Origin of the sequence: Pseudomonas putida (assembly GCF_002025705.1) — a bacterium.
GTDB lineage: Bacteria > Pseudomonadota > Gammaproteobacteria > Pseudomonadales > Pseudomonadaceae > Aquipseudomonas > Aquipseudomonas putida_J.
In genome coordinates, this window is the sequence record NZ_CP018846.1 from 3,437,993 (window position 1) to 3,495,663 (window position 57,671).

Sequence of the window (57,671 nt, forward strand, 5' to 3'; positions counted from 1 at the left end):
CCCGGCCACCGCCCAGGCCTGGGCGCAACTGCCCGACGCCGACGAAGCCGATGTCGAGCTGGCCGTACAGGCCGCCCAGCGTGCCTTCGACAGCAAGGCCTGGCGCAGCATCACCGCCACCGCGCGTGGCAAGCTGCTGCGTCGCCTGGGTGACCTGATCGCCGAGAACAAGGAACACCTGGCCCAGCTGGAAAGCCGTGACAACGGCAAGCTGATCCGCGAAACCCGCGGCCAGGTCGGTTACCTGCCGGAGTTCTTCCACTACACCGCAGGCCTGGCCGACAAGCTCGAAGGCGGCACCCTGCCGCTGGACAAGCCGGACCTGTTCGCCTACACCGTGCACGAACCCATCGGCGTGGTGGCCGGGATCATCCCGTGGAACAGCCCGCTGTACCTGACCGCGATCAAGCTGGCCCCGGCGCTGGCCGCCGGCAACACCATCGTGCTCAAACCGTCCGAGCACGCTTCGGCGACCATCCTGGAGCTGGCCCGCCTGGCCCTGGAAGCCGGCTTCCCGGCCGGTGTGGTCAACGTGGTCACCGGCTACGGCCCAAGCACCGGTGCGGCGCTGACCCGCCACCCGCTGGTGCGCAAGATCGCCTTCACCGGCGGTGCCGCCACTGCCCGCCACGTGGTGCGCAGCAGCGCCGAGAACTTCGCCAAGCTGTCGCTGGAGCTGGGCGGCAAGTCGCCGAACATCATCTTCGCCGACGCCGACCTGGACAGCGCCATCAACGGCGCCGTGGCCGGCATCTATGCCGCCTCCGGCCAGAGCTGCGTGGCCGGTTCGCGCCTGCTGGTACAGGACGAGATCTTCGACGAGTTCGTCGAGCGCCTGATCGCCCGCGCCAAGCGCATCCGCATCGGCAACCCGCAGGACGATGCCAGCGAAATGGGCCCGATGGCCACCGCCCAGCAACTGGCCGTGGTCGAAGGCCTGGTCGCTGCGGCCAAGGCCGAAGGCGCCAAGCTGCACATGGGCGGCAAGCGAGCCGAAGTCGAAGGTGAAGGCTGGTTCTACGAGCCGACCCTGTTCGAGTGCGACAGCAACTCGATGACCATCATGCAGGAAGAGGTGTTCGGCCCGGTCGCCGCCGTGATCCGCTTCAAGACCGAGGAAGAGGCCCTGGCCATCGCCAACGACTCGCAGTTCGGCCTCGCCGCCGGTATCTGGACCCGCGACCTGGGCCGTGCCCACCGCCTGGCCCGCGACGTGCGTTCGGGGATCATCTGGGTCAACACCTACCGCGCCGTGTCGGCCATGGCGCCGATCGGCGGCTTCAAGAACAGCGGCTACGGCCGCGAGAGCGGCATCGATTCGGTGCTGGCCTATACCGAGCTGAAGACCGTGTGGATCAACCTGTCCACCGCGCCGATGCCCGACCCGTTTGTGATGCGCTAAGAGGTAGCACGAGATGATCGAACCAGGCATCTACAAAGACGTGATGGGCTCGTTCCCGTCCGGCGTCACCGTGGTCACCACCCTGGACGCCGACGGTGGCATCGTCGGCATCACCGCCAGCGCGTTCAGCGCGCTGTCGATCGACCCGGCGCTGGTGCTGTTCTGCCCCAACTACGCTTCGGACACCTACCCGATCCTGCGGGACAGCAAGCAGTTCGCCATTCACCTGCTGTCTGCCGACCAGACCGCCGAGGCCTATGCCTTTGCCGGCAAGGGCAAGGACAAGGCCAAAGGTGTCGAGTGGCAGCTGAGCGCGCTGGGCAACCCGCTGCTGACCAAGGCCACGGCGATCATCGAGTGCGAACTGTGGCGCGAATACGACGGCGGTGACCACGCGATCATCGTCGGCGCGGTGAAGAACCTGGTGCTGCCGGCCGAGCCGGTGACACCGATGGTCTACCACAAAGGCAAGCTGGGCGCCCTGCCGCCCCTGGGCTGACCTTTAAGGTTTTGGGCCTTTCGCGACACAAGGCCGCTCCTACAGGAGATTGCGGTCCTTTGTAGGAGCGGCCTTGTGTCGCGAAAGGGCTGCAAAGCAGCCCCAAGATATCAGCCCCTCTTTTCAGGGGCCGCGCCCACCCTCTCACCCTCGGTTGCGGCCCCTTTTTTCATTCGGAGTACTGCGCATGAGCAACGAAAAGTACGACAAAGGCCTGCAGATCCGCACCCAGGTGCTGGGCGAGGAATACGTCAACCGCTCGATCCAGAATGCCGACGAGTTCACCAAGCCGCTGCAGGAGCTGGTCACCGAGTATTGCTGGGGGCACGTCTGGGGCCGCGAAGGCCTCTCGCTGAAAGAGCGCAGCATGATAAACTTGGCCATGATTTCCGCGCTCAACCGGCCCCACGAGCTCAAGCTGCATATTCGCGGCGCATTGCGTAATGGCCTGAGCCGTGAACAGATTCGCGAGATCCTGCTCCAGGTCGGCATTTATTGCGGCGTGCCCGCGGCGGTGGACAGTTTCCGCCTGGCCCGTGAAGCGTTCGCTGAAGCCGATGCGGAGTCAACCCGTTAACAGCGGGCTGTTCGAACCCACGCAAGGAGCACCGATGGTTCGTGGTGCTACTGCGGTTGCGGCCGGGCAGCCTCATTCAGAGCGCACTTGATGAAACGCCAGCCCCTCGACGACAGCTTCAAGGTCAACCGCAACCCCGTTACCCTGCGCGAAATCGTGCTCGACAAGCTGCGCGGTGCGATCATGAACTTCCACCTGCTGCCGGGTGACCGCCTGGTCGAGCGCGACCTCTGCGACCGCCTCGGCGTCAGCCGCACCTCGGTGCGTGAAGCCCTGCGCCACCTGGAATCCGAAGGCCTGGTGGAATTCGCCGACGCCAAGGGCCCGCGCGTGGCCATCATCACCCTGGAAGACGCCCGCGATATCTACGAGCTGCGTTGCGTGCTCGAAGGCCTGATCGTGCAGCTGTTCACCCTCAACGCCAAGGCCAAGGACATCCGTGCCCTGGAGCGCGCCCTCGAGGTCAACCGCGAAGCCCTGGAAGAAGGCGAGCTGCAGCAGGTGCTGGACTCGGTGCAAGGCTTCTACGACGTGCTCCTGGAAGGCTCCGGCAACCAGGTCGCAGCGCAGCAGCTGCGCCAGTTGCAGGCACGCATCAGCTACTTGCGCGCCACCTCGGTATCGCAAGAAAACCGCCGCGGTGCCAGCAACCGCGAGATGGAAAAGATCGTCGAGGCGATCAAGGGCGGCGACCCGCTGGTGGCTCACCAGGCCTCGGTCGACCATGTACGCGCCGCCGCCAAGGTAGCCCTGGACTACCTGCGCCAGAAACAGGACGACAACACCAAGGTGCGCGACATGGTCGAACCCTTGGCCCTGAAGGACCCACGTATATAAGACCCTTATAGGCCGCTGACATGCCCAACGCCCCGCGCTACTGCCCGCATTGCACCACGGAACTGGCCCGGGGCATTCCCACAGGCGACACCCACGAGCGCCTGCACTGCACCGGCTGCGGTTACATTCACTACATCAACCCGAAGATCATCGCCGGCTGCATCATCGAGCGCGATGGCAAGTACCTGTTGTGCCAGCGCGCCATCCCGCCGCGCCCCGGCACCTGGACCTTGCCGGCAGGCTTCATGGAAGCCGGCGAGACCACCGAGCAGGCGGCGCTGCGCGAAGTGTGGGAAGAAAGCGGCGTGCGCGCCGACATCGTCTCGCCCTACTCGATCTTCAGCGTGCCGAAAATCAGCGAGGTGTACATCATCTTCCGCGCCATCGCCACCGAAGAGACCGGGCAGTACGGGCCGGAAACGCTGGCGTACAAATTCTTCGCGCCGCACGAGATACCCTGGGATGAAATCTACTACCCGGCGATCCGGCAGATTCTCGAGCGCTACATCCTCGAGCGCCAGGCCGGGGTGTATGGCATTTATATGGGTAACGACGACACAGGCAAGGTGCACTTCATGCGCTGACCTGCACTGGCCCCGACGTGCCCGCGAAGAGGCCAGTGCAAGCGAGCACAAAACCCTCGCCAACCGTCTATTCTCGGTGCACCCTAAAGGCCTTATGCAAGAGGACCGGCAGCGTACATGGCAAAATGGCTAGACGGCGGCGGGCAGATGGCCGAGCGCATCCGCAACCATGACTGGGCAGCTACCCCCCTGGGCCCGCTTGATCAATGGCCCGACGCCCTGAAAACCACGGTGGCCCTGTGCCTGGCCTCGCGCTTCCCGCAGGCCATACTCTGGGGCCCGGCCCTGCTCACCCTGCACAACGACGCGTTCATCCCGATCCTTGGGCAAAAGCCCTTGGCCCTGGGCAAACCCTTTAGCGAAGTGTGGCAGGAAGCCTGGGCCGACATCGGCATGATGGCCGACCGCGCCATGGCCGGCGAGGCCGTGTACATCGAAGACTTCCCGCTGACAATCAACCGCAACGGTGGCCCCGAGCGTGCCTACTTCACCTTCTGCTACAGCCCCATTCGCGGCCATGATGGCGAGGTATTGGGCATGCTCGACACGGTCACCGAAACCACCTCAAGCGTGGTCACCAACCAGCGCCTGAACTTTCTCGACAACCTCGGCCGCGCCGTGACCGAAGCCACCGATCCGGACCAGATCTTGGCCATCACCACGGGCATGCTGGTCGAGCATCTTAAGCTGTCGAGCTGCGCCTATGCGGTAATGGAGCCAGACCAGGACGGCTTCACCATCTGCGGCGATGCGGTGGCGCCCGGCTCCCCCCGCCTGGTCGGCCACTATCACCTGCATGACTTTGGCCAGTTGGCAGTAAGCCGGCTACGCAGCGGCCTGCCCCTGGTAATCAATGACAATCTGCGCGAACTGGCCGCTGACGAGGCGGCGACATTTCAGGCCATAGGCATCACTGCCACCATCTGCATGCCGCTGATCAAAGGCGGCAGGCTGACCGCGCTGATGGCCATCCACGATCGTGTGCCACGGGTGTGGACTGACTATGAACAAGCGCTGATCAGCGAAGTGACCGAACGGTGCTGGGCGCATATCCAGCGGGTTCAGGCCAATGCCGAAGTGCGCGAGGCGATGGCGGCGCTGGAGGCACTCAACGCCACCCTGGAACACCGGGTCGAAGAGCGCACCACCCAGCTGCTGCATACCGAAGCTGTGCTGCGCCAGACCCAGAAGCTCGAAGCCATCGGCCAGTTGACCGGCGGTGTGGCCCACGACTTCAACAACCTGCTGACCATCATCCGCTCGTCGCTGCACTTCCTGCAGCGCCCCAACCTCGATGGCGAGCGGCGCGAGCGCTACCTCAAGACCATGGCCGACTCGGTCGACCGCGGCGCCAAGCTCACCGGCCAACTGCTCGCCTTCGCCCGGCGCCAGGCGCTCAGCCCGCAGGTGTTCGAAGCCGGACCACGGCTGGAGGCCATGGCCGACATGCTCGATACCGCCACCGGGGCGCGGGTTCAGGTGGAGCTGCAACTGCCCCAGGCGCCTTGCCATATCCGCGCCGACCTCAGCCAGCTGGAAACGGCGGTGATCAACCTGATGCTCAACGGCCGCGATGCCATGGCCGGGGAAGGTACGCTGCGCCTGCGCCTGCTGGCCGACCAGCACATGCCCGGGCAACCCGGTGTGTTTGCCGCAATCTCGGTAACCGACAGCGGCGTCGGCATCGCCCCCGAGCTGCTGGAGCGCATCTTCGACCCGTTCTTCACCACCAAGGCGCCTGGCGAGGGTACCGGCCTGGGCCTGTCCCAGGTGTTCGGTTTCGCCAAGCAGTCGGGGGGCGACGTCAAGGTCAGCAGCATACAGGGCCAGGGCACCAGCTTTACCCTGTACCTGCCGCAAGAGCCCGCGCCGGCCGCGCAGCTGCCGGGCGATGCAGATAGCGGCACACAGGCCCAACCGGTGGGCGAGCGGCGGCGCATCCTGGTGGTCGAAGACAACCCCGATGTCGGCAGCTTTACCGCGCAGATTCTCCATGACCATGGCTACCACATCAGCTGGGCCTGCTCGGCCGAAGAGGCACTGGCCCAGCTGAACGGGCCGAATGGCAATTTCGACGCGGTGTTTTCCGACGTGGTCATGCCAGGGATAGGTGGGCTGGCCTTGGCCAGGGAATTGCGCAAGCAGCGCCCGCAGCTGCCGGTGATATTGACCTCGGGCTACAGCGAGGCGATTGCCGAGGGCGGGCACCAGGGTTTCGCCTTCCTGGCCAAGCCCTATTCTGCGGAGCAGGTGTGCCAGATGCTTGGCAAAGTACTCGGCGCTTGATTGCCAAAGGCGCAAAGCGCCCCGGCGATCAGCGCGAGCTGGCTAACAGCCTGGCCACACTTTGCGCCAGCTCCGCCTGCCGGTAAGGCTTGCGCAGCACTTCGAAGCCCTTGAGCTCCCGCGGCGTGAGGTTGGCATAGCCGGTGATGATCAGCACCGGCAGATCCGCCTGCCGCTCGCGCAATTGCTGGGCAAGACGCACACCGGTCATCTCGGCCATGACATGGTCGGTGACCAGCACATCCGGCAGCCACCCCTTGTCCAGCAGATGCAGGGCTGCCGCCGCATTGCCGGCCTCTGTCACGTCATAACCCAGGTCGCGCAACTGCGCGGCGGTGGCATGGCGCACAATCTCTTCATCATCCACCAGCAGTACCCGGCACGGCCGATCGGCCTGCGGCGCCTCGGGCAACTCATTGTCCCGGCAGGGTGCCGCCACATCGCTTACCGGCAACCAAAGGGTTGCCGTGGTGCCCTGCCCTGGCTGCGACTCGATGGCAAAGCTGCCGCCCGACTGCAACGCCAGGCCCTGGACCATCGACAGGCCCAGGCCGGTGCCCTTGCCCACGCCCTTGGTCGAATAGAACGGTTCGATGCAGCGGCGCAGTTGCTCTTCAGTCATGCCGCAGCCATTGTCACGGACCTGCAGCCAGAGCAGGCGCGCCGCGCTCTCACTGTCCGCCTTGGGCGGGCCGGCGCTGTCGAGCCCGGCAGTGATGTTCAGCATGCCGCCGTCGGGCATGGCATCACGGGCATTGACCACCAGGTTGAGCACGGCCAGCTCCAGTTGGTGAGGGTCGGCCACCACTGCGGGCAGTGCCGGGTCTATCTGCACCTGCACGGCGATGGTCGGCCCCAGCGAGCGGGCCATCAGTTCGCGCATGTCGGCCACCAAGGCCGCCAGCGACAAGGGCTGCGGCTTGAGGGTCTGGCGCCGGGCGAAACTGAGCAGGCGCGCCACCAGGTTGCGCGCCCGTTCGGCCGCCTGCAGGCCGCCCTCGATCAGGCGCGGGGCGCGCTCCGATTGCGGGTTACGGCGCAACAGCTCGAACGAGGCGATGATGGGCGTCAGCATGTTGTTGAGGTCGTGGGCGATGCCGCCGGTCAGTTGCCCGATCATCTCCAGCTTGTGCGCCTCGTGCAGCTGCAGCATGGCGGCCTCGCGCTCGGCAAGCGCGGCCGCGACGCGGTCCTCGAGGCTTTCGTTGAGCAGGTGCAAGGCCCGTTCGGCGCGGGCGTGGGTGATGGCGGCCCAGGTTTGCTTGGCGGTTTCCTCGATCAACTGGCATTCGCCCTCGAAACACTGACGAGGGGTATGGAAATGCACGCCCAGCATCGCCTCGAGGCGCCCGGCACGCAGCACGGGAACATGCAGCGTGGCACACAAGCCATCGAGTTGGGCCTCATAAGCCTGCTGCACCACCTTGCCCGCAGCCAGCTGTTCACGCAGCGACGCTCCGAAGCTGGCGTAGTCATGCTGACCGACCATCGAAGGCAGGCCATCGACCCAGTCATGGGCCACTCGGAAGCCGTTGCCATCGCCCTGATCTTCGCCGAAACAGACCCGAGAAGCGCCCAGTTCCTGCGCCAGGCGCTGCACTGCGTAGGCCTCGATGCGCTCCGCATCGCCCAACCCCGGCAAGGTTCGGCCCAGTTCAAGCAAGAACGCCTGGCGCTGCTGAAAGCGCACCCGTTCGGTGGTATCGGCCACCAGGCACAACACGCCGCCGACGCTGCCGTCGGCTTCGTGCACGGCGGAATAAGACACATCGAAATAGACGGTTTCGCCCAGGCCTCGACGCTCTATATAGAACGGGCGGTCCTTGGCCCAGAAGGTCTGGCCAGTCTCGCGCACGCCGCGCAGCAGCGGCTCGAGGTCGTCCCACAACTCGCTCCAGTGCTCCTGCGCTGGCCGCCCGAGGGCCTGCGGGTGCTTGGTGCCGATTGTCGGGGCGTAGGCATCGTTATACAGGGCCACATAGGCATCGCCCCAGAACAGCACGAACTGCGCCTGGGCCGGCAGCAGCGTGGCCATCACCGCCTGCAGGTGCGGCGACCAGGTGTGTGGCGCGCCCAACGGCGAGCCGCTCCAGTCCATCGACTGCAGCAGGCTGCCAATACTGCCGCCGTTTAGCAGGAAGCTCGGCGGCGCGCTCACGGTATCCTTGTGGTGTTGCTGAAGCGATCTCATGTCTGGGAAGTCCCGGGCACATTGCCATCCATCTCTGGATAGGAGATCGGCGATCAGCAGTTCGTTCCCCAGAATTTCACCGAACGATCAGTGCCGCTGCGTTCAGTGCAGCTGGCCGACAATCAACCCCAGCGCCACCGCAACCATCGCCGTCCCCGATACCCGCCCTACCCATCGAGCTGCACCGGGCCGGCTGCTCAGCACGGCCTTGGCGCCGTAGCCGACCAGCGAGTAGATCACCAGCGAACTGCACAGGTGCACCAGCCCCAGCAGCAGGATCTGCAGAGGCACCGGCCAGCTCGACTGCGGGTCGGTGAACTGCGGCAGCAAGGCCAGGAACAACAGGAACACTTTTGGGTTCAGCCCGCTTACGCAAAAGCCCTTGAGCGCCCAACGCGGCCCCGAATCGCCCACGGTGGCCTGCCCCGCCTCCGGCGCTGCCGGGCTCAGCAACAGGTTGCCGCCCAGCCACAGCAGGTAGGCGCAACCAGCCAGGGTCAGCAGGGTCATCGCCAGCGGGTGGCCGGCCAGCAGGCTGCCCACCCCTGCCGCCACCACCAGGGTGGCAAGAAAATGCCCCGACAACATGCCTGCCACGGCAGGCATCACCCAACGCCCGCGCATGCCCGCAGAAATGGCATAGGCCCAATCGGCACCAGGGGTAATCACGAACAGCAACGACACGGCCCAGAACGCCGTCAGCACACTGATTGCCACTTGAGTCTTCCTTTCACACAGTTTGGGTGGTGAAGAAAGCCTACGGATTCCGCCGGGGGATTTTCTTTCGTATATTTCCCCTATTGCCATTCATATTGGAAGATTCTTCTCGATGGACAGAACAGACCGAAAAATCCTTGCCGAGCTGCAAAAGGATGGTCGCCTCTCGGTGACTGAGCTGGCCGACCGTGTGGGGCTGAGCCTGTCGCCCTGCCATCGGCGCCTGAAGGCGCTGGAGGAGTCTGGCGCCATCCTTGGCTACCACGCGCGCCTGGCGCCCAGCGCGCTGGGGCTGAACTTCGCCGCGCTGGTGTTCGTGACCCTGCGCGAGGTCACCCGCCAACCCGTGGCGGATTTCGAGGCGGCGCTGGCGGCGATACCGCAGATCGTCGAGGCGCAGCGCTTGTTCGGCGACCCGGACTATTTGCTGCATGTGGTGGCCAAGGACTTGCCGGCATTTCAGAAGCTTTATGACGAGCAACTGACCAGCATTCCCAATGTAAAGCGCCTGAGCTCGACCCTGGTGATGAAAGAAGTGATTCAAGACCGGTTGTTGCCGATGTAGCTGTATTGCCTGTATTGGCCCTTTCGCGGGCAAGCCCGCTCCCACAGGTACAGCACAATTTTCAATATCTGCGGTGAACCTGTGGGAGCGGGTTTACCCGCGAAAGGGCCAGCACAGGCAACAAATCTGCCTTGCCCTGTTAATGCACACTGTGCACCACCAACGCTCACCCTCCGCCGTTCACACAACGCCTACCCCCTCTACCTCAAGCCCTCCAGCCAGCTGGCACCCTCCTTGCTACCGTCCACCGCTTAACCTTTTGTCAGCCTTAGGTTTTTTAAGGTTTATGGGCACATATTTACTAATTTCTCGTTATCCCCGCGCCCCGCATCATCGCTCCAACAAGAACGCGTCGCCCTTCGCCGGCACGCATCCGGGCAGCACCCGATGCCCCACCTTGCCTTGGAGTCAGTCATGACCAGTGCAGCCAATTCGGCACCCCTCATAGAAAAACACACGATCGGCTATGTGCCGCCGGAAGACCGCCATGGAAAGGTAAGGGATCTGTTCACACTGTGGTTCGGCGGCAACATCGCGCCGCTGCCGATCGTTACCGGCGCGCTAGGCGTGCAACTGTTTCACCTGAACCTGGTGTGGGGCATCGTCGCCATCCTGGTCGGCCACCTGGTCGGTGGCGTGCTGATGGCGCTGCACTCGGCCCAGGGCCCGCAGATGGGCATCCCGCAGATGATCCAGAGCCGCGCCCAGTTCGGCACCCTCGGCGCGTTGCTGGTGGTGGTGATCGCCGGGGTGATGTACATCGGCTTCTTCGCCTCCAACATCGTGCTGGCCGGCAAGTCGCTGCATGGCGTAGTCGAGGCCGTACCGGTATCGGTGGGCATCGTCATCGGTGCGCTGGGTTCGGGCATCATCGGCATCATCGGTTACCGTTTCATCCATGTGCTCAACCGCATCGGCACCTGGGTGCTGGGCATTGGTATCGTGGTCGGCTTCGGCTACATCTTCAGCCATGTGCAAAGTGACGACTTCCTCACCCGCGGCGGCTTCAACCTGGCCGGCTGGCTGGCCACCGTATCGCTGGCGGCGCTGTGGCAGATCGCTTTCGCCCCATACGTGTCGGACTACTCGCGCTACCTGCCGGCTGACGTGAAAGTCAGCTCGACCTTCTGGACCACCTACCTGGGCGCGGCCCTGGGTTCAAGCCTGTCGTTCATCTTCGGCGCCGTGGCAGTGCTGGCGATCCCGGCTGGCGTAGACACCATGGACGCGGTCAAGCTCGCTACCGGCAGCCTGGGCCCGGTAATGCTGGTGCTGTTCCTGCTCAGCGTGATCAGCCACAACGCCCTCAACCTGTACGGTGCGGTGCTGTCGATCATCACCCTGGTGCAGACCTTCGCCTATCGCTGGATCCCCACCGCCAAGAGCCGTGCGGTGCTGTCGCTGATCGTGCTGGCAGCCTGCTGCGTGGTCGCGGTGTTCGCCTCGGCCGACTTCATCGGCCACTTCGTCGACATGGTGCTGGTGCTGCTGGTGGTGCTGGTTCCGTGGACGGCGATCAACCTGATCGACTTCTATGTGATTCACAAGGGCGACTACGACATCCAGTCGATCTTCAAGGTCGATGGCGGTATCTACGGCCGTTACAACCCGCAGGCACTGATTGCCTATGCGGTGGGTATCGTGGTGCAGATCCCGTTCATGAACACACCGCTGTATGTCGGGCCGATTTCCGAGCACATCAACGGGGCCGATCTGTCGTGGCTGGTGGGCCTGGCAATCACTTCGCCGCTGTACTGGTGGCTGGCCTCGCGTGACAGCGCCTACCGCCGCCGGCAGGTGAGTGCCAAGTTGGCCATGGGGCACTGACTCAACCTGTACTGGCCTCTCGCGGATAAATCCGCTCCTACAGGGATGGGCGATCCCTTGTAGGAGCGGATTTATCCGCGAAAGGCCAGCACCGGCGAAACACTCTGTCAGAGGTTGTAAGCCCGCTCATTGTGCTCGGCCAGGTCCAGCCCCTGCTCTTCCTCTTCCCGGCTGGCCCGCAGCCCCACGGTCAGCTTGATTGCCCCGAGAATCGCCCAGCTCACCACAAAGCAGTAAACAAAGGTGAACGCCACGCCCTCGAGCTGCACCAACGCCTGCCCGATCGGCGAGGCCCCTTCCACATAGCCGCCCAGCGACGGCGCAGCAAATACCCCAGTCAGCACCGCCCCGACCATCCCGCCAACCCCATGCAGCCCGAACACATCGAGGCTGTCGTCATACCCCAGTGCCTGCTTGAGCCGGGTCACGGCAAAGAAGCAGATCGCGCCGGTCAGCAAACCGATCACCACCGCACCCAATGGCCCGACAAAAGCGCAGGCCGGCGTGATGCCGACCAGCCCGGCCAATGCACCCGATGCCGCCCCCAGGGCCGTCGGCCGACCATGCATGACTTTCTCGGTCAGCAACCAGCCGACAATCCCGGCACAGGCCGCCACCATGGTCGCCAGCATCACCACCCCTGCCCCTTCGTTGGCCGCAAGCCCGGAGCCGACGTTGAAGCCGAACCAGCCAACCCACAGCAGCCCGGCGCCCACCAGGGTGAAACCGAGGTTGTGCGGTGGCATGGCCGTCTGTGGGTAGCCTTTGCGCTTGCCCAGCATCAACGCCGCCGCCAGCGCTGCCACACCGGAGTTGATATGCACTGCCGTGCCGCCGGCAAAGTCCAGCACACCCCAGTTGACCATCAGCGCCCCCGGCCCACCCCACACCATGTGGGCGATGGGCGCGTATACCAGGACGAACCAGGCCGCCATGAACAGCAGCGAGGCGCTGAATTTCATGCGCTCGGCAAACCCACCAGCAATCAGGGCTGGCGTGATGATCGCGAAGGTCAGCTGGAACACCGCGAACACCCCTTCCGGGATGCTGCCCACCAGGCTGTCGTGGCCGATGTTCAGCATCAGCGCCTTGTCCAGGCCGCCGATGAAGCTGTTGAAGGTCAACTGCCCTTCGGCCATGCCGCTGGTGTCGACCACCAGGCTGTAGCCGAACAGCACCCAGAGGATGCCGATCACCCCGGCCACGGCGAACAGCTGGGTGAACACCGAGAGGAAGTTCTTTGCCCGCACCATGCCGCCATAGAACAGCGCCAGGCCCGGGATGCACATCATCAGCACGAACATCGCCGCGCAGATCATCCAGGCGGTGTTGCCGGTGTCCAGGGTGGGTTCGGCGGCGTGGGCCAACGGCGTCAACGCGAACAGCACAACAGCAAGGGCAAGCTTCATGGGGTCACTCCTTTGCGAATGGGGGCATCTGGGGCTGCTTCGCAGCCCTTTCGCGACGCAAGGCCGCTCCTACAAGAGATTGCGGTCCCTTGTAGGAGCGGCCTTGCGTCGCGAAAGGGCCGTAAAGCGGCCCCGAAATATCGGATCAGTACTGGGCCTGGCCCGGCACCCAGGCAGTGCCAGCCAGTGGCACCCGGGCCATGGCGGCCGCCTCGACGGTCAGTGCCACCAGGTCCTCGGGGTCGAGGTTGTGCAGGTGCGACTTGCCGCAGGCGCGGGCCATGGTCTGCGCCTCCAGCACCAGCACCCGCAGGTAGTTGGCCAGGCGGCGGCCGGCTTCTTCCGGGTTCAGGCGCTTGGCCAGCTCCGGGTCCTGGGTGGTGATACCGGCCGGGTCGCGGCCGTTCTGCCAGTCGTCGTAGAAGCCTGCGGCAGAGCCTATCTTCTTCAGCTCGCTGTCCAGCCGCGGGTGGTTGTCGCCCAGGGCGATCAGCGCCGCCGTGCCGATGGCCACGGCATCGGCCCCCAGGGCCATGGCCTTGGCCACGTCGGCACCATTGCGGATGCCGCCGGAGACGATCAGCTGCACCTTGCGGTGCATGCCCATCTCCTGCAGCGCCTGCACCGCCTGGGGAATGGCTGGCAGGATCGGAATGCCGACGTGCTCGATGAACACTTCCTGGGTGGCCGCAGTGCCGCCCTGCATGCCGTCGAGCACGATGACATCAGCGCCGGCCTTCACCGCCAGCTTGACGTCGTAGTACGGGCGGCTGGCACCGATCTTCACGTAGATCGGCTTCTCCCAGTCGGTGATCTCGCGGATCTCGGCAATCTTGATCGCCAGGTCGTCCGGGCCGGTCCAGTCCGGGTGGCGGCAGGCGCTGCGCTGGTCGACGCCGATCGGCAAGGTGCGCATGCCAGCCACCCGTTCGGTGACCTTCATGCCCAGCAGCATGCCGCCACCGCCCGGCTTCGCGCCCTGGCCGAGGACGATCTCGATGGCGTCGGCCTTGCGCAGGTCGTCGGGGTTCATGCCGTAGCGCGACGGCAGGTACTGGTACACCAGGTGCTGCGACTGGCCGCGCTCTTCCGGGGTCATGCCACCGTCGCCGGTGGTGGTGCTGGTGCCGGCGATGGTCGCGCCACGGCCCAGGGCTTCCTTGGCGTTGGCCGACAGCGCGCCAAAGCTCATGCCTGCGATGGTCACCGGGATCTTCAGGTGGATAGGCTTTTTGGCAAAGCGGTTGCCCAGCACCACGTCGGTGCCGCATTTCTCGCGGTAACCTTCCAGTGGGTAGCGCGACACGCTGGCGCCCAGCAGCAGCAGGTCATCAAAGTGCGGCACGCGGCGCTTGGTGCCGCCACCGCGAATGTCGTAGATGCCGGTTTCGGCGGCACGCTGGATTTCCTGGATGGTCAGGCGATCGAAGGTGGCCGACTCACGCAGTACCGGGGGGAATTGCTCGCTCATGGGAATGCTCCTGGATCAGTACGCGCTGGCGTTGTCGACTTTGAAGTTGTACAGCTGGCGGGCCGAGCCGTAGCGTTTGAAATCGGCCGCCTTGTGTTCCAGGCCGGCCTTGTTCAGCAGCTCCTGCAGCTCTTGCAGGTGCTCGGCGCGCATCTCTTTCTCGATGCAGTCCGAGCCCAGCGACTGCACCGAGCCCTTGACGTAGATGTGCACCTCGTACAGCGAATCGCCCAGCGCATCGCCGGCATCGCCACACACCACCAGGCGCCCGGCCTGGCCCATGAAGCAGCTCATGTGGCCGATGCTGCCGCCGACCACGATGTCCACACCCTTCATCGAAATGCCGCAACGCGCGCCAGCATCGCCCTCGATCACCAGCAACCCGCCATGGGCGGTGGCACCGGCGGCCTGGGAGGCGCTGCCCTTGACCCGTACCGAGCCAGACATCATGTTCTCGGCCACGCCTACGCCGACGTTGCCGTGCACGGTGACGCTGGCCTGCTGGTTCATGCCGGCGCAGTAGTAGCCGGCGTGGCCTTCGATATCCACCGACACGGCGGCGTTGATGCCCACGGCCAGGTTGTGCTTGCCGTCGGGGTGGGTCACCCGCCATTCGCGGTCCTGCACATCGCCGTGCAGGGACTGGTTGAGTACGCGCACCGAGGCGCTGGAAAGGTCGATCGTCTTCATGAATGTCTCCAGTGATTCGGTGAGAGGTCAGGCGCTTTCGCGCTCCCAGACGTACAGGGTGGCCGGCGCCGGTTCCCAGACCTTGGCCTTGTCGATACCCGGCAGGCTGGCCAGGGCCTGGTACTCGGAGGCCATGGCCACGTAGTCGTCGGTCTCGGCCAGTACCGCCGGCTTGCAGGCGATCGGGTCGCGGATCACGGCAAAGCCGTTGCGGGTGCCGATGGCGAAGGTGAAGAAGCCGTCCAGGTCTTGCAGCGCGCCATCCAGGGCCTGAGCCAGGCTGTCGCCCTGCTGCAGGCGCCAGGCCAGGTAGCCGGCAGCGACTTCGGTGTCGTTGTCGGTCTCGAAGCTGATGCCTTCGCGCTTGAGTTCCTGGCGCAGGCGGAAGTGGTTGGACAGCGAGCCGTTGTGCACCAGGCACAGGTCGGCACCGGTAGAGAACGGGTGGCTGCCTTCCATGGTCACGGCACTTTCGGTGGCCATGCGGGTATGGCCGATGATGTGGCTGCCCTTCATGCCAGCCAGGCCGAAGCGGCTGGAGATTTCCGCCGGCAGGCCCATGCCCTTGAGGATCTCGATGCTCTGCCCGGCACTCATGATGCGCACATCAGCGGCCAGTTCGCTCAGCGCCTGGCGGGCAGCCGCTTCGCTGGTGTGCACCTTGAGCACGGCGGCGCTGGCGTTCTGGAACCAGTCCAGCGAGCAACCCAGGCGCCCTTCCAGCAGGCCCATCAAGGCCGCCCAGGGGTAATTGATGTCCGTCGCCTGCAAGGTCAGCTTGACCCAGCCATCGGCCACTTCGTCGCCGTAGATGGCAAAGCCTGCGCTGTCCGGGCCACGGTCGGTCATGGCTTCGAGCATGGGTTCGAAGAGCTTGCCGAGCTGGGCTTCCAGCGCTGGCTTTTTCAGGTACAGACCTACGATTCCACACATGGTGATACTCCTTCTAGGCAGTGGGTAGCCGCTGCATTTACCGCTACCCAGGGATAGGGTTGGCGGTCAGAAGAATTCGGTGTAGCGCTGGATTTCCCAGTCGGAGACGTGGCGGCAGTACTCCACCCACTCCATGCGCTTGAGCTTGAGGAACTCGTCGACGATCTCGGCGCCGAGCACCTCACGGAACAGCGGGTCGGCCTCCAGGGCGTCGGCGGCTTCCTTGAGCGACTGCGGCAAGGTCTTGATGCCGCGTGCGGCGATCTCTTCCAGGCTCAGGTTGTAGAGGTTCTCGTTGCACATCTCGCCCGGGTCCAGCTGGCGGTCGATGCCGTCGAGGCCGGCGGCGATGATTGCGGCGGTGACCAGGTACGGGTTGCAGCCGGCGTCCGGCAGGCGGAATTCCAGCCGGCCATAAGGGATGCGCACCATCGCCGAGCGGTTGTTGGCGCCGTAGGCGACGAAAGCCGGTGCCCAGGTGGCGCCGGACAGCGAGCGACCGACCACCAGGCGCTTGTACGAGTTGACCGTCGGCGCGGCGAAGGCACACAGCGCCGGCCCATGGGCCAGCAGGCCGGCGGCGAAGTGGTAAGCCAGCTTCGACAAGCCCATGCCGCTGCTGTCGGACGGGTCGTGGAACAGGTTCTTGTTGTTGCTGCTGGCCAGCGACAGGTGGAAGTGCATGCCATTGCCGGCGCGCTTGGGGTCGGGTTTGGGCATGAACGAGCAGATCATGCCCAGGTCGTTGGCAATCTCGCCGGCGGCCATGCGGAAGAAGGTGAAGCGGTCGGCCGACTCCATGGCGTCGCTGTAGGTGTAGTTGATCTCGAACTGGCCGTTGGCGTCTTCGTGGTCGATCTGGTAGATGTCGAAACCGACCGGTTGCAGCGCCTCGGTCAGGCGTTCGAGGAACAGCCGCGAGCGCGACAGGCCCTTGTAGTCGTAGCAGGGCTTGTCGAGGTTGTCGGAGGCGTCCACCAGTTGCAGCTTGCCGCTTTCGTCGCGGCGGAACAGGCTGAACTCGGGCTCAAGGCCGGTGTTCAGGGTCCAGCCTTTGTCGGCCAGGCGCTGCACCTGTTGCTGCAACACATGACGGCTGTCGTAGGGCCAAGGTTGGCCGTTGACGTGACCGACGCACACGACCCGGCCATAGCCCGGCTGCCACGGTACCGGGATCAGCGTGGACAGGTCGCCACGGGCCATGAAGTCGGGGCCATGGGGCTCCATGCCCATGCCGCAGATGGCGAAGCCGGCAAAGCCCGCGCCCTCTTCAGCCACCATCTTGAGGCCCGAGACCGGCACCGACTTGGTCTTCGCCGAACCATGGATATCGACGAACTGCGCCAACACATACTTGATGCCGTACTGGTCGAGGGTGCGCTGGGTTTCTGCTGGCAACATGGGTTGATCACTCCTGGTGAGGGGGCACTAATTCCACATGGGAAACTTACTTTCCTCACAGGAATGCAATGTGCTTGCCAACTCTTTCCAGGGCGCTGGTATGTATTGCCTGTGCGGGCCTCTTCGCGGCTAAAGCCGCTCCTACAAGGACCGCGCAAAGCCCTGTAGGAGCGGCTTTAGCCGCGAAGAGGCCCGCACAGACCGCACAAATCCAATGCAGCTTTTTATGCTCTATTTATGGGAAACTTGTTTTCACGTGAGGAAAGAAGCAGCCAATGCAGCTGCGCCTCGCACTTTCCCAGTGCGAAATCTTTATTCTTGAACTGAAACCGTGCAGGACACCCGATGCCAACCGAAACCCAACCGCGCCTTCGCCTGGAGCAGTACCTGGGCCTGCAGATCAAGCGCCAGCGCCAGGCCCAGTCGCTCAAGCTTGCCGATGTGGCACGCATCGCCGGCATCAGCCAGGGCATGCTGAGCAAGATCGAGAACGCCCAGGTGTCCACCAGCCTCGATACCCTGAGCCGCCTGTGCGATGTGCTGGGCATGCCGATGGCCAAGCTGTTCAGCCAGTACGACCAGCCCGATGGCAATGCCTTGCTGGTCAAGGCCGGCGAAGGGCTGGAAGTGGTGCGCCGCGGCACCGAGAAGGGCCATACCTACCATTTGCTCAATCACGCCAGGGGGCCGAAAAAGAATTTCGAGGCGTACATGGTGACCATGGACGACGCCAGCGAGGAATTCCCGACCTTCGCCCACCCCGGCACCGAATTCCTGCACCTGCTGGAGGGTGAACTGGTCTATCGCCACGGCAACCAGCTGTACCGCATGCAGGCCGGCGACAGCCTGACCTTCGATGGCGAAACCCCGCACGGCCCGGAGCAACTGGTGCAGGTGCCGATTCGCCTGCTGTCGATCATGAACTACGGCGACGAGTAACGCGGCGCAGCAAGGCAACAAGCGATGTCGCGATCAGACAAGCACACGTCGCCCGTAATCGGCTTGAAAACCGTGTCTACAAAAATAATACACACATCGACCAGCCCCGCGCCGTGGGCTGGCTGGTGTGGTATTCGCGAGTAAAACAGCCTCGCTTCACAATTCCAACGCTGTGGCGCCTTTTTGCACCGGGCAGTTCGTCCGGGCTCATAACGATAAAACTCCCAGTATTAAGACCCGCGTCGCGCCGATCGGGAGTGTTTGCGCGCGCCACATTGTGAAGACTTGACTGCCATGATCGCGACTTCAATCCCCGTAGCCGGTGCTGCCACCGGCCACCGTAACGCCCTGTGCGTTGCCCACATCGCCGCTGTGCTGTTCGGCCTGACCGGTATCCTCGGTCACCTGATCGAGGCCGACGCCAGCATCATCACCTTCGGCCGCGCCACCTTCGCCTTCATCGCCCTGGGCTTCGTCGCCGGGCTCAAGGGCACCCGCCTGCTCGACGCGCTGACCCTGCGCAACTTGCCAGTGCTGGGCCTGACCGGTGCCCTGCTGGCAGCCCACTGGGTAACCTTCTTCATCGCGGTCAAGGTTGGCGGCGTGGCTGTGGCCACCCTGGGCTTTGCCAGCTTCCCGGCCTTTATCGCCATGATCGAACGTGGCGTGTTCGGCCAGCGCATCGGCGCCGTACAAGGCTTGCTGCTGCTGATGGTGACGGCGGGGCTGGTACTGGTGGTGCCAACCTTCGACCTGCTCGACAAAGGCACCGTCGGCCTGCTTTGGGGCCTGGGCTCGGGCCTGGCATTTGCCCTGCTGACCGTGGCCAACCGCCGCAACCAATCGAACATGAACGCCATGCAGGTGGCCTTCTGGCAGAACGTGGTGGTGGCCGCACTGGTGGCGCCGTTCGCCTTCACTCACCTGGGCAACACCAGCCTGGGCAGCAATGACTGGATCAACCTGGCGCTGCTTGGCGTGTTCTGCACCGGGCTGTCGCAATTCCTGTTCGTCAAGAGCCTGGAAGGGCTGGAAGCCCGTACCGCCGGCATGATCATCGCCCTGGAGCCGGTGTACGCCATTCTCGGAGCGTGGTGGTTGTTTGGTGACCAGCCGACGCTGCGCATGGCTGCTGGTGCTGCACTGATCGTGCTGGCGACCATCTCGGCGGCAGCATGCAAGGCACCGGCGGAACAAGGTGATACCAGCCGTTGCGCGCATTGACCTGGCCATACGCGGCCCCCTGTAGGAGCGGCCTTGCGTCGCGAAAGGGCCGCATGGTGCTGCTGGACTTGGCGCTTTTTGAAGAGGTACTGCATTCCCTGTTTGGCGATAGGGCCAACCAAGCGTTACTTCAGGACGTGTCCGGCGTGACTGATCAAGCCCTAGTGTCCCTGTTGAATTTGCTACGAGCAGAATCTGATCGGTCGGACGCTAACCCACTGTTCACTCGAGGGTTAGCCCAGGCCCTTTGTGTCCACCTAGGCTCTGTACGAAAAGAGATGTCGCAAACACCGCATGGAACAAGCCAGTGAGACCATAGCGGCATAGCTTTTCGCGAGCTTGTCGAAGCGTGTCACGATGCGGCGGTTCTCTTTCAGCCAGCCAAACATGCGCTCGATGATGTTGCGCTGTCGGTATTTGGGCCGATCAAACAGTCTGGGTATGCCAGGCTTGGGTTTGCGTTTCATTGAGCGCATCGGGATGACGGGTTGCATTCGATATTGGTCGCAGTACCGGCGAAGCGCTTCGGCGTCGTAGCCTTTGTCGGCCAGCAGCCATTTGCAGCGCTTGCGCGGACGACCTCGTTGGCTTGATGGAATGCTAACGTCGTCCAGCAGTGGCTGGGCGTAGCTAATGTCACTGGCTTGACCGCCAGAGAGGAGAAAACGCAGCGGTGTCCCGTTAGCGTCGCAGAGCATGTGGATTTTGGTTGTCAGGCCACCGCGACTGCGGCCTAGAGCGTGATCGGCAGGCTCGTCAGGCCCCCTTTTTTCCCGGCGCCAGAAGAGGCTCGGGTTGCGCGTACAGCAGTTGAGTCGATCATCCAGGTTTGCAAATCGATCAAGCCTTGCTCATTCAATCTCAGGTGCAAGCGTTTGAGCATCTGATCGAAGGTGCCCTGGTTTCGCCAACCCCGAAACCGTTGATACACCGTTGACCATGGGCCGAAGCGTTCCGGTATATCTCGCCACGCAGCGCCCGAACATAGTACCCAGAGCACGCCATCGAGCATCAGGCGGTCGCTCAGGCGGGGCCGCCCCCGGCCATGGGTTTCAGTGAAAAGATCGGCGACCACAGTCCAGGCCTCATCCGAGAGTTCGTAACGCTTTGCCATCACAGAATTCCTTTCCGTAGATGGCCGGGAACCCTACAGAATTTCAGCGTCCAAAGGGCGCCGATTGGGTTTCTCGGGATTTCGTACAGAGCCTAGGCGTACTGAATTTAAGAGCCGCGACAATCTGGCTGCAACAAGAAACTGAAGCGCCCGATATATCTATTCGCAATCAAGAATTAAAAGCAATTTATGACCGCATTGAGGCGAGAAAAACAACGCAACCGGCATAGTCCTGCGCGCTTAGAGCGTGAGAACAACATCAGCCTGTTGACCGAGCGCTCGACGACTTTAGTCCGGTAATGAGTTCCGCCCAAATTCGATAGCACATGCTCTACGCCAGTTCTTGATGTGAGCACTTAGTTTACGTGCAAGGCCTCTGCTTATCTACCTCATACAACCTGAGGCCTTTGCCACGATGCGTTTCGATTGCGGTTGTGGAATCTAACAATCGCAAAACTTTACGCAGGTAATTGAGCTGCACTTCTATGCGCTTGGTGCCTGGGTCGAAATGAAAACCCCAAACGTCCTTGAATATACTCTGGCGGCTAACAATATCATCAGCGTTACTGACTAGAAGCAAGAGCAATCTGAAGGAGGTGCCCTTCACTATAATGCGCTTGTTCCTACAGATGGCCTCCCGTTTAAGGGGATTTAGGTTTAGGTCAGCGTAAGCAAGATCATTCATGGTCGAAGGTAAGGCTCTCATGCAATCCCATCATCGGCGGAGGGGCCAGATACTCACTACCTACAAACGTCAGCCGGGCAGACTGTTTTACATTCGCTGACCCGCTGACGTCCAACGCGAGGCGTGATCCGTCCGACAATACCCTGATCAGCCATGTGCAACTATTGCAAAAATGCCACCGACCGATTCACTTTATGAATCGTTCAGGTGCCGCCTGTCATGCAATCAGAGCCAACCTCATAATTTCGCTGATTACCTCATGCCAGTCGAGGCTCTGCTCCGGATTACTCAGCATGCCTGTAAGATTTTGCTGTAATTACTTCAACAGGAGATGACCATGGAGTCAGCGCTCCGCTCTTTGCTCCACGCGATGTAAATCGCCTCCCCTTTCTGAGGGCTAGTTAGAAAGCTCCACCAGATCTCCACTGACCTGATGGAATATTGGCGCTTCTTTCGCGCGCCCACTCAGCGAAGTCGAACTGAAAAAATATTAAATGCCTCTTCGAGCAAGTTCAGAGAGCGCTCGAGATACTCAGCAATAGCGTTCGCGTGCGGTGTTGGATGCAACCGCTTTCCCCGTCGGACAAAAAGTTCATCACCAAAAAACGTTCTCAGATCGCTAAGCGTATTGCTAATAGCTGGCTGAGTGACGCCCAGCAAGGCCGCCGCACCGCTCGCACTCTTAGAACGGTGAACAGCCATGAAAACGACTAATTTATTAAGATCAAAGCAGCGCAGGCGGGCCGGGTCAAAATCTTTGAACGCAGTAGACAATCGAACTTCCTTCAACAGGCGGCGGTAGTGCTCATTGGGACGTCTGGAAATGCACCGGATTTTAGGCTACAGACGGTGACTCCGCAGTACAACACCTTATTGTGGAACCTGATTCCATAATGCCTGGAATCTGAGAGCGGTTATCAGCAGAAATAACGCGCGTATATTTCCCTGATCAGCGCATCGGAGCGCTCCCTCGAGAGATCCTAATGAGCATGCTTTTCACGCCCTATACCTTGTCAGGCATCACCTTAAAGAATCGCGTGGTCATGGCCCCCATGACGCGCGCGCGTGCTGAAACGACAGTTCCCGATGAACTGACCGTGTTGTACTACCAGCAACGCGCTGGTGCCGGACTGATCATCACCGAAGGTGTACCAGTTTCGATGCAAGGTCGTGGTTATCTGTTCAACCCTGGCTTGTATACGCAAGAACAAGTCGAAGGATGGAAAAGGGTCAACGCAGCCGTCCACCAGGAAAAGGGGTGCATTTTCGCCCAGCTGTGGCATGTAGGCCGTGTATCTCACACCAGCTTGCAACCTAACGGCGAAGCTCCTGTCTCCTCAAGCGCTAAGCTGGCAGCTAACTCCAATGCGTACGCTTACGATGAAAACCATCAGCCTGGCCCTGTCCAAGCCAGTAAGCCGCGTGCATTGTCAGTCCCAGAAATTGCTGACATCAAAGCTGATTTCGTCCGTGCTGCAGCTAGGGCTATGGAAGCAGGATTCGACGGTATCGAAATACATGGAGCCAATGGATACCTGTTCGAGCAGTTCATCAATCCAACCGTAAACGATCGTACTGATGAGTATGGGGGGCCGATCGAAAATCGAATCAGGCTTCTCCTGGAAACGATCGATGCAGTCGCGGCGGAGATTGGCCGAGACAAGGTGGGTGTACGTATTTCCCCATTCGGACGGCTTTTCGACATGGCGCCATTCGATGACGAAGCCGAAACATGGGTAACGGTGGCGGCCGAACTGCAAAAGCGAAACATTGCGTATGTGCATTTGAGCGACCAACTGACCATCGGTGCGGAACGAATGCCTGAAGGGTTCGCCAAGAATTTCAGAGAGTCGTACAGAGGGACGCTCATCGCGGCGGGAGGTTTTGATCGCGACTCCGCTGAAGCCGCTCTTGAGGCGGGCGAACTCGATTTAATTGCCTTCGGTCGACCCTTCATCGCCAACCCTGATCTCGTTGAGCGCATGAAGAATGGATGGCCACTTGCCACTCCTGACCGGGAGACTTTCTATGGCAACAGCGGCGAGAAAGGCTATGTGGATTATCCATTCTACAATCCAGCCTAAAGTGTACCTGCGAGCTGCAGCTGACTCAGCTGAGAGTCAAGTAGATGGCGGCATGCGTTAGCCCGCCAGCATGCTCCGCGATGATAAAAAGGCGACCTCTGTGTGGGTCGCCTTTTCCTAGGCTCTGTACGAAATCCCGAGAAACCCAATCGGCGCCCTTTGGACGCTGAAATTCTGTAGGGTTCCCGGCCATCTACGGAAAGGAATTCTGTGATGGCAAAGCGTTACGAACTCTCGGATGAGGCCTGGACTGTGGTCGCCGATCTTTTCACTGAAACCCATGGCCGGGGGCGGCCCCGCCTGAGCGACCGCCTGATGCTCGATGGCGTGCTCTGGGTACTATGTTCGGGCGCTGCGTGGCGAGATATACCGGAACGCTTCGGCCCATGGTCAACGGTGTATCAACGGTTTCGGGGTTGGCGAAACCAGGGCACCTTCGATCAGATGCTCAAACGCTTGCACCTGAGATTGAATGAGCAAGGCTTGATCGATTTGCAAACCTGGATGATCGACTCAACTGCTGTACGCGCAACCCGAGCCTCTTCTGGCGCCGGGAAAAAAGGGGGCCTGACGAGCCTGCCGATCACGCTCTAGGCCGCAGTCGCGGTGGCCTGACAACCAAAATCCACATGCTCTGCGACGCTAACGGGACACCGCTGCGTTTTCTCCTCTCTGGCGGTCAAGCCAGTGACATTAGCTACGCCCAGCCACTGCTGGACGACGTTAGCATTCCATCAAGCCAACGAGGTCGTCCGCGCAAGCGCTGCAAATGGCTGCTGGCCGACAAAGGCTACGACGCCGAAGCGCTTCGCCGGTACTGCGACCAATATCGAATGCAACCCGTCATCCCGATGCGCTCAATGAAACGCAAACCCAAGCCTGGCATACCCAGACTGTTTGATCGGCCCAAATACCGACAGCGCAACATCATCGAGCGCATGTTTGGCTGGCTGAAAGAGAACCGCCGCATCGTGACACGCTTCGACAAGCTCGCGAAAAGCTATGCCGCTATGGTCTCACTGGCTTGTTCCATGCGGTGTTTGCGACATCTCTTTTCGTACAGAGCCTAGATGAAGTCACAGATCATCAATCAGGACGGAAAATTTTCGAGTCCCGCTGAGCGAGCTCAAGAAGTGCGTCGACGATCATCCTCACCTTGGGCTGAATGTAGCGTGTACGCGGCCAGATGACATGAATCGGCATTTCAGCCCCCTCATATTGCTGGAGGACAGGTATCAAGAGACCTTGTTCGATCTGATCTTGAACGAGCCAAGTTGGAAGTTGCGCCAGCCCTCCCCCGGCGAGTGTCATCTCCAACAACATCTCTCCATCACCCATCTCGTGCTTCACGCATACCTCTTGCTCGCTGACATGCCCCTTATCATCCAACAGCATCCAGGTCTTTCGGGTGCCGTTCCGCCAGCCTACGATACAGTCGTGAGTCAGTAAATCTTCTCGTGTCTGTGGGATACCGCGGCGCTCAAGGTAGTCGGGCGTGGCGCAAATTAGCAAGCTCTGGCTTCCCAGCTTGCGAGCGACAATCTCACCGTCATCTTTGAGTGTCCCAATCCTTACTACCAAGTCCACTCCATCGTTGATGATGTCAACCAGCCGCTCACTGAAACTCACGGACAGATCTAGCTTGTGATAACGAACTGAGAGGTCAATCAGAGTCGGCAGAATATGTCGGCGACCGAATGCAGCGGGAAGATCCACACGTAGCCGACCAACAGGCTCCTGCTGCCCTGTCGTGAGAAAACTTTCCGATTCAGCCAACTCATCAATTGCCCGCAAGCAGCTGGCGAGAAATGCTTCGCCTTCGCTCGTAAGGATCAGTCGCCGAGTCGTACGATGCAGGAGCTTCACACCTAGACGGGCCTCCAGGCGCGTAACACTTTTTCCTACTGCAGAGCTTGTCACTCCAAGCTCCAGCGCTGCAGCAGTGAAGCTGAGCGTTTGAGCTGATGTGACGAATTCCCTGATTCCGTCAAAAGTGTTAACCGCCATTATGAATCCCGAGCTGAAATGATTTGAGTTCATGCACCTTAATGATGAAATTATACAGGAATACTCGGCCCTTGAGTGGATTCCACACAGCCTTAGAAAAGTGCTGGCAAACCGGCTGTTTCGCCACCATCAGCGACGAACTCTGCCCCTGTACTGAAAGAGCTTGCATCGCTAGCGAGAAACAAGGCTAAGTTGCTGATCTCAGATGGATGGCCAGCACGACTCATTGGTACGTGTGTGAAGGATTGGTAGAGCCCGTCAATCATTGGCGTTTGGATATTGCCGGGATGGATCGAATTCACACGGATGTTGTAAGGCGCAAGATCAAGGGCTGCTGCCTTTGTAAGTCCTCGGATACCAAATTTCGATGTGACATAGGCAGGAACCGAAGAAAATGCCTTAAGCCCGGAGGTCGATGAAACATTGATTATTGAACCGCCTCCCGCATTCTTCATTGCGGGAGCAACGGCACGTATTCCCTTGAAGGCACCGCTCAGATTGATTGAGGTTACGAGCTCCCATTCCTCGTCGGAGCATTCATCAACTGGTGTAAAACGAAGGATACCGGCGTTGTTTATCAGCACGTCAACACGCCCAAATCGGTTGGTTGCAGCCTCAACAGCGCCTTCCCATTCTTGAGTACTCCTTACATCGAGATGCACTGCAGTGGCATTGCTTCCCAGATCCCTGGCAAGCAGTTGAACCTTGTCATCAAGGACATCAGCCAGGACGACTTTCGCTCCCCCCGCGACGAAGGCGACAGCTTCCGCTGCCCCCATGCCCTGACCAGCCCCAGTGATTAATACTACTTTGCCTTTCACATCCATAGGTGCCTGACTCCTTCTAGTCAATTTTATGCCAAACGTGTCTTGTTTGTTTGACGCCTGCGACTACACCGCTCAGGAACTTTCTTAGTAGCAAGTGAGTACCCTTTAGACGAACTTTGGTTAGGTCAGATAATCCAAACCCATCATGCATGAAAAAATGTTCGACTGAGAGTCGCAATGCCTTGAACGAGTGGACAGTGCGTAGTTGAGTAGCAGAGACAGACTGGAGGGATTTTGCGAGGCATCTCAGAGTTGGAGCCGTTGAGGTGCAGGAGGCGATGTCGGTTAAAGGGTTGCGCAAACATGGCGTGTTGCTCCGGCTTGTGAGGTTCAATGAAACCTCTTGTTATTTTTGGGTGCCGCTTACGAACCTAGACGCGATCGTGAAGTTTAACCAATAGAAAAATTAGTGGAATCGATTCATAAAACACATCACGACACTGCCCGTCATCGAATATTATGCGAATCTTGAGAGGTCATTCACTGTTATTGCGAAAATCCAGCCATCGTGCAGAACCCACCGTTCACCATTTGGGAGTATAGGGATCAGATGCTCGGAATCTACCTAGCTTAATCATCAAATTGCCCATGACTAGACTAAACCTTTCGGACTGAAGGAGAGGAAAATGTCGTTCATGAGCAAAGCCAGTCGGGCCATCACTCAAAAACTGGATTCGCACCCAGGCCACCGACGCCTGTTCGCGCAGGGTGAACTCACGGTAGGCTTGATCATGCCGCTTGAAACCCATCCAGGGAAACCCGCGCCAACCATGGCCGATCACGCATCAATGGCGGTGAAAGCCGATCAGCTAGGATTTGCAGCGCTCTGGTTACGTGACGTGCCCTTTTACGATCCAGATTACGGCGACGTTGCTCAGGTCTTTGATCCCATTCCATACATTGGTTATCTGACCGCGCTTACTCAAAACATCGTTCTAGGTACGACAGGGATAGTACTGCCGTTGCGTGAACCTCTATCACTCGCCAAGCAAATCGCCTCGCTCGATCAGCTTTCTACGGGACGCGTGATTCTAGGTATATCTTCCGGTGACCGGCCTGCGGACTACCCTTTGTTTGGCGTAGATTTCGACTCACGTGGCGCTCGATTCCGCGAGAGCTATACCGTTTTCAAGACTGTAACCGAGCAGAGTTTCCCTTCATTCGACTCGCAATTTGGTCGTTCGAACGGCGGCTTTGATCTGATTCCTAAACCGTTTACAGGCCGGACGCCGACTCTGGCGGTGGGCCAAGCACAGCAATCGCTTGAGTGGATTGCGACTAATCTGGACGGCCTCATTCGAGCTGCACCAGATCCGTTTTACATCTCATCTGTGGCTAAGCAATGGCAAGATGCCGTTGCGCGGCATGCAGACTATGGAGCCTTTAAACCGCTTGGGCTGGGCATGTTCCTGGATCTATTTGAAAACGCGGAAGCCCCGATGCGCCGTATACCCGGGGGCTTTCGATCAGGACGCAATGCGCTTATCGAGTTTTTTCAGACCGCCAAGGTCGCTGGCATTGGCCACATCGCTCTGAATCCAAAGGTGAGCCACCGACCTTATGCGGACGTCATGGAGGAGCTCGCCGAGGAAGTCCTTCCGCTCTTCCCTTCCCATGGCAGCCGCCGCTAGTTGATACAGACATCGAGGGACGCCTCATAGCTCGCGCTGCCTAACCAAAGCTCTCACGGCATTGCCTTGAGGCCGCCGCGGTAGGCTAACCCTTATGCTCGACCACTCCATCCTTGCCCAACAACAAATATCCAAGCGATGCGGCGACTACCACCAGCATTACCGCAGAGGCCTTCTCCATACCTAGCGCATCCACTGCCGCACCCATGGCGATGATTCCGATGGCACTCCCCAAATATCCTGCGAGATAGAAAAGCGACCCCAAAGCCGCTCTGTGAGTACCAGGAGCAAGCGATGTAAAAACACCCATTGCGCCCACGAACGTAGCGCCATAGCCCACCCCTGCAAGGACGGTAAAGAGTACGAATATTGATGGCTGATGCACGTACAAGGCGACCAGGCATCCCACCCAGGCTACACAGATCAACGCCCCACCAACACTCATGGCGAGTTCAGGCCTGATGCGTCGGCAGAAGAATTGCGTCATCCCTGCAGTCGCCTGAAACGCTGTAACAAGCAAACCTGCAGAGGCATGGCTGTGCGTTGAGACCTCTGTCAGCGTGCTGATAATCATCGAAGGCCCTAATGCGACGAAAACCGATCCGACCGACCATGCGACCACCAAGATCAATGAGATCCGAGTGAACGCCCGCCAGCTGCCTCGCATTTGCTCGTCGAGGGTCAAACGCACACTGCCGCCGCTTATTTTGGAAGTGTGATGAACAACCTCCTCGCTCCACTCCACGCGACACAATCCCATTGCAGTCAGGATGGCCAGGCAAGCGTTAAGTACAAAAGGACTTGAGGTAGGATAAAAATCAACGCCTATGGCAACCGAGCTTAGGACGGGCCCCAAGGCTGCGCCGGACGTGAAAGAAACGGTGGCCAATACCGCTGCATGCCGCTTGCGATCTTGAGCATCAAAACCTACCAGCGCCGCGTTGGCGCTCCCCGTAAGTGCACCCGTTCCTACCCCGGCCAAAAAACGCCCGAGGAATAGTCCATAAAGCTCCGTAGAAAATGCGAATACCAATGACCCTGCGGCTACGGCTAACAGGGCTGGCACCAAGACAAAGCGACGATCCTCCAACCGGTCGGACAGCCTTCCCAGGACTGCCAACGCGAGCAAGACGCCGATGGCGTAAACGGCAAAAAGCGAGGTTAGGGTCGTCGACGAGAAATGCAGGGTCGCTTGATAAAGACCGTACAAAGGGGATGGGGCTGTACTTCCTACGAGAGCGCTCAAAATGGCCAAGGAAACAAGCAAGCGAGCTTTAGCCAGAGAGGGATGTGCAGACACGAGTTAACCACTTCGCTAGTCGGGGATGCGTAGACTATACCGATGCTTAGCCTGCTAAGCATTAGCCTGAAGGTTAATTCTCTAGCGTTGAACCATGGCTGAGCCCTTCCGAGGCTGGGCTGTTGTGATTACCGCTTATCCTGGCGAATTCGACCAAAAAAGAAGGCGCCCTAAAGCGCCTTAAAAAGACTCCCACCAAAGGAGATCGGGGAGTTTTACTGCTTTGCTACAGGCGGCCTTTGGGAGACATCAGACCACCCTCCACCAAGCGCTTTGTACAATTGGATTTGGGACGTGAGTTGAGCAAGGTGATCGGTCAACAGTTGTTGCCGTGCAGACAAGAGCTGACGCTGGGCATCAAGCAAAGCCAAGTAGCTATCCACGCCTTCGTCGTAGCGCTGCTGCGCCATCTGGTTGTACTCCTCGGAGGTGCGTACCAGATCACGCTGGCTTTCTATCTGCTTGCCCCAGGTTCCCAGCGCTGCCAAGCCATCCGCCACTTCGCGGAAGGCGGTCTGGATAACCGACTCATAGTTCGAAACTCCAATATCTTTCTGGATTTTCGCGTAGTCCAAACTCGCCTTGAGTCGTCCGCCATTGAAAATGGGGAGATTGATTTGAGGCGCGAAGCTCCAGCTTTCCGAACCTGAATCAAACAGGCCGCTCAGTCGGCTGCTGGCAGTCCCTGCGCCCCCCGTCAACGTGATACTCGGGAAAAAAGCCGCACGGGCAGCGCCGATATTTGCATTGGCCGCGCGCAGCTGATGCTCGGCGGCACGGATGTCTGGACGTTGTTGTATCAGCTCCGCGGGCAGCCCTGCTGGTATGTCTGCGAGCAAGGTTGCGTCCAAATTCACGCCGCTCAGGTTTGCCGGAATGTTCGTCCCTAGCAGAAGCCGCAGAGCATTTGCGTCCTGGGCAACCTGACGGGTGAATGCGTGTACCTGCCCGCGCGCGCTGTCTACGAGTGTCCTTGCCTGACGTACATCGAGATCTGAAGCAGTACCGGCCTCGCTGCTGGCTTGTACCAGATCCAGATTGTGCCGGTAGTTTTGCAGTGTCGACTGCGTGACCTCCAGAAGCTGCTGATCAGTGCGCCATGTGAAATAGGCGATCGCAACGTTGGCGACCAAGCCCAACTGCACGCTCCGTTGCGTTTCTTCGCTAGCGAGATACGTTTCCAGCGCATTCTGATCAAGGCTGCGTACGCGGCCCCAAACGTCCAGCTCGTAGCTTGTTAGCCCTACCTGAAGACTGTTATCCCCCGCTGTGGTTTGTTGACCCGTTGTTGAAAGGTCACTCGGGGTTCGGGAGCGCCCAGTGCGCCCTTCAATTCTAATCTCAGGCAGCAGCGCCGCCCCCTGGATGCGGTACTGCGCGCGGTATGCGTCAACACTCAGTGCCGCTTTGCGCAGGTCGCGATTGTTGGACAGAGCCAAATCCACCAGTTCATGCAAGGCTGGATCTTTGAAGAAGGTTTTCCAATCGATCTTCGCTAGGCTTCCTGAAGACGGGGCCGCATACGCGGCGCCCTCAGGAAATGTATGGGGAACCGGCGCCTCGGGACGTTGGTAATCGGGGATCAGACTGCAACCACCCAGTGTCATCGCCAACACCAAGAGTAGAGGTTTATGCGTCATGTTGAGCTCCCTCAGGGGTAGCTACGCGCACAGCCCCACGTTGCTTGGACTTGAATATTTTTGTCACAGCTACGTAGAACAACGGCACGAAGAAAATGGCCAAGAATGTTGCCGCGAGCGTACCCCCGACTACCGCTGTACCAATCGAATGCTGGCTTCCACTGCCTGGCCCATAAGCGCGTGCAAGAGGCAGCGTACCCATCACGAACGCGATAGAAGTCATGATGATTGGACGGAGTCGCAGACGAGCTGCCTCGGTTGCAGCCTGTACCAAGGTACGGCCCTGGTTTTCGTAGAGGTCTTTTGCGAACTCGACGATCAGGATGGCGTTCTTCGCTGCAAGCCCCATGGTCGTCAACATGCCGACCTGGAAGAACACGTCGTTGGAAAGACCTCGCCCCAGCGTTGCAGCAACCGCACCAAGCACCCCCAGCGGCACGACGAGCATGATCGATACTGGTACCGACCAGCTCTCATACAGCGCTGCAAGGCAGAGGAATACGATCATCAGTGAGAGCACATAGAGTGTCGTCGCTTGAGAACCGGCTGCTCGTTCTTCATAAGAAAGACCAGTCCAGGACACTCCAAAGCCATTTGGCAGCTGCGAAGCGACCCGCTCAATCGCTGCCATGGCATCACCTGTGCTGTAGCCAGGTGCTGGCTGACCCAGCAACTCGACAGAAGGGATGCCGTTATAGCGCTCCAGCTTAGGCGAGCCGTAGACCCACTGACCACTGGCGAACGAGGAGAATGGCACCATCTGCCCAGCCGCATTTCGAACGTACCACTTGTCAAAGTCTTCAGGCGAAATCCGAGCGTCCATTTCTCCCTGGACATAAACCTTTTTCACACGCCCTTTGTCGATGAAATCGTTGACGTAAGTGGAACCCCAAGCAACAGACATCGTGTCATCGATCGACTCGATCGAAACCTGCAGCGCCCGAGCCTTCTCGTCATCAATCGTCACCTGGTACTGAGCTTCATCAGAGAGTCCGTTAGGCCTAACGATGGCCAGCGCAGGCTCCTTGGCCACCAGTTTGAGCAACTGGTCGCGAGCCTCCATCAACGCAGCATGGCCACGAGCGCCGTTGTCCTGAAGGAAGAGGTCAAAACCTGTTGCGTTGCCCATTTCCATGATTGCAGGAGGAACGATCGAAACGACATGGGCATCACGGACAGTGCTGGCAAAACGTGTAATCCGCTGAGCAATCGCAAAGGCTGAGTTTTCGCTGGAAGTACGCTCCTCAAATGGCTTGAGTCGAACCCAGATCACGGCAGAATTCTGCCCCCGGCCCGCAAAGTTGAAGCCGCTAAGGTTGAACGCCGAGACGACACCTTCTTTCTCATCTTCCAACAGATAGTTTCGAACTTGGTCGATGACAGCTTGGGTACGCTCAGCACTGCTGTTGGGCGGCGTCTGAATTTGCACAATCAACAATCCTTGGTCTTCATCCGGCAGGAAAGCAGACGGCAGATTGCGGAACATGGCGACTACGCCAAGGAGCAGCAATGCGTAAATCACGAAGGTACGCTTGGGATTGCGCAAGATCTTGGAGATCGAAGAGGCGTAGCGATCGGTGTTGCGCTCAAAGACGCGGTTGAACCAGGCGAAGAAACCAGTTTGTTTCTTCTCGCCACCGGCATGGGCTTTGAGCATGGTGGCGCAAAGTGCCGGGGTGAAAACCAAAGCGACCAGTACAGAGAGCCCCATCGCGGTGATGATGGTGATAGAGAACTGCCGGTAGATAATGCCTGCAGAACCACCGAAGAAAGCCATTGGCATGAATACAGCACTAATGACCAAGCCGATCCCTACCAGCGCCCCGGAGATCTGCTGCATCGACTTGTAGGTGGCTTCACGTGGCGATAGGTGCTCCTCCTCCATCAGTCGCTCAACGTTTTCCACGACCACGATGGCATCGTCCACGAGCAGGCCGATTGCGAGAACCATGGCGAACATCGTCATTACGTTGATGGTGAAACCACAGGCGTACAGCACACCAAAGGTGCCGAGAAGTACAACCGGCACCGCCAGGGTTGGGATCAACGTCGCGCGGATATTCTGCAAGAACAGCAGCATGACCAGGAATACCAGCACCACTGCTTCAAACAGGGTGTGCACCACCGAGTCGATCGAGGCTTTCACAGAGGGACTGGTGTCGTAGGGGTAAACTACTTCTACTCCGGGCGGCAGGTAAGGCTTGAGCTGGTCGACAGTATTTTTGACGCGTTCGACGGCCTCAAGCATGTTCGCACCGGTGGCCAAGCGCAGTGCAATACCTGCGGCAGGCTTACCGTTGTAGTTCACGTCGAAGGAGTAGGTTTCATTGCCCAATACCACTTCGCCGAGATCCTTCAAGCGGATCTGAGAGCCGTCTGGCTGTACCTTGACCAGAATTTCCTTGAACTCATCAGCGCTTTTCAACCGGGTTTTACCGATTACCGTCGCGCTCAGCTCAACACCTTTTCGAGTCGGCAGCCCGCCAACAGATCCTGAGGATACCTGGACGTTCTGCGCCGAAATGGCTGCTGTAACATCGCTAGGCATCAACTGGTAGCTGTTGAGTTTGGCGGGATCCAGCCAGATGCGCATCGCGTTCTGGAAGCCGAAGACGAAGAAGTCGCCTACGCCTTGGGTGCGGGACAAAGGATCCTGAAAGTTAGAGACAATGATGTTGCCCAGATCACCGTAGCTCAGCTTCCCATCCTTCGAATAAATGCTAACCAGCAGCATGAAATTCACCTGGAACTTCACCACGCGGATCCCTTGTCGCTGCACCTCCGCCGGCAGGTTAGGCGTTGCAAGCTGAAGCTTGTTCTGCACCTGAACCTGCGCGATATCAGGATTGACGCCCTGGTCGAACGTAACTGTGATTTCTACGCTACCGTCACTGTTCGCTGCTGAGCTGATGTAGCGCAAGCCATCCAGGCCGTTCAACTGCTGCTCGATGACTTGCACCACAGTATCTTGAACGGTCTGCGCAGAAGCTCCTGGGTAAGTTACGGTAATCTGAACAGCCGGCGCCGCGATGTTGGGGTACTGGTTGACAGGGAGGCTGTGGATCGCCAGTGCTCCACCCAGCATGATCGCCAGGGCAATCACCCAGGCGAAGATGGGTCGATCAATAAAGAAACGAGACATCGTCGACCTCTCAGTTTGCCGTCAAAGCGGTGTTTACGTGGACGTTCGATGCAGGCTGTCCTTCGACAACCGAGTCCGATTGAACGAACTGCAGCCCCTCGGTAATAACCCGCTCACCTGGGCGCACTCCACTGTCTACGAGCCATGCGTTCCCTACGGTTCGCACAGTCTCGAGATCGCGCAGCTCCACATGATTGTCGGCAGTGATTACCCATGCAGTCGCGACACCCCTACTGTCCCTGACAATGGCTTGCTGAGGCACCAGCATCGCGTTCTCCCGCACCCCCTCTTTCACCTGGGCATGAACAAACATTCCAGGCAAAAGAGCCCGTTCAGGATTGGGGAAAACGGCGCGCAAAGTCACCGAGCCGGTGCCTTGGTCAACACTCACTTCGGAGAATTTCAAGGAACCGGTTAGTGGGTAGGCACTGCCGTCATCCAAAGTGAGGCTGACCTCAGCCTGGTCTGTGCCGGAGGTCTTCAAATCACCTGATTTCATTGCACGCTTGAGGGCAAGGATGCGGGTGATGGGTTGAGTGACATCGACATAGATCGGATCGAGCTGATTGACCGTTGCCATAGCAGCGCTCTGGCCGTCAGTCACAAGCGCACCTTCAGTGACAGCGGATCGGCCAATCCGGCCAGTGATAGGTGAAAGCACTTTGGTGTACTGGACGTTAATGTCGGCTACACGCTTGTCGGCTTCAGCCTGCTTCCACGCAGCCACGGCGTCATCATGCTGTTGCTGACTTACCGCGCGAGCTTTCAGCAGACGCTCGTAACGCTCAGCAAGGTTACGTGCACTGCGCAGATTGGCCTCAGCTCGCGCTTGCTGAGCCAAATATGTCCGCGGGTCAATTTGATAGAGCTGCTGGCCCTGCTTGACCTCAGTCCCTTCTGTAAACAGTCGGCGCTCCAGAATGCCTGCAACTTGCGGGCGGACTTCTGCGACACGAAACGCGGATGTGCGTCCAGGAAGATCAGTGCTGAGGGTTAGTGGCGCCTCCTGGATCTCGTAATATCCCACTTTCAGGGCTGCGGGGCTCGCAGCTTGATCTTCCGCAGAATTACACCCAGCCAACAGCAATGCAGCAGAGAGAGGCAGTACCCCTAACGCGGCCTTGGAAAACGATCTGTTCATAAAAACTCCGCTACTTGACCACTTGGACACGCACGTGCTCGCACGAGCCTGGATGCCCAAGCTCGCATAGCCGGTCATGTAGAATTTTGGTGCGAATGATGATGTCGACAGGGGCTGAACCCAGGCGCCATCGCTTGGAGAGAATTCTAAGGCTCATCCTGACTTTAATTAATCAGGTAAAATTCCAGTCATTTCATCCCCAAATTCCAATATAGAATTCAGGCAGCACCCGGGCACGCGGATGCGATCAGCTGAGTGGTAGGCTGCCGAGTGGGAGCATGTAGGCGCTTGTCCTGCTCCGCAGTTAGTGCAGGAACCGGAGGATTTGGAAGGTGTTGAAAGGAATATCGAGTGCGAGGCTCTAGACTGCCTGGCGCGAGACCTCAATAGATGAGCCGCCAAGACTCGGATGTGGCTGCTGTTCCTCCTCTGTTCATCTTGGAACGCAAACCACATCTAACGCAGAGCCGCGCCCAGCAGGCTGGACTGTTTTCAAAGAGACGTATCACTGTAGCGGATTACCTGAGCAGCCTCGATGGAAGGCATCGATTGCCCGACATCATCAATCAGACGCATCTGTACCACGCGCACTCCAGCAGGGTCATTCATGATTGCGCTTACCACCGCATCGTATTCAGAACTTCCTTCGGGCGCAGTAACCTGAGCGGAGAGCTGAAGCACTTCATCTCCCAGAACGCGCCGTACTGAATCGCTGGCTCCAGTGAGTCCTCCAAGTTCTGCATGCACCCGCGCAAGGACACGGTTGGTTGACCAAGAAGTCTCGTAGCTTGACCTTCTGTTCGAGAGGATTGGCGTTTTGTCCAGAGCGATAAAGCGCGGCGCCCCCGGCGAAAACTCGATTCGCGTTTCATAGCTGATGATCGAGCCTTGCATTCGCGACGTCCCTGGCGCCTGGTAGGCAACAACCATGTTCAGCAAGCCATCCCCATTTTCTGCAGTCGAGTAATTTGAGTGGATGACGTGATGGGAGCTGATTTCATCAGGTATTGATGCAAACCAGGCCACAAGCGACTGATGATCATGGGCGAAGATATGATTCATCCTGTGGCCGGAGAGCTGAACGTTTGGATGAAATATATTCAGGTGTTCATTGAGATCACCTCCAGGCGCTTCCAGATAGGCGAACCAGCGATGCGCCAAGTGAAGCGCTACATGGTTTGACCTAGAGATGGGCTCAATCGGAAGAACATCAGGCCTCATGCACACCTTCCTTGTGTTCACTTAGCTGAGCGAACGTTACCCTTTGCGTCTCACTTTTCCTCAAGGAGCTGGTAATGCCAGTCAGAGCTTTAAGCCGAGACACCTCACCTGGCATCATGAGGTTGATCATTACCTCATCAGTACCATAGGCATCGGCCAGCTCACGTAGCTGAGCTACGACATGATCAGCTGTCCCATAGATGAGCCGCCCTTTGTTGCGCTCTCGGATCGCTAGCTCATCCGAAGACCAGCGATGTGCACGCGTAGTCTCGATCGATGGCACCCGATCAAAGGGGCTCGCGCTTTCTGCATAGGTAAGCCAGAGGTGGAAGGCAGCAGCATAATCCTTCGCCTCTTCTGGCGTTTCTCCGACAGCCACAAAGACCGCTACGACCACCGAAGGTGAATTTGAAAAGTCAGTCGGCTTAAAGGCTTGGCGATACGCACTAGCTGCATGCGGCCCATCGCCTCGAGGATTGATGAAATGGGCGAAGGTGAACCCCAAGCCGGCTTGCGCAGCGACTTCCGCCGTTGCGCCCGAAGCGCCTAAAACATAGGGCTGAGGCCTGTCGCGGGTTTCTGGATGAGCGCGCATGCCCTCATAACGCGAGTTGGGCGTGTGGTTACCGGTCACGAACCCGAGCAAATCGGCAACTTTGCGGCCATATGGGATCGACTCGCTTTTTTCATCATTGAGCGCCATGCTCGTACGTCTGTCAGCCCCAGGGGCACGACCGAAACCAAGGTCAATGCGGCCAGGGAACAACGCTTCAAGCAACTGGTAATTTTCTGCGATCTTCAAACTGCTGTAGTTTGGTAACAGTACCCCACCAGAACCGACCCTGATCGTCTTGGTTGCCGATGCGACACGCGACATGAGGATTTCAGGGGAATTACTGGCAGTCGCTGGAGCACCATGGTGCTCCGAGACCCAGAACCTTTTGAATCCGCTTTCCTCCGCGCACTGAGCCAGGCGCACGCTAGCCGCCAGCGCATCGACAGGGAGAAGCCCCTCATCCACCGGGGAATAGTCGAGAATGCTCAGCTTTAATGGCGTCAACATATTCACGCTCCTTCCGTTTGGCCGGATGCTTGCTGAGGGCTGCTCCGATCAGGCCATACCACTTCCAGTCGAGTACGCGTGATGCGCCATTCGCCATTGATACGTTTGTACTCATCGGCGTAGAGGCCCAGGAGCAATAATGGGTTTGGATCAGGCTTGGAAGCGGTTTCGAAGTCGATGAGATAGCAACGCCCCTCAGCAGTATCGGGCCCGGTCAACTTGATCCAATGGTTGGTGATCGCGTGCATGAAGGGGTAGCTGCCCTGCTGATCCCGGTCGTAGAGCTTGAAGGCGTCGTTCAGCCCGGCGCGAATCGCATCAATCCCTTCCATCTTTCCGACAGTAACCTCTACCACTGCATCGGCTGAAAAAACTTGGTCGAGCGCTTGGATGTTGTTGCTGTCCAGGTGATGGGCATAAAGGGTTCTGAGGTCGCGGATTTCTTCACGATCAAGAAGGCGTTGGGTAGCACTGTCCATGGTTGATTCCTCTAATGTTAGAACTGAGAAGAGAGCGCGAGATTCCCATCCACACTGGAAGCCTCGCTTAGTTGCGGTTATCAGGCGTACGTGACGCCAATTTCGAATTCAGGTAGCTCTGCGTGGGTAAACCAACCTGGCCGGTAATCGCTCCAGCAGATTCGCCACTCCCCATCATCCTCACGCCGAGCCCGGATCTGGTAGTGCGCGCCGTACAAAGGTTTGCCCTGCGTATCCAATGCCCTGTCGGGAATGATTCGAGCAACGATCATTCGCGCATACTGGCCATCGGGTTCGAACTCCACTCGCACGACATCTGCAAAGTGCTGCATCCAGGGCCAGAGGCGTCGAAAGCTTTTTAGCTGGCCAACGATCGCGTGCCGGCCCTGCAACGGCCCCAGAGGCGTGAAACCTCCTGCGGCGTCGTTGGTATAGCAATCAGTCAGCAAGGCAATATCCCCCTGGTCGATGGCGAAGGAGTATTTGCTATAGAGCTCGCGCACCGCTTGTTCTGGCTCATGTGGGATAACATCGCCTACATCCGCCCATGGCGAATCCAATTCGCTAACAATGGTTGGGGCACTTTCTCCTGGCTCCCAGCCGGTGTCCGCCGGCGGCTTGCGCCAGTGCTCAACCAATGCAAGATCACCCTTGCACCAGTTCACCCCAATGAGTGCGCGAGCCAGGAACCAGCGATCATCGTCATCTCGAGACTCAAACCGCAGTATCACCGTGGCCCCAAACAGAAAGCGCTTCTCTCCGTGCCCTAACAGGCCGTAGACATAGGAACTGCTGGCTGCTCGCCCGTCTCTCCCAACCACCGAGGCATGATTACTGGTGCGCATCCAGACCAACTGAAGAGCGTCCTCAAAGAGAAGCCGACGCCAGCTTTCTAGGCCTCTACCCTCTCCGTGCTGGCTACTCCTCAGTACCGCATCATCTGTCAACGAACAGTTCAGGCTCTGCCAGCTCCCATGTCTCCATCCATGGAAAAACTCATCACGCAGCGAAGCAATTTGACCTGCGGCTTTGAGCTTGTCGGACTTGGTCGAATGACTGCCGTCTGCACCTGGATACACCATCCCAGCGCTCCTCAGCTGTGAATTGCCTGAGCCGCTGTGCTCAGTAGAAAACTGTTCCATGGTTAACCTCGTCGGCTTAGTGAGTGCCGGAGATGGCGATACTCATAGGTACCTAGCCTTCTGCAGACCCGCTCGAATCAGTAGTGCCCCTACTTTAATTAGGAAAAGGCAAAAGATAATCAGGCTTTTGTTCCAGGCATTTGAGAATCACAGGATCGAATCGACCTGCTAAGGCTCAAAGAATGGGCGTATAGGGTTTACATGATGAAGCGGAGGACGACGCAAGGTCGTCTGCATGACGAGGGGTGGCTAGTCCTGGCTTCCCAGGCACGCGCAAACTGAGGGGGATTGCAGCGGAAAGTCCACCCCAGAAAAGGAGTGGACTCTCATGTATCTCTACTTCTTAGGAAGCGCGTAGGCAATCAGCAAATCGCTTCGATCCATGGAACTCCGTGCCCCTCCAGCACTGACAACAACGAACTGCCGGTTGCTCGACGGAGAAACGAATGTCATCGGAGTAGCCTGTGAGCCCACGGGCATACGTGCTTTCCAGAGCTCCTCACCAGTCCCCTGATCGTAAGCTCGCAGGAAATAGTCCTGAGTACCCGCGAAGAAGACCAACCCTGATCGAGTAGAGACGGTACCGCCGATAGTCGGCATACCTATCGGGAAAGGGGCTCGGACTTTCACTCCAGCGATTGCCGTGTCTTGAACAGTGCCAGCAGGCCGCTGCCAGATGATCTGGCGAGTATTCAGATCGATACCAGTGACGGTGCCATAGGGTGGAGCTTGGCATGGCACATCGATGGGAGAGACAAACGACGAGTTGGTCAGCACAAAAGGCGTCCCGCGCATAGGAGCAAACTCGGAATGCGGTTTGCCATTGCCGGCAATCTCGTGATGCTCGCTAGGTACAAGCTGCACTCGAAGCGGGATGCGAATGTCATTGACGACCATTGTCCCGGTATCTTCGTTGATCGACACACTCCCCCAGTTCATCCCTCCGAAGTTGCCCGGATGCTGCAAGCTTGCAGTGGTACCTGGAGGTGTGAACGCACCATCGTACCGCAGGGATTTGAATTGGATTCGGCACAAGAGCTGATCGTAGATGGTCGCCCCCCACATGTCGGACTCAGTAAGCTTCTCCTGACCGATGTAGGGCATACCCACTGAATGGGGCTGGGTAGGAGCGGTCTTGTCTCCGGCCAGTTCCTGCTGAGGCACACCGCGCTCGACCACATCGGCAATCGGCTTCCCCGTCTCCCGGTTGAGCATGAAAATGTTGCCGGTTTTGGTTGTCTGGATCAGCGCTGGGACGCTTCCGCCCTTACCGTCCGAGACGTCATACAAGGCAGGTTGGGCAGGGATATCGTAGTCCCAGATGTCATGGTGCACGGTCTGGTAAGCCCAACGCTCCCGCCCAGTCTTGTAGTCGAGAGCCACAACCGACGAAGCATAGCGATTCGCAGCATCCGTACGATGGCCACCCCAAAAATCGGGTGTTGAGTTCCCCAGCGGGATGAAGAGCAGGCCACGTTTCGAATCGTAGGCGGCCGTCGACCACATGTTGGGCGTACCGCGGGTGTAGGTCTGCCCCTCCGGTGGATACTTCGTGATCGCCGGGTTACCCAGATCCCACGCCCACTCCAATGCGCCGGTCGCCGCATTAAAGGCCCTGATAACACCCGAAGGCTCATTGGTTTCCAGGTTGTCATATACCCAACCGCCAACTACCAGCAGATTACCCGCTACCGTGACTGGAGACGTACCCATATAGTACGTAGGCTTGATCTCACCCATGCCTACTTGCAGGCTAACCTGCCCGTTGCTGCCAAAGCTCTGGCAAAGCTTACCGGTCTTGGCATCTAGGGCGATCAATCGTGAGTCGAGCGTCGAAAGGATCACGCGCTGGGGGCAATCCTGTACAACAGCCGAAGCGTTTCGCACAGTGTCCGATACTTCAGTCGCGTCGTAATAACTGACGCCACGGCAACGATTCCAGACCTTTAGGTTTTCCACCTTCGCATCGTAGCGCCAGATTTCTTTACCGGTATTTGCATCGACGGCAAACACTTTGTTCAGCGGTGTGCAGATAAAGAGAGTGTCACCGACCTGTACGGGCGTGTTCTGGTTTTCAGAACCAACGTCTGCTATCTCGCCAGTACGGAACGTCCAAGCGACTTCCAGGTTGGACACGTTCTCTGGAGTAATTTGCTCAAGCGGTGCGAAACGCGTCCCTGTCGGAGTGCGCCCGTAGTGCTGCCAGTTGCCGTTCACTGCTGAGTCTGATGCTCCACCAGCCAAAGGTGGACGCGCGGTGCCTTTGATCACTCCGTGCGGGAAGAACATTGCAACAAAGCCGGCAACCAACACAACTGCTGTCAAGCCGGCAGCCCCTCCCCACGCCCTCCTCCTGCCCACAAATCCCACCTTAGGGGCCAGCAGGCACACGGGGACGAGAAGCAGCAGGATACCCGCCAGTCTTGGCACTAACGGCCAAAATTGGATACCTACTTCGTAAATTGACCAAAGGATGGTAGCCACCGTCAGGAGCAGATAAGCCCAGACCCCTAGCTTACGTCTTTTGAAGAAGCCATAGGAGGCAACCGCAAGAATCACCCCAGTGAGAAGGTAAAAGAAAGAACCACCCAGCCAGGCCAGATACAGCCCACCAGCCAAAAGAGGCAGGGCGAGCACAAGCAGTAGCCCACCGAACCAAAGCGGTAATTTAGACAGATTCAAGGAATTCACTTCATCAGTGACATTTTTCTGGAATTGCATTTTTGCGCACCTATTATTTTTTTAGCGCTTACAAGCCTACGCAGCAATGGCCTCAGGGCTCACCAATGAAGTGATGAAGCCTGGAGCCCATCGCCGTCTAGTCGTGTTGATCTTTATCAATCACTGCTAGCTGCATTCAGCTCTTGAGCAGCACCGCTACGGATTTCGTCTCGGTGTAGTGCTCGAGGCCACTGAGGCCCATTTCCCGGCCGATTCCGGATTCTTTAAAGCCACCGAAAGGCAGGGAAGGATCAATCTGGTTATGACTGTTCACCCAGATAATTCCTGCACGGATGCGTGCAGCGAGTGCATGCGCCTGACTGACATTTTGAGTCCAGATGCTGGCTGCCAGACCGTACTCTGTGTTGTTAGCCTCGCGGGCCAGGTCGTCCAAGCTCTGAGTCGAAATTTTCATCGCTGAGATCACTGGGCCAAAAATCTCTTCGTGGTAGACGGTCATACCCGGCTTTACGTCTGCCAACAGTGTCGGCTTATAGAAAAAGCCATCGCCGCCTACCTCACTTGCCCCACAGACGACTCTCGCGCCCTCACTTACTCCCGCCCGAACGAGATCGCTCACACGCCCAAGTTGACGCTGAGAAATCAGGGGGCCCAATTGTGTAGCGCGATTGAGTCCGTGCCCAAGCTTCATTTGTGAAACGAACTCAGCCACGCCGTTGATGACGTCATCGTAGACATCTTCATGGATATAAAGCCGTGAACCCGCTGTACATGCCTGGCCACTGTTTAGCATCACCGCCTGGGCGACACCAGGGATCGCGGTGGATAAGTCGGCATCAGGGAACACAATGACTGGGCTCTTGCCGCCAAGCTCAAGCGTCACTCGTTTGAGGGTTTTTGCGGCTTCTGCAGCGATCGCTTTACCTGTTGCCGTACTGCCCGTGAACGCAATTTTGTCCACTAGAGGACTGTTAACCAGCGCAGCACCGCAACGTCCGTCGCCGGTGACTACGTTCAGCGTCCCAGCAGGCAAGCCGGCTTCCTCGCAGATGGCGGCCAAACGCAAAGCGGTCAGCGGGGTATCTTCAGCGGGCTTGAGCACAATTGAACAACCGGCAGCCAATGCAGGCGCCAGCTTCCAAGCAGCCATCAACAGTGGGACGTTCCAGGGAATAATCTGGCCCACCACCCCCACAGGCTCATGGGTTGTGTAAGCATGCCACTCACCGGCTAGCCCCACCGGCACCGACAACCCATTGAGTTTGGTGCACCATCCCGAGTAGTAGCGGAAATGCTCTGCGGAGTTGCGAACGTAAGCGTCCTTGACGATTCCGTAAGGGGAGCCTTCATCAAGTACCTCGAGCTCCGCTAGCTCCTGCGAATATTTGTCGATCAGATCTCCAATTCGCCAAAGCACCTTGCTTTTCTCCGACCCAGAAAGCTTGCGCCACGCTCCAGTATCGAAAGATTTGCGAGCGGCGAGAACCGCCTTCTCCACGTCCGCTTGGTCACCATCAGCCACTTCGGCGATGATCATTCCAGTGGCGGGGTCGAACACCTTTCTTCTCTCACCGCTCAGGGCGTCACTCCATTGCCCACCAATGAAGAGTCGATGGGCTTTTCCCAAAAAGCTGGTGGTCTCAGGCGTGATGTCTGGACGTGAGAGGTCGATCAAGTTCTGCGCAGGCATAGCGTCTTGCTCCGGCTCTAGAGGAATCAAGGAAACCTCATGTTGTAATGTGGGTGCCGCTACCGAACCTAAACAATCTTGCGATGCTTGGCCAATGGAAAAAGTGCCACCATCGATACATAAAGCGCATCGCTGGCGCTACCCCCACAATGCCAAGGGTGGGAGCCCTCGAAAATGAAAAAAGGCAGTGGGCCACAAGACACCACCGCCTTTATTCTTAAGCCTGTCCAGCCTGAGACATTCGCTCGTCAGTCGTGCCCACCGTAAGGCGGATAGTCGATGTACCCTTCATCTCCTCCCCCGTAGAAAGTCGCCCGATCAAACGGAGTGAGCGGTAGCCGCCGCCTAAATCGATCAACCAAATCAGGGTTAGAAATGAACGGACGTCCAAACGCAGCGAGATCTATAAGCCCTTCCTCAAGCATAGTTTGCGCGGTTTCCTGAGTGAGCGAGCCGGCAAACATCAATGTACCCTCGTAGGCGTTTCGGAACTCTCGTAGAAAGTCACGATTCATCAGGTTTCCACAAAGGGAGTCCTGGTCGCTAAGGTGGAGGTACGCAAGATTTCGCGAGCTCAGCGCGGCAGCAGCGGCCAACCACGTTTCGCGCTCATCGGAAAATGCCGGCATCGCAGACAAGCGACCAAACGGGGCCACCCGCAGCCCAACACGGTGGCTGCCGATCGCGGCGGAGATCAGATCGACTGTCTCAAGCAGGAATCGCAACCTGTTCTCAATGCTACCGCCATACTGGTCTGTGCGAGTGTTCAATCCGCCATTGATGAACTGCTCAAAGATATAGCCATTAGCACCATGGATCTCGACCCCATCAAAACCTGCGAGGATCGCATTTTCAGCTGCGTTGACGAAATCTTGCGACACCCGAGCAACCTCTGCCGTGGGCAGAGCACGCGGCCGTGTGACTTGAACCTGACTCGGTTCGCCATCGGCGTTGTAACCGTAGCATGTTGTGCTCTCTGCCAAGGTATCAACTGAAGAAACCGGATTGTCCCCGTTAGGCTGTAGGGAGGTATGAGAGATCCGGCCGACATGCCAGAGCTGGATGAAAATCTTACCGCCCAGTTCGTGAACTTCGTCGGTGACATTCTTCCAGCCCGTCACTTGCTGCGGGGAGAAGATACCTGGGGTGAAAAGGTAGCCCTGCCCCTCTTGAGAAATCTGAGCACCCTCAGTGATGAGCAAGCCTGCACCGGCTCGCTGACGGTAGTACTCAGCGGTACTAGCATTCGGCACCGTATCCTTAGCCCTTGATCTAGTCATTGGCGCCATGACGACGCGGGAGGTCAATGGAGTGCCAGCAAGATCATATGGAGTTAGCAGCGTCATCTTATACCTCAGCGGATTCATGCAATGGTAAGCGAGGCTTACCAAGACTCTTTTTTGAAAGGTGCTTCAACCCAGCCCTTCGTCCAAGGTGATGACTGCTCGATAGTCCCTGTCATGGATTGGAAGAGCCACTCACCGTTCACCTTGACCAAGTGATCCGTGTAGTTACCGGCGAGTAAGAACGCTTCGCCCTCAGAGTCGGCCTTTTCGTTTCGCATGGTCAGCAGACAGACAAGATTGAAGTGAGCGACAGCTCGATCACCTTCGGCGCTAAGTTCAATACGTGGGGCGAATATATCGTGCTGACTCCACGAAATACCACGACTCAAATTCTTACAGTGCTCTTTAATTGCACGCTGACCGCGAACATCACCGCCCACACCTTTAATAATCCACTCCCCGTCCTCGGCAAAGAGTCCGGCGACTTTTTCAGGATCGTAGCCATTATCTAAATGGTAGGCATATCGAAATTTCAGTTCTTTGATTTTTTCGCGGTCTTCGAGCCGTTCAAGACGCTGCTCGAGACTAAAGTGTTGTGGCGACATAGGTGGCGTTTCCTTGTTGTTATTGGTAATCCAACAATGTGCATCCTTGATCAACGCGTTTGGCCCACGGCTTGACGGAGCAGACCGGAAGCGCCTAGCAACCCTAGCCACCCCTGCGATGTTTGACTAATAGCGTTTTTTGCTTTATTGATACGGAAAACGAATCACGAATACAAATATCAGAATGCCATGAATATTTCAGCTGCCAGCCCGAACCCGAAAACCTACAGCCTTTTCAAGCGGTTAAAGTATCGACACCTGCACATGCTGGTGACCCTAGGCAACTGCCAGAACCTGCATAGAGCTGCCGAGACACTCAATATGTCTCAACCCACCCTCACCCGCATGCTGCAAGAAGTGGAAGATGCATTTGGCTGCGCGCTGTTTGAACGGCAACCCCGAGGCGTTGTGACCACTCCCGTTGGCGAAGAGCTTTTGAAATTTGCCCATTCAGCGCTCAATAGCCTTGATCGTTGTGTAGAAGATCTGACGGCTAGAGCCGAGGGAGGCTACGGTCATCTAGCTGTAGGAGTTGTGATGGGAAGCGCGCTAGATCGAGTCGTATCAACCATCGCCACCATGAAGAGTGCCTCGCCCCACCTGGGAATCAGGATGATGAGCGACACCAGCGATCTGTTGATCGAAATGCTTGAGCAGGAGCGATTGGATGTTGCTATAGCGCGCCTTGGCACTCCTAGCGACCGCTCCAGGTTTGAATTTGAACCACTTGGTAATGATCGTTTGGTTATGGCAGTCCGAAGTGGGCACCCCCTTGCAACCCACTCACCTGCGAAGATGGAGGAGCTCATTCAGAAATGGACGTGGCTGTTGCAGCCCGCGGCAAGCCCAGGTCGCAAAGCCGTGGAACGCTGGTGGGCTGATCAAGATCTTTTGCCTCCGTCAAAGACGATCGAGTGCTCCTCGATCTGGGCGATGCTCCAGCTTGTTCAGCTTACAGATGCGGTCATGGTGCTCAGCGAAGCTGTGATTCATGACCACGTTCGAACAGGTCTCGTCACCGTACTGAAGGGCCATGTCATCGAAGGATTACCGCCTTATGGCATCATCCTTCGCAAGGGCATGGTGAGAAGCCGAGAACTCCAGGGTTTCTTAAGTCATTTGCACCAAGCCGCTCATCTCAAGGCTAATTGATACGAGAGTCAGGGCAACCTGACAAGAACGGCGCTCAGCTACCCTGACTCAGCTCAGCGTTAGCAGAGCGTTAGCAGAGCGTTAGAAACTCGCTCTGACCATCAGGCCAAGCAGGAAGGCATTGTCTACCTTCTCCACTGCCCCTGGATGGACTATGTATTGCAGGTTAGGACGTACGGTTAGCCAGTTTGTCACCTTTACACCGTAATAGATCTCACTGCTGTACTCATCGGTTTGTATTGGGGTGTAGCGCGGATCATTGTAATCCGTGAGATGGTTGTACATGTTGATATGACGTTGGTGCTCTGTGACATTCGAGGCGACACTTAGACCACCAACCGCCACCCCCAAGGCATCATTAGGCCGGGAAGAGAGCGGGCCATTGATGATAAGTCCAATGTTGTAATGTCTGGCTACGAACCCTGTTTCCCGATCGTTCCAGAATCCTTCTGAGAACACCTCAATCTTGCGATTTGGATCCTCAGCAACATACCCTACCGTTTGCCGTGCAACATACCACCAACCTTTACGGCCACGATGCGATCGATAGCGGGCATCGGGTTCAAGCGCATGCTCTTGGCCATCACCGTTGTAGCGTAGGTCGTCTGCATCAGTGGTGTTGTAGAAAGCTCCAACCCTCAGCTCAGCAGGAAAACCAAACAGCGCACTTTTCGGTGTCCAGATAGCCTCGACTGGGATGAGAGCCCCGTCCGCTCCGCTCATATTCATCTTGAAGGCGTTATCATTTTCTAAAAGAGTCGGATTCTGTTCGAATATACCCATTTGAAAAGCTAACTCGTCGAGCGATTGATACTTGACGGCGGCCGCCCACTGGCCGATAGGGAAATTGTACCAATCATCACCGTGCCAATTTCCGCCCGAGTTCCCACAGAAAATCAGGTTCTGAAAATCACAATCAAACTGACCAAACTCTTCAGGGCCGAAGCGGCCCATTCGGAAAAATGAGTTAGGTTTACCCAGACCCCTTTCAAGATAAAGCTGAGACAGCCGGGTAACGCTACCCCGTCCATATACGTTTTGTGTCTGGGTCAAAGAGCCTGATCGCGGATCGGTCAATCGCTCTTTAGCTAATTCTTCACCGTTACGGTCGATAAAGGTCACGACAAACTTTAATGACGGCAGAGCAAACAGCTTGTCGAGATCCGCGCTAGCTGAAACCATGTATTGATCAGCGTACGCAAGCTTTTTGTCCTTATTAAAACCGCCATGGGCATTAAATGAGCTATCACTCCGATAGTTAAGATCAAAATCCAAACCGCGCTCATGTAAGTCGTTCCTGACTCCACCCCAATCCCCACCCATCCAGGGTGAGGCATTTGAATCGGCAGCACAGCCAATGCTCGGATGAGAAAAAAGCAACACGCAGGCAGCACTTGCGCACACACTGTAAGGCGCAGAAGTAGAGGTCATATTATTTCCCTTCTTAAATGACATCCCGCAGATGCCAATTATTATTTTTGAAGTCAGAAGAGCTTTATTGGAATAAAAAAACAGCGCCCAAAATTGCTTGACCGCTGTTAGAAAAACCTAGAGTTTGCGAATAAGCCCCTCTTGTGCCACTGACGCGACTAATCGACCATGACGATCAAATATCGAGCCCCGTGCAAGGCCCCTTCCGGCACCACTCCACGGACTATCTGTGACATACAGGAGCCATTCGTCCACAGCGCAATGCGCATGGAACCAGATGGCGTGATCAAGGCTCGCTACCCGCATGTCTCGTTGCATATCCGATACACCATGGGGCAGCAGCGACGTGATCAGCAATGCAGTGTCACTGGCGTAACCCAAGAGACTGCGATGCACTTCCGCGTCTTGAGTATCGATTTTACCGAATCGGAACCAGAAGCTTTTATTTGGCGCATGCCTAATCGGGCTGCTGGGATCAATTGGCTCAACCGGGCGAATCTCAATGGCATCTGCCACCTCGTAACGAGACCGGATTTCAGCCATCAGATCAATGTCGCCCGCTAGTAGCTCAAGCTCTGTCGGTAATGTTTCCGGGGGCGGAACCACAGGGGCATCACGCTGATGATGCATCCCCTCCTCTACGACATGAAACGAGCCATCCCCCACGAAAATAACCTTGCCGTCTTGCCAGGCTGTCAGACGCCTGCGGCAGAAGCTTCGACCATCCTGGACAGTTTCAACTTCGTACATCACAGGCGCATTGGCACGCCCGGCACGAACAAAATAGCCGTGGAGAGAATGCAGTCGCTTATCCGCCAGCACGGTTCGCGTCATGGCCATTGAAGCCTGCCCCAAAACCTGCCCCCCAAAGAGCTGAGGTAACCTCAGGTCTTGACTCTCGCCTCTAAAAACATTGGCCTCCACCTCCGTCAACGCGAAAATGGCGGCTAATTTCTCTGCCGGTGTGCTCATCTACACTCGCCTCGCAAAGCGTGTGCATGAATAGCTTCGGTGGCTGGTTGCCCGCAAGACGACTGCCTCGCGAAAGCGCCCCATGCGCCTATCCGCTGTCCATGCAACGCAGCTTACAACCCGAACTCATTGCGCCTTATAAACGGGCTCACGCTTTTCTGTGAAAGCAGCAATGCCTTCCTTGAAATCTTCACTCAGAAGAATTCGGCGGAACGCTGTACGCTCCAATTCCAGCGCAGCGTCCAAACCGCAGTCAGCGCCGCGGCGGATCACCTGCAGAGACGCGCGAACAGCCAAGGGCCCATTTCTGATGATGCTGTGAGCAATCTCCAAGGCCCGAGCCAAGAGATTTTCCGAGGTGGTGAGCTCGCTGACCAGACCTTCTGCCAGTGCTCGCTCAGACGATATGGGCTCGCCAGTCAGCACCATCTGAGTTGCCAACGCACTAGGGATGACCCTCGACAAGCGAGTAACGCCGCCCGCACCAGCGATCACACCCCAGCGAGGCTCAGGTAGTGCGAACTTCGCATAGTCCACGCTAATGCGCAGGTCGCAGGCCAGGGCAATTTCAAGCCCTCCCGCATAAGCCAGACCGTTAATGGCAGCGATAATCGGTTTAGTCGTCGGCGAGCCTCGGTTGATACCGCAGAAATCGCCGTCATCGATTTCTTTCACCGCTCGTTCCCGCAGGTATGGCAGGAAAGTCCCTATGTCTGCACCTGAGCAGAATGCCTTGGCACCGGCGCCTGTGAGCACGACCACATGAATGTCGTCATCCTGGTTGATCCTTGCCCAGATCTCCCGGAAGGCTAAATGCGTGTTCAGATCGATGGCATTCATCGCCTGCGGACGATTGATAGTCACCAATGCCACGCGACCTTGTTTTTCAAATTCGATTGCCATGATGACCCTCAGCCCTGGGGCTCAAAACGTTGACGGAGCTCGCGCTTCAGAATTTTGCCGTTGTGATTGAACGGCATCTCCTCGTAAGCGATAAATTCGACACGCTTGGGCAACTGGTAACTGGCCAGGTGCTCACGGGCATGGGCGACAAGCTGTTCCGCGTTGCCGGAAGCCCCTTCATGCAGGACGATGATCGCGGTGACTTCCTCTCCCCAACGCTCATTGTTCAAACCGATTACTGCGACCTCGCGCACGTGATCATGCTTGGCGAGCACCGCTTCGACCTCCTGCGAGTAGACGTTCAACCCGCCGGTCTTGATCATGTCTTTCAAGCGATCGTAGAAGTACACGAAGCCGTTCGCGTCCATATGGGCGAGATCGCCCGTATGCAGCCAGCCGTTCTGATCAATCGCATCGGCGGTGGCGTCTGGACGATTGTGATAACCGAGCATGATCGTCGGCCCACGCAGTACAATTTCACCGATCTCACCCGGGGGTGCGACGTTACCTTGGTCATCGACAATCGCCACTTCCACGTTCTGGAACGCTCGGCCGATGGAGCCGCGGGCGCGATCGTAGTCTTCCTCTTTCAACACCGTGGCGATCGGGCCAGCCTCAGTAAGACCGTATTGATAGAAAATCTTCACACCGGGAATGCACGCCTTCATAGCGCTTCGGTCATTCGCGGTCAGAATGCCGCTGCCGACATACCACCGAGTCATCGAGCTGACATCCAACTCTCTCGCCAATGGATGAAGAACGAACTCGCGCGCTAGGGACGGTGGCATGAATGTGTTGGTGACACGCTCCCTATCAATGACGCGCAAGACATCCTCGGTCGCGTACTTCTCCAGCAGCGTCGCGGTAGCACCGAGGTAGAGGTGCGGTAGCAGCCAGCAGTTTAGGGCTGCGGAATGATGCAAAGGGGTGGCGATCAGCGTGTTGTCGCCCTCCTCCATATCGGTGTCGATGATCTCGTTCAGAGAGTTCCAGAAAAGGTTCGAGTGACTCAGCAGCACCCCTTTGGAACGACCGGTGGTACCACCTGTATAGAGAATCACGGCAGGATCATGCTCGCTGAGGGCATCAGTGGTAAGCGGCAGGATGCTCTCCTGGCCCTTGAAGGCATCCAACGACTCGAGCTGTACGACGGGCAGGGCCACAGACTCGAGCACCGAGCCAAAAGCCTCGACGTGCTGCTCGGACACGAACAAGATTTTCGAGCCACTGTCCTCGAGCATCATCAAGATCTGTTCAGGCGTCTCTCGGTAATTCAAGGGAACCGCTACTGCGCCGATCTTGACGACACCATAGAACGCCTCTACCCACTGACGGCTGGAGCTGGCAAGAAACGCCACCTTGTCACCATGGCCTACCCCTTTGGCAAGAAGTGCATGGCCAACCTGATTTGCACCGGTTTCAAACTCGGCATAGGTCGTGCGCCCCGCCTTGTCGATGAGGGCGACCTTGTCAGGGAAGCGCTTGGCGTTATGGGTGATGTGACCACCCAGCAACATACGGCTAGACATGAAAATTCCTCTTGTAATTGTTCTGAAGCCCCTAGCGCGCGAAGACCCACGTCGCATCCGAGCTGTCTGGACGCCCAGAATAACTAACCTGTGTTAGTTTGCAAGAGGGAAAGGCGCGGCTTTTTAGAACATAATCGCCTGTAACAGCACTGCCTCGCCCCGTAAAAAACCAGGCAAAACACGGCTAAATACCTTGTTTTTCGAGCGAAAGGCGCTAAAAATAACGAGCGTTAGTTTCCTATTCCAAAAACAACAGAGGATTCATCATGTTCGACCTGTCACTGCGCCTTGAAGAAGCAATCGTGTTGATCACAGGAGGTGGGCGAGGAAATGGCGCGTCCCTGGCCCATGGCTTTGCAGCTGCGGGTGCTACCGTGATCGTAACCGATATCGATCTGCAAACTGCCTCAGCGACCGCCAAAACCATATCCGACAATGGTGGTAAGGCTCATGCCTTCCCCTTGGACATATGCGACGAGGCAGCCTGCCGCAGTCTGGCAGACCATGTTCACCGCGAAATCGGCAATATCACGGCGCTCATCAACAATGCAGGGCTACTGTTCCGCGCACCATTTGCCAGCGACAAGAGCCCCGAGCAGTGGCGTCGAACCCTTGCTGTAAACGTTACGGGCATGTTCAACACTACTCACGCATTTCTGCCTCATTTGAAAGCAACGAAAGGCTCCATTCTCAACATCGGCTCCATCCACAGCTTCACCTCCGGCCTAGCCTCCCTGTCGAGTTACGTGACCTCCAAGGGCGCTGTCTTGCAATTCACCAAAGCACTGGCATCCGAGCTCGCCGCTGACGGAATCCGCGTGAATGGGCTAGCACCTGGCTCTTTCCCGACAGCGATGTCAGAAGAGACCCGTCAAGATTCGAGCAAGCTTCAAGCTTTCCTCAGCCACGTCCCGATGGGACGCACTGGGGAGCCACATGAATTGGTTGGGCCGGCAGTGTTCTTGACCTCGCACCTGGCAAGCTATATTACTGGCGCGATGGTTCCTGTGGATGGTGGTTATCTGACCCGCTGAGCCGCCCTCCCTTCCTGATAGAGACATTTACCTGATGCGACCCGTAGGCGCGAAACGAGAAGTCACCGAATTAGCCATCCACACAGCCGGCGTGGACTTGATTGCCACCTATGGCTACGAGGCGATGACGCTTAGGGCACTTGCAGAGCAGGTGGGTATCAAGGCTGCCTCGCTCTACAACTACTTCAGCAACAAGCAAGAGTTCCTGGCCACCGTCCTCAAGGCCGTGATGCGCGACCTGCTGATGGAGTTCACCGAGAAGGTGGATCTTCAGCCCACTACGTACCAGCGTTTTGAAGCCATGGTAGGCGTGCATCTGCATTTTCATACCGCGCGCCGCAAAGAGGTTTTCATCGGTAACATGGAGCTTCGCAGCCTCGATGAGGACAATTACCGGATGGTGACCCGCCTTCGCTCCGAGTACGAGCGACGGGTTCGTCAGATCATCGAGGACGGGGTGCAAGAGGGTATTTTCAATGTATCGGACTGTAACCTGACGACCAAAGCCCTGATCTCCATGCTGACCGGTATTTGTACCTGGTATCAGCCTGGCGGAAAACTCGGGCTTGAAGAGCTCGCGCGACAGCATATCGAGCTGTCGCTAAGGATGGTCGGATTCAAGTCCACCTGAAGTAAAAAACCCACCTGCGATGGTGGGTTTTTTGAACCTGGAAGGTTTAAGTCTTCTTGTACCGATTCAGGCTACCGCCGTGCATCACCTTACCCGGCAGCTGCCGACCAAAAATGTCTTCGGCAAGGTGGGCGACTTTGATTAGCGCGTCAAGATCGACACCGGTCTCAATCCCCATCTCCTCACACATGAACACCAAGTCTTCAGTGCAGATATTTCCGGCAGCGCCACGGTGGCCCGCGAATGGACAGCCGCCCAACCCTGCACAAGAGCTATCGAACTTCGCCACCCCTAATTTGAGCGCAGCATAGACGTTAGCAAGCCCGGTACCACGGGTATCGTGGAGGTGGAGGGCCAGCGGAAGATCAGGCCATTTTTCACGCACCGCGCCGATGGTTTTTTCCATCATCAGCGGATTAGCCCAACCCACGGTATCAGCCAAGTAGACGCCTTTCAGCTGCACGTCGGCTTCATTAGCAAGATCCAGCACCTCGCCAACCATCCGCACGACTTGCGGAATCGGCATATACCCCTCGTAGTTACACCCGAACGCTGTCATGACGTAGCCCCACTCTACCGGGACGTCGTGCTCGGCATACGACTTCAACCAAGCGCGCTGCTCATCCAGCGTTTGCTGAATGTTCTTGTTGGTGTTGTTTACGGAGAAGCTCTCCGACGCAGTAACCCGAATGGCACCGATGATATCGAGCTGAGACTTGTAAGCACGCTCTAGTCCTTGTTGGTTCAACCACAGACCGGTATAGCGCACACCCGGCTTCTTGCGGATGGCGGCAGCCAACTCATCGGCGTCCGCCATCCCAGGAACACGTTTGGGGTTCACGAACGAAACGCAATCGATCTGCTTCAGCCCGGTTTCCGCGAGCGCTTCGATCAGCTCAGCCTTGCGGTTAAGCGCGATGGGAGTCGCCTCGATCTGAAAACCTTCACGAGGCCCTTCTTCATTGATCCAAATTTTCTTGGGGAGGTCACTCATTTTGCTACTCCAGATTCTGGCCTGCGTGTTCGCCTTCCAGGAACTTGTTCGGGCGAAGGAAGAAAGAAAGCACCAGCGCGCCATTCGGCGAGCGGGCCAGGTGCCGGTTACCGCGCGGGCGCCATACAAAATCACCGGCGACCACCTCACCTTCGTCGTCGACGATGCTGCCCTCAAGCACGTAGGTCTGTTCAACCTCGACATGCTCATGCAGAGGCAGGCGTGTACCAGGCGCCCAGCGGAAAAGTGCCGTAAGCAGGCCGCTTTCTTTGTCCTGCAGCAGGATTTTCATGTCGATCCCGGGTGTTGGGGTGGGCTTCCAAGGGAGCGAATCAACATTGATGTAGCGCGAGGCGAGCTCTGACAGACCTTCGATACCTGGCACGTTTGGGGTGGTAACAGCCATGGCTATCTCCTATTAAACTGTCTGTTCAGCAGCGACAGCGAAGAGGCTCTCGCTGTGCTCATCGATGAAGCGGGTGTGCACTTTCGCCTCCAGATACGCAGGCTCAGCCAGTACGCGAAGCAGGAAGTGGCGATTCGTCTTGAGACCGGAAATTTTGAGTTCGGTCAGCGCTTTTTCCAGGCGAGTAATCGCCTGCGCACGATCCTTACCGTGAGCAATGATCTTCATGATCATCGGGTCGTAGAAAGGAGTGATTCGATCTCCCGCAACAAAACCACCATCGATCCGCACACCCTCCACCTGCGGCACCTCCAGCGTTTCGATGAGGCCAGGCGCAGGCATGAACTTCTTCTCCGGCGACTCAGCATAAAGCCGCGCCTCAATGGCATGTCCATTGCGCTGAATCGACTGCTGCGTCAGCTCGGAGGCAACGTCCTCGCCCAGCGCATGGCGAATCTGCGCTTCAACCAAGTCGACGCCGGTCACCGCTTCGGTAACAGGATGCTCTACCTGAATACGCGTATTCATCTCCAGGAAGAAATAGGATTTCGATTTCTCGTCATATAGGAATTCGACTGTGCCGGCGCCATCGTAACGGCACAGCTTGGCCAGATTCACAGCTGCATCAGCCATGTGCGCCAGAACCTCGGCTGGCACATTGGGCGCAGGGGACTCCTCCAATACTTTCTGATAGCGGCGCTGGATCGAGCAATCGCGCTCGTAAAGGTGTACCGCCTCACCATTGCCGAACCCGAATATCTGCACTTCGATGTGGCGCGCACTCTCAATCAGCTTTTCCAGGAACACAGTGCCGTCACCGAATGCACGCTCTGCCATCCGTTGGGTAGCAGCCACAGCCTCCACAAGGTCAGCTGGCGAATGCACAGGCTTCAAGCCGATTCCCCCTCCCCCGGCGGAAGCTTTCACCAACAGCGGATATCCCACAACTCGCGCCGCATTAACCAGTGCTTCGGGATCTTCTGCAGTCACGTTTTCAGCAGCTGGCTGAACTGGGACACCCGCCTTGATAGCGAGGTGACGAGAGCGCTGCTTGTCGCCCATAGCCCTAATTACTTCGGCGGTTGGGCCAATGAAGGTTATGCCGGCAGCGGCACAAGCGTCGGAGAAGTCGGTGTTCTCGGAGAGAAACCCGTAGCCCGGGTGAACCAGCGTCACCCCGTTTTCTTTAGCTACCCGCAGCACCTTCTCCGCATCTAGATAGCTTTCCGCCGCTTTGGACGGGCCAATCAGAAAAGCCTCATCAGCAGCCTTCACATGCTGAGAGTCAGCATCTGCCTCGGAGTACACCGCAACGGTAGGAATTCCGAGAGCCTTGGCGGAGCGAATCACACGGCAGGCAATCTCGCCGCGATTCGCGATCAGTAGTTTTTGTTCTGTCACGATCATCTCCTAAAACTAACAGTTGTAAGTCACTCGCCGCACCGCACCCACTCCGCCTACAGGCCCCAATGCACAGGCACATTGGTTAGAGATCGGAAAAAATGCAACCAGGCTTGTGCTGGAAACAAAGCCTAGCTATATTCTCGAAAACTAACAACGGTTAGTAAAACAAAAAAGGAGAATCCCTTGAGCACAACGCAGCTTCTGGTCGAGCGCCAAGGCCCCCGCGCTACCATCATCTTGAGCAACCCTGCCAAGCGAAATGCGATCGCCACCGCCACTGCCAGCGCGCTGGTCGACACCTTGCTGAAGCTGGATGGCGAACAGGACATCCGAGTCATTGTGATCACAGGCGAAGGCGACTGCTTTTCCTCCGGCGGTGACCTCGACGAGTTCCTTTCGACTGTCGACGCAGGTGGTACTCAGCTGTGGGAAACAGGCGAGCCATGGCAACGTCTGTTTAGCGTGATTCCCACCCTGAGCAAGCCCGTGATCGCTCGCGTGGTTGGCCCGGCAATGGCCGGGGCGTGCGGGCTGGTAGCCGCGTGCGACTTCGCTTACTGCACCGAGGGCGCCAAGTTCGGCTCGCCTGAAGTGAAGATCGGCCTCTTCCCTCTATTCATTCTTCCGGCGCTTCTGAGCCGCCTGGGAGATCGTCATGCGCTGGATCTCGCGCTTACCGGCCGCACCATCGATGCGCAGGAGGCCTACCGCATGGGGCTCGTAAATCAAGTCGCTTCGGCTGATGAGATAGACGTCCTGGTAGACCAGCTCGTGAAAAGTTTCACGCACCTGGAGCCCGCAACTGTCCGCCGCGGCAAGCACGCATTTAACAAGATCTCATCCGTTGGCCTGATGGAAGGCTTGGAGCTGGCCCGCGGCATGCGCCCAGCCTTCATGTGCTCAGAAGAGCTGCGCCGCGGTATTGAGAAATTTTTTGCCAAAAAAGAGGTGAAGGCATGAGCGGTTACGAGAATGTGAAAGAACTGCAACGTCGCGTCGAAATCGCACGCGCTGGTGGTTCCGACAAAGCCAAAGAAAAACATCAAGCTCAGGGCAAGATCCTGGTTCGCGATCGCCTCAACATGCTCTTCGACAATGGCGAATACCTTGAAGACGGCCTGCTGGTTGGTGCCTCCCGCGGCATGCCAGGTGACGCTGTGGTCACTGCGATCGGCAAGATCAATGGCCAGGAAGTCGCGGTCATTGCAAACGACATGACGGTCAAAGCCGGCACCTGGGGTTATCACACCTTCCGCAAAATCGTGCGCATGCAAGAAATTGCCGTCGACGCCAAAATGCCCATCATCTACCTGGTGGACAGCGCCGGAGCACGCATCGATAGCCAGTTCGACTGCTACCTGGGCCGTATCGCCTGGGGCAATATTTTCTACACCCAAGTACAGATTTCGGGCGTGGTACCACAAGTCTGTGTGATGTTTGGCCCCTCGCCTGCAGGCTCCGCATATGTGCCGGCGCTGTGCGACCTAGTCATCATGGTCGACAAGCAAGCTACCGCTTACCTTGGCTCGCCACGCCTGGCTGAAGCGGCCATCGGTGAAAAGGTAACCGAGGAGCAGATGGGCGGCGCACGCATGCACTGTGCCATGAGTGGCCTGGGTGACTACCTCGCGCAGAACGAAGAAGAAGCGCTCAAAGCCGCCGCGGATTACCTGCGTTTCTTCCCGAGCCATAACAGCCAGCTACCGCCGCTGCGGGAACCAAAACTGCCCGGTTCGAAGCGCTCGATCACCGAAATTGTTCCACCCGACCAAAACCGTCCTTTTGACGTGAAAGAGCTGGTCGAATCGCTCGTGGACGAAGGCTCGATCTTCGAAGTAAAAGCCCTGTTTGCCAAAGAGATCTACACCGCATTTGCTTACCTGGGCGGCCGACCAGTAGGGATCATCGCGAACAACTCGAAGAA

At 58.1% G+C, this 57,671-nt stretch carries 49 protein-coding genes (2 of these 49 running past the window's edge); 18 read left to right on the top strand and 31 right to left on the bottom strand.

The window, feature by feature from the left end; all coding sequences use genetic code 11:
- The 6 genes from BUQ73_RS15475 to BUQ73_RS15500 all read left to right on the top strand — a co-directional run.
- Positions 1-1,402, top strand: the 3' portion of a protein-coding gene (locus BUQ73_RS15475; RefSeq protein ID WP_027918585.1) for an aldehyde dehydrogenase. The gene continues 80 nt to the left of window position 1, outside the view; the window shows 1,402 of its 1,482 coding nt (coding positions 81-1,482); its start codon lies beyond the left edge, outside the window; its stop codon occupies positions 1,400-1,402.
- Positions 1,403-1,415: 13 nt separating this feature from the next.
- Positions 1,416-1,901, top strand: coding sequence for a flavin reductase family protein (locus BUQ73_RS15480; protein WP_027918584.1), 486 nt, complete (start codon positions 1,416-1,418; stop codon positions 1,899-1,901).
- Between the two features lie 187 nt (positions 1,902-2,088).
- Complete coding sequence (locus tag BUQ73_RS15485; RefSeq protein WP_027918583.1) at positions 2,089-2,478, top strand: carboxymuconolactone decarboxylase family protein; 390 nt, start codon at positions 2,089-2,091, stop codon at positions 2,476-2,478.
- Between the two features lie 90 nt (positions 2,479-2,568).
- Positions 2,569-3,315 (top strand): GntR family transcriptional regulator, encoded by a 747-nt coding sequence (locus tag BUQ73_RS15490; RefSeq protein WP_027918582.1) that lies wholly within the window; start codon positions 2,569-2,571, stop codon positions 3,313-3,315.
- Between the two features lie 20 nt (positions 3,316-3,335).
- The gene (locus BUQ73_RS15495; protein ID WP_079228718.1) at positions 3,336-3,899 is read left to right on the top strand and encodes an NUDIX hydrolase; all 564 of its coding nucleotides are present in this window, start codon (positions 3,336-3,338) and stop codon (positions 3,897-3,899) included.
- Between the two features lie 117 nt (positions 3,900-4,016).
- Positions 4,017-6,185, top strand: coding sequence for an ATP-binding protein (locus tag BUQ73_RS15500; RefSeq protein WP_079228719.1), 2,169 nt, complete (start codon positions 4,017-4,019; stop codon positions 6,183-6,185).
- Positions 6,186-6,213: 28 nt separating this feature from the next.
- Here BUQ73_RS15500 and BUQ73_RS15505 read toward each other — a convergent pair whose 3' ends face one another.
- Together BUQ73_RS15505 and BUQ73_RS15510 are read right to left on the bottom strand one after the other, a co-directional pair.
- Positions 6,214-8,376 carry an ATP-binding protein gene (locus BUQ73_RS15505; protein ID WP_079228720.1) on the bottom strand — a complete coding sequence of 721 codons (2,163 nt, stop codon included), beginning with the start codon at positions 8,374-8,376 and terminating at the stop codon, positions 6,214-6,216.
- A 102-nt stretch (positions 8,377-8,478) separates the two neighbouring features.
- On the bottom strand, positions 8,479-9,093 hold the full coding sequence (locus BUQ73_RS15510) for a LysE family translocator (RefSeq protein WP_079228721.1): 615 nt from the start codon (positions 9,091-9,093) through the stop codon (positions 8,479-8,481).
- Positions 9,094-9,205: 112 nt separating this feature from the next.
- Between BUQ73_RS15510 and BUQ73_RS15515 the strand changes: the two genes are divergently transcribed.
- Positions 9,206-9,658, top strand: coding sequence for an Lrp/AsnC family transcriptional regulator (locus BUQ73_RS15515; protein WP_027918577.1), 453 nt, complete (start codon positions 9,206-9,208; stop codon positions 9,656-9,658).
- Positions 9,659-10,072: 414 nt separating this feature from the next.
- A complete protein-coding gene (locus BUQ73_RS15525) occupies positions 10,073-11,485 on the top strand; it encodes a purine-cytosine permease family protein (protein ID WP_079228722.1) in 1,413 nt (470 codons plus the stop codon).
- 107 nt (positions 11,486-11,592) lie between these two features.
- Here the strand turns inward: BUQ73_RS15525 and BUQ73_RS15530 are convergent, their stop codons facing one another.
- From BUQ73_RS15530 to glnT, 5 genes are all read right to left on the bottom strand, one after another.
- Positions 11,593-12,894 carry an ammonium transporter gene (locus BUQ73_RS15530; protein ID WP_079228723.1) on the bottom strand — a complete coding sequence of 434 codons (1,302 nt, stop codon included), beginning with the start codon at positions 12,892-12,894 and terminating at the stop codon, positions 11,593-11,595.
- A 145-nt stretch (positions 12,895-13,039) separates the two neighbouring features.
- A complete protein-coding gene (locus BUQ73_RS15535; RefSeq protein ID WP_016715698.1) occupies positions 13,040-14,365 on the bottom strand; it encodes an FMN-binding glutamate synthase family protein in 1,326 nt (441 codons plus the stop codon).
- 15 nt (positions 14,366-14,380) lie between these two features.
- Positions 14,381-15,055: a protein glxC gene (locus BUQ73_RS15540; RefSeq protein WP_079228724.1), complete on the bottom strand. Its 675-nt coding sequence runs from the start codon at positions 15,053-15,055 to the stop codon at positions 14,381-14,383.
- A gap of 27 nt (positions 15,056-15,082) precedes the next feature.
- The gene (locus BUQ73_RS15545; protein ID WP_079228725.1) at positions 15,083-15,988 is read right to left on the bottom strand and encodes a class II glutamine amidotransferase; all 906 of its coding nucleotides are present in this window, start codon (positions 15,986-15,988) and stop codon (positions 15,083-15,085) included.
- A 66-nt stretch (positions 15,989-16,054) separates the two neighbouring features.
- Entirely contained in the window at positions 16,055-17,389 is a 1,335-nt protein-coding gene (gene glnT / locus BUQ73_RS15550) for a type III glutamate--ammonia ligase (RefSeq protein WP_079228726.1), read from the bottom strand.
- Between the two features lie 345 nt (positions 17,390-17,734).
- Here glnT and BUQ73_RS15555 point away from each other — a divergent pair, with 345 nt between their 5' ends.
- Both BUQ73_RS15555 and BUQ73_RS15560 read left to right on the top strand, forming a co-directional pair.
- A complete protein-coding gene (locus BUQ73_RS15555; protein WP_027918571.1) occupies positions 17,735-18,328 on the top strand; it encodes a helix-turn-helix domain-containing protein in 594 nt (197 codons plus the stop codon).
- Between the two features lie 294 nt (positions 18,329-18,622).
- Entirely contained in the window at positions 18,623-19,552 is a 930-nt protein-coding gene (locus BUQ73_RS15560) for a DMT family transporter (protein ID WP_079228727.1), read from the top strand.
- 257 nt (positions 19,553-19,809) lie between these two features.
- Here BUQ73_RS15560 and BUQ73_RS15570 read toward each other — a convergent pair.
- The 3 genes from BUQ73_RS15570 to BUQ73_RS15580 form a co-directional block, all read right to left on the bottom strand.
- Positions 19,810-20,666, bottom strand: a protein-coding gene (locus tag BUQ73_RS15570) for an IS5 family transposase (protein WP_152031561.1) whose coding sequence is annotated in 2 segments (ribosomal slippage) — positions 19,810-20,322 and positions 20,325-20,666 — 855 coding nt in all. Because the reading frame shifts where the segments join, the coding sequence is not laid out codon by codon here.
- 361 nt (positions 20,667-21,027) lie between these two features.
- Positions 21,028-21,372: a winged helix-turn-helix domain-containing protein gene (locus tag BUQ73_RS29010; RefSeq protein ID WP_079228728.1), complete on the bottom strand. Its 345-nt coding sequence runs from the start codon at positions 21,370-21,372 to the stop codon at positions 21,028-21,030.
- A 444-nt stretch (positions 21,373-21,816) separates the two neighbouring features.
- A complete protein-coding gene (locus BUQ73_RS15580) occupies positions 21,817-22,125 on the bottom strand; it encodes a LysR family transcriptional regulator (protein WP_079228729.1) in 309 nt (102 codons plus the stop codon).
- A 209-nt stretch (positions 22,126-22,334) separates the two neighbouring features.
- Between BUQ73_RS15580 and BUQ73_RS15585 the strand changes: the two genes are divergently transcribed.
- Together BUQ73_RS15585 and BUQ73_RS15590 are read left to right on the top strand one after the other, a co-directional pair.
- Positions 22,335-23,435, top strand: a complete 1,101-nt coding sequence (locus BUQ73_RS15585; RefSeq protein WP_079228730.1) for an alkene reductase — start codon at positions 22,335-22,337, stop codon at positions 23,433-23,435.
- Between the two features lie 213 nt (positions 23,436-23,648).
- Positions 23,649-24,505 (top strand): IS5 family transposase gene (locus BUQ73_RS15590; RefSeq protein WP_152031561.1). Its coding sequence is split into 2 segments (ribosomal slippage): positions 23,649-23,990 and positions 23,993-24,505, totalling 855 coding nucleotides; the frame shifts between segments, so codons are not numbered across the junction.
- Positions 24,506-24,521: 16 nt separating this feature from the next.
- Here BUQ73_RS15590 and BUQ73_RS15595 read toward each other — a convergent pair.
- A complete protein-coding gene (locus BUQ73_RS15595; protein ID WP_079228731.1) occupies positions 24,522-25,442 on the bottom strand; it encodes a LysR family transcriptional regulator in 921 nt (306 codons plus the stop codon).
- Between the two features lie 92 nt (positions 25,443-25,534).
- The gene (locus tag BUQ73_RS15600; RefSeq protein WP_079228732.1) at positions 25,535-26,269 is read right to left on the bottom strand and encodes a glucose 1-dehydrogenase; all 735 of its coding nucleotides are present in this window, start codon (positions 26,267-26,269) and stop codon (positions 25,535-25,537) included.
- A gap of 626 nt (positions 26,270-26,895) precedes the next feature.
- Between BUQ73_RS15600 and BUQ73_RS15605 the strand changes: the two genes are divergently transcribed.
- A complete protein-coding gene (locus tag BUQ73_RS15605; RefSeq protein ID WP_079228733.1) occupies positions 26,896-27,900 on the top strand; it encodes an LLM class oxidoreductase in 1,005 nt (334 codons plus the stop codon).
- An 85-nt stretch (positions 27,901-27,985) separates the two neighbouring features.
- On the opposite strand, the gene BUQ73_RS15610 is transcribed toward BUQ73_RS15605, so the two are convergent.
- The 12 genes from BUQ73_RS15610 to BUQ73_RS15660 all read right to left on the bottom strand — a co-directional run bounded on the left by BUQ73_RS15610 (position 27,986) and on the right by BUQ73_RS15660 (position 45,291).
- Positions 27,986-29,200 carry an MFS transporter gene (locus BUQ73_RS15610; RefSeq protein WP_079228734.1) on the bottom strand — a complete coding sequence of 405 codons (1,215 nt, stop codon included), beginning with the start codon at positions 29,198-29,200 and terminating at the stop codon, positions 27,986-27,988.
- 215 nt (positions 29,201-29,415) lie between these two features.
- The gene (locus BUQ73_RS15615) at positions 29,416-30,840 is read right to left on the bottom strand and encodes an efflux transporter outer membrane subunit (RefSeq protein ID WP_079228735.1); all 1,425 of its coding nucleotides are present in this window, start codon (positions 30,838-30,840) and stop codon (positions 29,416-29,418) included.
- Positions 30,830-33,982, bottom strand: a complete 3,153-nt coding sequence (locus BUQ73_RS15620; RefSeq protein WP_079228736.1) for an efflux RND transporter permease subunit — start codon at positions 33,980-33,982, stop codon at positions 30,830-30,832. The genes BUQ73_RS15615 and BUQ73_RS15620 overlap by 11 nt, the downstream gene beginning before the upstream one ends.
- 10 nt (positions 33,983-33,992) lie before the next feature.
- Positions 33,993-35,123, bottom strand: a complete 1,131-nt coding sequence (locus tag BUQ73_RS15625; protein ID WP_079228737.1) for an efflux RND transporter periplasmic adaptor subunit — start codon at positions 35,121-35,123, stop codon at positions 33,993-33,995.
- A 492-nt stretch (positions 35,124-35,615) separates the two neighbouring features.
- Positions 35,616-36,344 carry a hypothetical protein gene (locus BUQ73_RS28090; protein WP_152031562.1) on the bottom strand — a complete coding sequence of 243 codons (729 nt, stop codon included), beginning with the start codon at positions 36,342-36,344 and terminating at the stop codon, positions 35,616-35,618.
- Positions 36,334-37,407, bottom strand: coding sequence for an MsnO8 family LLM class oxidoreductase (locus BUQ73_RS15630; RefSeq protein ID WP_079228738.1), 1,074 nt, complete (start codon positions 37,405-37,407; stop codon positions 36,334-36,336). Before BUQ73_RS15630 ends, BUQ73_RS28090 begins: the two co-directional genes overlap by 11 nt.
- Before the next feature lie 2 nt (positions 37,408-37,409).
- Entirely contained in the window at positions 37,410-37,886 is a 477-nt protein-coding gene (locus BUQ73_RS15635) for a nuclear transport factor 2 family protein (RefSeq protein WP_079228739.1), read from the bottom strand.
- 80 nt (positions 37,887-37,966) lie between these two features.
- Positions 37,967-39,028 (bottom strand): nuclear transport factor 2 family protein, encoded by a 1,062-nt coding sequence (locus BUQ73_RS15640; RefSeq protein WP_079228740.1) that lies wholly within the window; start codon positions 39,026-39,028, stop codon positions 37,967-37,969.
- 336 nt (positions 39,029-39,364) lie between these two features.
- Positions 39,365-41,749, bottom strand: a complete 2,385-nt coding sequence (locus BUQ73_RS15645) for a membrane-bound PQQ-dependent dehydrogenase, glucose/quinate/shikimate family (protein ID WP_079228741.1) — start codon at positions 41,747-41,749, stop codon at positions 39,365-39,367.
- Positions 41,750-41,885: 136 nt separating this feature from the next.
- Positions 41,886-43,400, bottom strand: a complete 1,515-nt coding sequence (locus tag BUQ73_RS15650; protein ID WP_079230569.1) for an aldehyde dehydrogenase family protein — start codon at positions 43,398-43,400, stop codon at positions 41,886-41,888.
- 248 nt (positions 43,401-43,648) lie between these two features.
- Positions 43,649-44,746 (bottom strand): alkene reductase, encoded by a 1,098-nt coding sequence (locus BUQ73_RS15655; protein WP_079230570.1) that lies wholly within the window; start codon positions 44,744-44,746, stop codon positions 43,649-43,651.
- A gap of 38 nt (positions 44,747-44,784) precedes the next feature.
- Positions 44,785-45,291, bottom strand: a complete 507-nt coding sequence (locus tag BUQ73_RS15660) for a nuclear transport factor 2 family protein (protein ID WP_079228742.1) — start codon at positions 45,289-45,291, stop codon at positions 44,785-44,787.
- A 189-nt stretch (positions 45,292-45,480) separates the two neighbouring features.
- Here BUQ73_RS15660 and BUQ73_RS15665 point away from each other — a divergent pair, with 189 nt between their 5' ends.
- Positions 45,481-46,443 (top strand): LysR family transcriptional regulator, encoded by a 963-nt coding sequence (locus BUQ73_RS15665; RefSeq protein ID WP_192858657.1) that lies wholly within the window; start codon positions 45,481-45,483, stop codon positions 46,441-46,443.
- A gap of 81 nt (positions 46,444-46,524) precedes the next feature.
- Here the strand turns inward: BUQ73_RS15665 and BUQ73_RS15670 are convergent, their stop codons facing one another.
- The 4 genes from BUQ73_RS15670 to BUQ73_RS15685 all read right to left on the bottom strand — a co-directional run bounded on the left by BUQ73_RS15670 (position 46,525) and on the right by BUQ73_RS15685 (position 51,278).
- Positions 46,525-47,874 (bottom strand): carbohydrate porin, encoded by a 1,350-nt coding sequence (locus tag BUQ73_RS15670; RefSeq protein ID WP_161492845.1) that lies wholly within the window; start codon positions 47,872-47,874, stop codon positions 46,525-46,527.
- A 117-nt stretch (positions 47,875-47,991) separates the two neighbouring features.
- Positions 47,992-48,846, bottom strand: a complete 855-nt coding sequence (locus BUQ73_RS15675; protein ID WP_079228744.1) for an acyl-CoA thioesterase — start codon at positions 48,844-48,846, stop codon at positions 47,992-47,994.
- Positions 48,847-48,972: 126 nt separating this feature from the next.
- A complete protein-coding gene (locus tag BUQ73_RS15680) occupies positions 48,973-49,749 on the bottom strand; it encodes an enoyl-CoA hydratase/isomerase family protein (protein WP_079228745.1) in 777 nt (258 codons plus the stop codon).
- Positions 49,750-49,757: 8 nt separating this feature from the next.
- Entirely contained in the window at positions 49,758-51,278 is a 1,521-nt protein-coding gene (locus BUQ73_RS15685) for a class I adenylate-forming enzyme family protein (protein WP_079228746.1), read from the bottom strand.
- 266 nt (positions 51,279-51,544) lie between these two features.
- Between BUQ73_RS15685 and BUQ73_RS15690 the strand changes: the two genes are divergently transcribed.
- Positions 51,545-52,312 carry an SDR family NAD(P)-dependent oxidoreductase gene (locus BUQ73_RS15690; RefSeq protein WP_079228747.1) on the top strand — a complete coding sequence of 256 codons (768 nt, stop codon included), beginning with the start codon at positions 51,545-51,547 and terminating at the stop codon, positions 52,310-52,312.
- Positions 52,313-52,346: 34 nt separating this feature from the next.
- Positions 52,347-52,943 (top strand): TetR/AcrR family transcriptional regulator, encoded by a 597-nt coding sequence (locus tag BUQ73_RS15695; protein WP_008089187.1) that lies wholly within the window; start codon positions 52,347-52,349, stop codon positions 52,941-52,943.
- 46 nt (positions 52,944-52,989) lie between these two features.
- Here BUQ73_RS15695 and BUQ73_RS15700 read toward each other — a convergent pair whose 3' ends face one another.
- From BUQ73_RS15700 to BUQ73_RS15710, 3 genes are read right to left on the bottom strand one after another with little or no spacing between them, the layout of a single operon-like run.
- Positions 52,990-53,937, bottom strand: a complete 948-nt coding sequence (locus BUQ73_RS15700) for a hydroxymethylglutaryl-CoA lyase (protein WP_008089188.1) — start codon at positions 53,935-53,937, stop codon at positions 52,990-52,992.
- Between the two features lie 4 nt (positions 53,938-53,941).
- On the bottom strand, positions 53,942-54,343 hold the full coding sequence (locus BUQ73_RS15705; protein ID WP_008089190.1) for a cupin domain-containing protein: 402 nt from the start codon (positions 54,341-54,343) through the stop codon (positions 53,942-53,944).
- A 12-nt stretch (positions 54,344-54,355) separates the two neighbouring features.
- Positions 54,356-55,744 carry an acetyl-CoA carboxylase biotin carboxylase subunit gene (locus tag BUQ73_RS15710; RefSeq protein ID WP_079230572.1) on the bottom strand — a complete coding sequence of 463 codons (1,389 nt, stop codon included), beginning with the start codon at positions 55,742-55,744 and terminating at the stop codon, positions 54,356-54,358.
- A gap of 186 nt (positions 55,745-55,930) precedes the next feature.
- Here BUQ73_RS15710 and BUQ73_RS15715 point away from each other — a divergent pair, with 186 nt between their 5' ends.
- Together BUQ73_RS15715 and BUQ73_RS15720 are read left to right on the top strand one after the other, a co-directional pair.
- Complete coding sequence (locus BUQ73_RS15715) at positions 55,931-56,707, top strand: enoyl-CoA hydratase/isomerase family protein (protein ID WP_008089194.1); 777 nt, start codon at positions 55,931-55,933, stop codon at positions 56,705-56,707.
- Positions 56,704-57,671, top strand: the 5' portion of a protein-coding gene (locus tag BUQ73_RS15720; RefSeq protein WP_008089196.1) for an acyl-CoA carboxylase subunit beta. 565 nt of this gene lie beyond the right edge of the window; 968 of the gene's 1,533 nt are visible here — the first part of the coding sequence; its start codon is at positions 56,704-56,706; its stop codon lies beyond the right edge, outside the window. Before BUQ73_RS15715 ends, BUQ73_RS15720 begins: the two co-directional genes overlap by 4 nt.

Bases quoted from the DNA above. Each gene is read 5' to 3' on its own strand.
- BUQ73_RS15485 (WP_027918583.1), top strand. From the start codon at position 2,089: ATGAGCAACGAAAAGTACGACAAAGGCCTGCAGATCCGCACCCAGGTG.
- BUQ73_RS15650 (WP_079230569.1), bottom strand. From the start codon at position 43,400: ATGCCTGCGCAGAACTTGATCGACCTCTCACGTCCAGACATCACGCCT.
- BUQ73_RS15500 (WP_079228719.1), top strand. From the start codon at position 4,017: ATGGCAAAATGGCTAGACGGCGGCGGGCAGATGGCCGAGCGCATCCGC.
- BUQ73_RS15620 (WP_079228736.1), bottom strand. From the start codon at position 33,982: ATGTCTCGTTTCTTTATTGATCGACCCATCTTCGCCTGGGTGATTGCC.
- BUQ73_RS15600 (WP_079228732.1), bottom strand. From the start codon at position 26,269: ATGGATGTGAAAGGCAAAGTAGTATTAATCACTGGGGCTGGTCAGGGC.
- BUQ73_RS15525 (WP_079228722.1), top strand. From the start codon at position 10,073: ATGACCAGTGCAGCCAATTCGGCACCCCTCATAGAAAAACACACGATC.
- BUQ73_RS15640 (WP_079228740.1), bottom strand. From the start codon at position 39,028: ATGGAACAGTTTTCTACTGAGCACAGCGGCTCAGGCAATTCACAGCTG.
- BUQ73_RS15585 (WP_079228730.1), top strand. From the start codon at position 22,335: ATGAGCATGCTTTTCACGCCCTATACCTTGTCAGGCATCACCTTAAAG.
- BUQ73_RS15675 (WP_079228744.1), bottom strand. From the start codon at position 48,846: ATGAGCACACCGGCAGAGAAATTAGCCGCCATTTTCGCGTTGACGGAG.
- BUQ73_RS15625 (WP_079228737.1), bottom strand. From the start codon at position 35,123: ATGAACAGATCGTTTTCCAAGGCCGCGTTAGGGGTACTGCCTCTCTCT.
- BUQ73_RS15645 (WP_079228741.1), bottom strand. From the start codon at position 41,749: ATGCAATTCCAGAAAAATGTCACTGATGAAGTGAATTCCTTGAATCTG.
- BUQ73_RS15705 (WP_008089190.1), bottom strand. From the start codon at position 54,343: ATGGCTGTTACCACCCCAAACGTGCCAGGTATCGAAGGTCTGTCAGAG.
- BUQ73_RS15630 (WP_079228738.1), bottom strand. From the start codon at position 37,407: ATGTTGACGCCATTAAAGCTGAGCATTCTCGACTATTCCCCGGTGGAT.
- BUQ73_RS15535 (WP_016715698.1), bottom strand. From the start codon at position 14,365: ATGAGCGAGCAATTCCCCCCGGTACTGCGTGAGTCGGCCACCTTCGAT.
- BUQ73_RS15605 (WP_079228733.1), top strand. From the start codon at position 26,896: ATGTCGTTCATGAGCAAAGCCAGTCGGGCCATCACTCAAAAACTGGAT.
- BUQ73_RS15700 (WP_008089188.1), bottom strand. From the start codon at position 53,937: ATGAGTGACCTCCCCAAGAAAATTTGGATCAATGAAGAAGGGCCTCGT.
- BUQ73_RS15560 (WP_079228727.1), top strand. From the start codon at position 18,623: ATGATCGCGACTTCAATCCCCGTAGCCGGTGCTGCCACCGGCCACCGT.
- BUQ73_RS15680 (WP_079228745.1), bottom strand. From the start codon at position 49,749: ATGGCAATCGAATTTGAAAAACAAGGTCGCGTGGCATTGGTGACTATC.
- BUQ73_RS15505 (WP_079228720.1), bottom strand. From the start codon at position 8,376: ATGAGATCGCTTCAGCAACACCACAAGGATACCGTGAGCGCGCCGCCG.
- BUQ73_RS15595 (WP_079228731.1), bottom strand. From the start codon at position 25,442: ATGGCGGTTAACACTTTTGACGGAATCAGGGAATTCGTCACATCAGCT.
- BUQ73_RS15660 (WP_079228742.1), bottom strand. From the start codon at position 45,291: ATGTCGCCACAACACTTTAGTCTCGAGCAGCGTCTTGAACGGCTCGAA.
- BUQ73_RS15615 (WP_079228735.1), bottom strand. From the start codon at position 30,840: ATGACGCATAAACCTCTACTCTTGGTGTTGGCGATGACACTGGGTGGT.
- BUQ73_RS15665 (WP_192858657.1), top strand. From the start codon at position 45,481: ATGAATATTTCAGCTGCCAGCCCGAACCCGAAAACCTACAGCCTTTTC.
- BUQ73_RS15695 (WP_008089187.1), top strand. From the start codon at position 52,347: ATGCGACCCGTAGGCGCGAAACGAGAAGTCACCGAATTAGCCATCCAC.
- BUQ73_RS15540 (WP_079228724.1), bottom strand. From the start codon at position 15,055: ATGAAGACGATCGACCTTTCCAGCGCCTCGGTGCGCGTACTCAACCAG.
- BUQ73_RS15515 (WP_027918577.1), top strand. From the start codon at position 9,206: ATGGACAGAACAGACCGAAAAATCCTTGCCGAGCTGCAAAAGGATGGT.
- glnT (WP_079228726.1), bottom strand. From the start codon at position 17,389: ATGTTGCCAGCAGAAACCCAGCGCACCCTCGACCAGTACGGCATCAAG.
- BUQ73_RS15480 (WP_027918584.1), top strand. From the start codon at position 1,416: ATGATCGAACCAGGCATCTACAAAGACGTGATGGGCTCGTTCCCGTCC.
- BUQ73_RS15490 (WP_027918582.1), top strand. From the start codon at position 2,569: ATGAAACGCCAGCCCCTCGACGACAGCTTCAAGGTCAACCGCAACCCC.
- BUQ73_RS15555 (WP_027918571.1), top strand. From the start codon at position 17,735: ATGCCAACCGAAACCCAACCGCGCCTTCGCCTGGAGCAGTACCTGGGC.
- BUQ73_RS15685 (WP_079228746.1), bottom strand. From the start codon at position 51,278: ATGTCTAGCCGTATGTTGCTGGGTGGTCACATCACCCATAACGCCAAG.
- BUQ73_RS29010 (WP_079228728.1), bottom strand. From the start codon at position 21,372: ATGAGAGCCTTACCTTCGACCATGAATGATCTTGCTTACGCTGACCTA.
- BUQ73_RS15670 (WP_161492845.1), bottom strand. From the start codon at position 47,874: ATGACCTCTACTTCTGCGCCTTACAGTGTGTGCGCAAGTGCTGCCTGC.
- BUQ73_RS15655 (WP_079230570.1), bottom strand. From the start codon at position 44,746: ATGACGCTGCTAACTCCATATGATCTTGCTGGCACTCCATTGACCTCC.
- BUQ73_RS15495 (WP_079228718.1), top strand. From the start codon at position 3,336: ATGCCCAACGCCCCGCGCTACTGCCCGCATTGCACCACGGAACTGGCC.
- BUQ73_RS15635 (WP_079228739.1), bottom strand. From the start codon at position 37,886: ATGGACAGTGCTACCCAACGCCTTCTTGATCGTGAAGAAATCCGCGAC.
- BUQ73_RS15545 (WP_079228725.1), bottom strand. From the start codon at position 15,988: ATGTGTGGAATCGTAGGTCTGTACCTGAAAAAGCCAGCGCTGGAAGCC.
- BUQ73_RS15690 (WP_079228747.1), top strand. From the start codon at position 51,545: ATGTTCGACCTGTCACTGCGCCTTGAAGAAGCAATCGTGTTGATCACA.
- BUQ73_RS28090 (WP_152031562.1), bottom strand. From the start codon at position 36,344: ATGAGGCCTGATGTTCTTCCGATTGAGCCCATCTCTAGGTCAAACCAT.
- BUQ73_RS15530 (WP_079228723.1), bottom strand. From the start codon at position 12,894: ATGAAGCTTGCCCTTGCTGTTGTGCTGTTCGCGTTGACGCCGTTGGCC.